The 56,376-nt window shown below is 67.1% G+C and carries 51 protein-coding genes, 7 tRNA genes and 1 pseudogene (2 of these 59 cut by a window edge); 19 read left to right on the plus strand and 40 right to left on the minus strand.

All coding sequences use genetic code 11. The annotated features are described in order from the left end of the window. Positions 1-62: the 5' end (the start) of a 30S ribosomal protein S4 gene (gene rpsD / locus E3T22_RS10480; protein ID WP_088456307.1), read on the minus strand. It extends 568 nt beyond the left edge of the window; 62 of the gene's 630 nt are visible here — the first part of the coding sequence; it begins with the start codon at positions 60-62; its stop codon lies off the left edge, out of view. A gap of 233 nt (positions 63-295) precedes the next feature. Next, positions 296-1,633 carry a replication-associated recombination protein A gene (locus E3T22_RS10485; RefSeq protein ID WP_134408707.1) on the minus strand — a complete coding sequence of 446 codons (1,338 nt, stop codon included), beginning with the start codon at positions 1,631-1,633 and terminating at the stop codon, positions 296-298. Positions 1,634-1,765: 132 nt separating this feature from the next. Between E3T22_RS10485 and E3T22_RS10490 the strand changes: the two genes are divergently transcribed. The 3 genes from E3T22_RS10490 to E3T22_RS10500 all read left to right on the plus strand — a co-directional run bounded on the left by E3T22_RS10490 (position 1,766) and on the right by E3T22_RS10500 (position 4,658). Then, the gene (locus tag E3T22_RS10490) at positions 1,766-2,572 is read left to right on the plus strand and encodes a peptidylprolyl isomerase (protein WP_134480059.1); all 807 of its coding nucleotides are present in this window, start codon (positions 1,766-1,768) and stop codon (positions 2,570-2,572) included. Between the two features lie 174 nt (positions 2,573-2,746). Next, positions 2,747-3,979, plus strand: coding sequence for a DUF349 domain-containing protein (locus E3T22_RS10495; RefSeq protein ID WP_088456310.1), 1,233 nt, complete (start codon positions 2,747-2,749; stop codon positions 3,977-3,979). A 109-nt stretch (positions 3,980-4,088) separates the two neighbouring features. Next, on the plus strand, positions 4,089-4,658 hold the full coding sequence (locus tag E3T22_RS10500) for a hypothetical protein (protein WP_088456311.1): 570 nt from the start codon (positions 4,089-4,091) through the stop codon (positions 4,656-4,658). Here E3T22_RS10500 and E3T22_RS10505 read toward each other — a convergent pair. From E3T22_RS10505 to E3T22_RS10595, 19 genes are all read right to left on the minus strand, one after another. Beyond that, positions 4,645-6,897: a bifunctional (p)ppGpp synthetase/guanosine-3',5'-bis(diphosphate) 3'-pyrophosphohydrolase gene (locus E3T22_RS10505; protein ID WP_088456312.1), complete on the minus strand. Its 2,253-nt coding sequence runs from the start codon at positions 6,895-6,897 to the stop codon at positions 4,645-4,647. The genes E3T22_RS10500 and E3T22_RS10505 overlap by 14 nt on opposite strands. A gap of 96 nt (positions 6,898-6,993) precedes the next feature. Then, positions 6,994-8,028 (minus strand): protein translocase subunit SecF, encoded by a 1,035-nt coding sequence (gene secF, locus E3T22_RS10510; protein ID WP_134408710.1) that lies wholly within the window; start codon positions 8,026-8,028, stop codon positions 6,994-6,996. Beyond that, positions 8,028-9,803, minus strand: a complete 1,776-nt coding sequence (gene secD, locus E3T22_RS10515; protein ID WP_134480061.1) for a protein translocase subunit SecD — start codon at positions 9,801-9,803, stop codon at positions 8,028-8,030. The genes secF and secD overlap by 1 nt, the downstream gene beginning before the upstream one ends. A gap of 65 nt (positions 9,804-9,868) precedes the next feature. Beyond that, the gene (yajC, locus tag E3T22_RS10520) at positions 9,869-10,270 is read right to left on the minus strand and encodes a preprotein translocase subunit YajC (protein ID WP_241980134.1); all 402 of its coding nucleotides are present in this window, start codon (positions 10,268-10,270) and stop codon (positions 9,869-9,871) included. 123 nt (positions 10,271-10,393) lie between these two features. Beyond that, positions 10,394-11,428, minus strand: coding sequence for a Holliday junction branch migration DNA helicase RuvB (ruvB, locus tag E3T22_RS10525; RefSeq protein WP_103431917.1), 1,035 nt, complete (start codon positions 11,426-11,428; stop codon positions 10,394-10,396). Next, positions 11,425-12,078: a Holliday junction branch migration protein RuvA gene (gene ruvA / locus E3T22_RS10530; protein WP_134408712.1), complete on the minus strand. Its 654-nt coding sequence runs from the start codon at positions 12,076-12,078 to the stop codon at positions 11,425-11,427. Before ruvA ends, ruvB begins: the two co-directional genes overlap by 4 nt. Beyond that, the gene (gene ruvC, locus E3T22_RS10535; RefSeq protein WP_134480063.1) at positions 12,075-12,728 is read right to left on the minus strand and encodes a crossover junction endodeoxyribonuclease RuvC; all 654 of its coding nucleotides are present in this window, start codon (positions 12,726-12,728) and stop codon (positions 12,075-12,077) included. The genes ruvA and ruvC overlap by 4 nt, the downstream gene beginning before the upstream one ends. Before the next feature lie 7 nt (positions 12,729-12,735). Continuing rightward, complete coding sequence (locus tag E3T22_RS10540) at positions 12,736-13,497, minus strand: YebC/PmpR family DNA-binding transcriptional regulator (RefSeq protein WP_088456319.1); 762 nt, start codon at positions 13,495-13,497, stop codon at positions 12,736-12,738. Between the two features lie 139 nt (positions 13,498-13,636). Further along, positions 13,637-14,173, minus strand: a complete 537-nt coding sequence (locus tag E3T22_RS10545; protein ID WP_088456320.1) for a DUF1697 domain-containing protein — start codon at positions 14,171-14,173, stop codon at positions 13,637-13,639. A gap of 52 nt (positions 14,174-14,225) precedes the next feature. Continuing rightward, positions 14,226-14,819, minus strand: coding sequence for a pyridoxal 5'-phosphate synthase glutaminase subunit PdxT (gene pdxT / locus E3T22_RS10550; protein ID WP_134480065.1), 594 nt, complete (start codon positions 14,817-14,819; stop codon positions 14,226-14,228). 10 nt (positions 14,820-14,829) lie between these two features. Next, positions 14,830-15,750: a pyridoxal 5'-phosphate synthase lyase subunit PdxS gene (gene pdxS / locus E3T22_RS10555; protein ID WP_088456322.1), complete on the minus strand. Its 921-nt coding sequence runs from the start codon at positions 15,748-15,750 to the stop codon at positions 14,830-14,832. 121 nt (positions 15,751-15,871) lie between these two features. Beyond that, complete coding sequence (locus E3T22_RS10560; protein WP_370291374.1) at positions 15,872-16,405, minus strand: HIT domain-containing protein; 534 nt, start codon at positions 16,403-16,405, stop codon at positions 15,872-15,874. A gap of 104 nt (positions 16,406-16,509) precedes the next feature. After that, positions 16,510-18,543 carry a threonine--tRNA ligase gene (gene thrS, locus E3T22_RS10565; protein WP_134408714.1) on the minus strand — a complete coding sequence of 678 codons (2,034 nt, stop codon included), beginning with the start codon at positions 18,541-18,543 and terminating at the stop codon, positions 16,510-16,512. Between the two features lie 150 nt (positions 18,544-18,693). Then, positions 18,694-18,765, minus strand: a tRNA-Val gene (locus tag E3T22_RS10570). A gap of 25 nt (positions 18,766-18,790) precedes the next feature. Beyond that, a tRNA-Cys gene (locus tag E3T22_RS10575) sits at positions 18,791-18,864 on the minus strand. Positions 18,865-18,921: 57 nt separating this feature from the next. Beyond that, positions 18,922-18,993: transfer RNA gene (locus tag E3T22_RS10580), tRNA-Gly, on the minus strand. A gap of 196 nt (positions 18,994-19,189) precedes the next feature. After that, a tRNA-Val gene (locus E3T22_RS10585) sits at positions 19,190-19,261 on the minus strand. A 36-nt stretch (positions 19,262-19,297) separates the two neighbouring features. Continuing rightward, a tRNA-Cys gene (locus E3T22_RS10590) sits at positions 19,298-19,371 on the minus strand. Positions 19,372-19,448: 77 nt separating this feature from the next. After that, positions 19,449-19,520 (minus strand) — tRNA-Gly (locus tag E3T22_RS10595). Positions 19,521-19,679: 159 nt separating this feature from the next. On the opposite strand from E3T22_RS10595, the gene E3T22_RS10600 reads away from it, so the two are divergent. Continuing rightward, positions 19,680-19,752: transfer RNA gene (locus E3T22_RS10600), tRNA-Val, on the plus strand. A 111-nt stretch (positions 19,753-19,863) separates the two neighbouring features. Here the strand turns inward: E3T22_RS10600 and glpX are convergent. Beyond that, the gene (gene glpX, locus E3T22_RS10605) at positions 19,864-20,805 is read right to left on the minus strand and encodes a class II fructose-bisphosphatase (protein ID WP_134408715.1); all 942 of its coding nucleotides are present in this window, start codon (positions 20,803-20,805) and stop codon (positions 19,864-19,866) included. A gap of 54 nt (positions 20,806-20,859) precedes the next feature. Between glpX and E3T22_RS10610 the strand changes: the two genes are divergently transcribed. The 3 genes from E3T22_RS10610 (at position 20,860) to E3T22_RS10620 (ending at position 23,534) form a co-directional block, all read left to right on the plus strand. Then, entirely contained in the window at positions 20,860-21,150 is a 291-nt protein-coding gene (locus E3T22_RS10610; protein ID WP_088456326.1) for an antibiotic biosynthesis monooxygenase, read from the plus strand. Positions 21,151-21,708: 558 nt separating this feature from the next. Then, positions 21,709-21,990 (plus strand): hypothetical protein, encoded by a 282-nt coding sequence (locus E3T22_RS10615; protein ID WP_134480066.1) that lies wholly within the window; start codon positions 21,709-21,711, stop codon positions 21,988-21,990. Further along, positions 21,987-23,534 (plus strand): FAD-dependent oxidoreductase, encoded by a 1,548-nt coding sequence (locus E3T22_RS10620; protein WP_370291355.1) that lies wholly within the window; start codon positions 21,987-21,989, stop codon positions 23,532-23,534. Before E3T22_RS10615 ends, E3T22_RS10620 begins: the two co-directional genes overlap by 4 nt. A gap of 51 nt (positions 23,535-23,585) precedes the next feature. On the opposite strand, the gene E3T22_RS10625 is transcribed toward E3T22_RS10620, so the two are convergent. The 8 genes from E3T22_RS10625 to zapE form a co-directional block, all read right to left on the minus strand. Further along, the gene (locus E3T22_RS10625) at positions 23,586-24,314 is read right to left on the minus strand and encodes a YqjF family protein (RefSeq protein ID WP_134480068.1); all 729 of its coding nucleotides are present in this window, start codon (positions 24,312-24,314) and stop codon (positions 23,586-23,588) included. A 7-nt stretch (positions 24,315-24,321) separates the two neighbouring features. Continuing rightward, on the minus strand, positions 24,322-25,776 hold the full coding sequence (locus E3T22_RS10630) for a flotillin family protein (RefSeq protein WP_134480070.1): 1,455 nt from the start codon (positions 25,774-25,776) through the stop codon (positions 24,322-24,324). 122 nt (positions 25,777-25,898) lie between these two features. Further along, a complete protein-coding gene (locus tag E3T22_RS10635) occupies positions 25,899-26,240 on the minus strand; it encodes an SHOCT domain-containing protein (protein WP_134480072.1) in 342 nt (113 codons plus the stop codon). A 114-nt stretch (positions 26,241-26,354) separates the two neighbouring features. Further along, on the minus strand, positions 26,355-26,777 hold the full coding sequence (locus E3T22_RS10640; protein WP_088456332.1) for a DUF6325 family protein: 423 nt from the start codon (positions 26,775-26,777) through the stop codon (positions 26,355-26,357). Positions 26,778-26,894: 117 nt separating this feature from the next. Beyond that, positions 26,895-29,558 carry a LuxR C-terminal-related transcriptional regulator gene (locus E3T22_RS10645; protein WP_166789295.1) on the minus strand — a complete coding sequence of 888 codons (2,664 nt, stop codon included), beginning with the start codon at positions 29,556-29,558 and terminating at the stop codon, positions 26,895-26,897. Between the two features lie 315 nt (positions 29,559-29,873). Further along, complete coding sequence (locus E3T22_RS10650; protein WP_241980136.1) at positions 29,874-30,380, minus strand: type II toxin-antitoxin system PemK/MazF family toxin; 507 nt, start codon at positions 30,378-30,380, stop codon at positions 29,874-29,876. A 75-nt stretch (positions 30,381-30,455) separates the two neighbouring features. Further along, a complete protein-coding gene (locus tag E3T22_RS10655; protein WP_134408720.1) occupies positions 30,456-31,676 on the minus strand; it encodes an ammonium transporter in 1,221 nt (406 codons plus the stop codon). 177 nt (positions 31,677-31,853) lie between these two features. Then, positions 31,854-32,900 carry a cell division protein ZapE gene (zapE, locus tag E3T22_RS10660; RefSeq protein WP_134480174.1) on the minus strand — a complete coding sequence of 349 codons (1,047 nt, stop codon included), beginning with the start codon at positions 32,898-32,900 and terminating at the stop codon, positions 31,854-31,856. A 164-nt stretch (positions 32,901-33,064) separates the two neighbouring features. On the opposite strand from zapE, the gene E3T22_RS10665 reads away from it, so the two are divergent. After that, positions 33,065-33,967, plus strand: coding sequence for a sulfurtransferase (locus E3T22_RS10665; protein WP_134480076.1), 903 nt, complete (start codon positions 33,065-33,067; stop codon positions 33,965-33,967). Further along, positions 33,964-34,410: a SufE family protein gene (locus E3T22_RS10670; RefSeq protein WP_088456336.1), complete on the plus strand. Its 447-nt coding sequence runs from the start codon at positions 33,964-33,966 to the stop codon at positions 34,408-34,410. The genes E3T22_RS10665 and E3T22_RS10670 overlap by 4 nt, the downstream gene beginning before the upstream one ends. Before the next feature lie 29 nt (positions 34,411-34,439). Here E3T22_RS10670 and E3T22_RS10675 read toward each other — a convergent pair whose 3' ends face one another. Next, entirely contained in the window at positions 34,440-35,675 is a 1,236-nt protein-coding gene (locus E3T22_RS10675) for a S9 family peptidase (RefSeq protein WP_134480078.1), read from the minus strand. Between the two features lie 65 nt (positions 35,676-35,740). Here E3T22_RS10675 and E3T22_RS10680 point away from each other — a divergent pair. The 4 genes and pseudogenes from E3T22_RS10680 to E3T22_RS10695 all read left to right on the plus strand — a co-directional run. Continuing rightward, positions 35,741-36,295: pseudogene (locus E3T22_RS10680) on the plus strand (DUF3000 domain-containing protein); the annotation flags it as partial. A gap of 547 nt (positions 36,296-36,842) precedes the next feature. Beyond that, positions 36,843-38,054 carry an HRDC domain-containing protein gene (locus tag E3T22_RS10685; RefSeq protein WP_370291357.1) on the plus strand — a complete coding sequence of 404 codons (1,212 nt, stop codon included), beginning with the start codon at positions 36,843-36,845 and terminating at the stop codon, positions 38,052-38,054. A 77-nt stretch (positions 38,055-38,131) separates the two neighbouring features. After that, positions 38,132-39,337, plus strand: coding sequence for a thiolase family protein (locus tag E3T22_RS10690; RefSeq protein WP_134480080.1), 1,206 nt, complete (start codon positions 38,132-38,134; stop codon positions 39,335-39,337). After that, on the plus strand, positions 39,334-41,526 hold the full coding sequence (locus E3T22_RS10695; RefSeq protein ID WP_134480082.1) for a 3-hydroxyacyl-CoA dehydrogenase NAD-binding domain-containing protein: 2,193 nt from the start codon (positions 39,334-39,336) through the stop codon (positions 41,524-41,526). Before E3T22_RS10690 ends, E3T22_RS10695 begins: the two co-directional genes overlap by 4 nt. Positions 41,527-41,613: 87 nt before the next feature. Here E3T22_RS10695 and E3T22_RS10700 read toward each other — a convergent pair whose 3' ends face one another. From E3T22_RS10700 to dut, 7 genes are all read right to left on the minus strand, one after another. After that, positions 41,614-42,594, minus strand: coding sequence for an aldo/keto reductase (locus tag E3T22_RS10700; RefSeq protein WP_134480084.1), 981 nt, complete (start codon positions 42,592-42,594; stop codon positions 41,614-41,616). Then, positions 42,591-42,971, minus strand: a complete 381-nt coding sequence (locus tag E3T22_RS10705) for a MerR family transcriptional regulator (RefSeq protein ID WP_134480085.1) — start codon at positions 42,969-42,971, stop codon at positions 42,591-42,593. The genes E3T22_RS10700 and E3T22_RS10705 overlap by 4 nt, the downstream gene beginning before the upstream one ends. A 156-nt stretch (positions 42,972-43,127) precedes the next feature. After that, positions 43,128-45,089 carry a 1-deoxy-D-xylulose-5-phosphate synthase gene (gene dxs / locus E3T22_RS10710; RefSeq protein WP_134480087.1) on the minus strand — a complete coding sequence of 654 codons (1,962 nt, stop codon included), beginning with the start codon at positions 45,087-45,089 and terminating at the stop codon, positions 43,128-43,130. A gap of 115 nt (positions 45,090-45,204) precedes the next feature. Continuing rightward, positions 45,205-48,024: an aconitate hydratase AcnA gene (acnA, locus tag E3T22_RS10715; RefSeq protein ID WP_103431942.1), complete on the minus strand. Its 2,820-nt coding sequence runs from the start codon at positions 48,022-48,024 to the stop codon at positions 45,205-45,207. A gap of 121 nt (positions 48,025-48,145) precedes the next feature. Then, on the minus strand, positions 48,146-48,952 hold the full coding sequence (locus tag E3T22_RS10720; RefSeq protein ID WP_088456344.1) for a DUF3159 domain-containing protein: 807 nt from the start codon (positions 48,950-48,952) through the stop codon (positions 48,146-48,148). A gap of 31 nt (positions 48,953-48,983) precedes the next feature. Beyond that, positions 48,984-49,577, minus strand: a complete 594-nt coding sequence (locus E3T22_RS10725; RefSeq protein WP_134408765.1) for a DUF3710 domain-containing protein — start codon at positions 49,575-49,577, stop codon at positions 48,984-48,986. A 95-nt stretch (positions 49,578-49,672) separates the two neighbouring features. Then, a complete protein-coding gene (gene dut, locus E3T22_RS10730) occupies positions 49,673-50,185 on the minus strand; it encodes a dUTP diphosphatase (protein ID WP_134480089.1) in 513 nt (170 codons plus the stop codon). 38 nt (positions 50,186-50,223) lie between these two features. Between dut and E3T22_RS10735 the strand changes: the two genes are divergently transcribed. Further along, positions 50,224-50,679: a DUF3093 domain-containing protein gene (locus E3T22_RS10735; protein ID WP_134480091.1), complete on the plus strand. Its 456-nt coding sequence runs from the start codon at positions 50,224-50,226 to the stop codon at positions 50,677-50,679. 6 nt (positions 50,680-50,685) lie between these two features. Here the strand turns inward: E3T22_RS10735 and E3T22_RS10740 are convergent, their stop codons facing one another. Further along, complete coding sequence (locus E3T22_RS10740; protein WP_066599570.1) at positions 50,686-50,979, minus strand: DUF4193 domain-containing protein; 294 nt, start codon at positions 50,977-50,979, stop codon at positions 50,686-50,688. A gap of 196 nt (positions 50,980-51,175) precedes the next feature. Here E3T22_RS10740 and sepH point away from each other — a divergent pair, with 196 nt between their 5' ends. The 4 genes from sepH to E3T22_RS10760 are packed head-to-tail and all read left to right on the plus strand — an operon-like array spanning position 51,176 to position 55,251. Beyond that, positions 51,176-52,291 carry a septation protein SepH gene (gene sepH / locus E3T22_RS10745; RefSeq protein WP_088456347.1) on the plus strand — a complete coding sequence of 372 codons (1,116 nt, stop codon included), beginning with the start codon at positions 51,176-51,178 and terminating at the stop codon, positions 52,289-52,291. Positions 52,292-52,320: 29 nt separating this feature from the next. Further along, positions 52,321-53,454 (plus strand): winged helix DNA-binding domain-containing protein, encoded by a 1,134-nt coding sequence (locus E3T22_RS10750; RefSeq protein ID WP_134480093.1) that lies wholly within the window; start codon positions 52,321-52,323, stop codon positions 53,452-53,454. A 51-nt stretch (positions 53,455-53,505) separates the two neighbouring features. Continuing rightward, positions 53,506-54,549: an aromatic acid exporter family protein gene (locus E3T22_RS10755; RefSeq protein WP_370028116.1), complete on the plus strand. Its 1,044-nt coding sequence runs from the start codon at positions 53,506-53,508 to the stop codon at positions 54,547-54,549. Positions 54,550-54,558: 9 nt separating this feature from the next. Then, positions 54,559-55,251 (plus strand): TMEM175 family protein, encoded by a 693-nt coding sequence (locus E3T22_RS10760; RefSeq protein WP_134480095.1) that lies wholly within the window; start codon positions 54,559-54,561, stop codon positions 55,249-55,251. An 88-nt stretch (positions 55,252-55,339) separates the two neighbouring features. Here E3T22_RS10760 and E3T22_RS10765 read toward each other — a convergent pair whose 3' ends face one another. Then, positions 55,340-55,900: a YceI family protein gene (locus E3T22_RS10765; RefSeq protein ID WP_088456350.1), complete on the minus strand. Its 561-nt coding sequence runs from the start codon at positions 55,898-55,900 to the stop codon at positions 55,340-55,342. Between the two features lie 174 nt (positions 55,901-56,074). Here E3T22_RS10765 and E3T22_RS10770 point away from each other — a divergent pair, with 174 nt between their 5' ends. Next, positions 56,075-56,376: the 5' portion of an oxygenase MpaB family protein gene (locus E3T22_RS10770; protein WP_134480097.1), read on the plus strand. 562 nt of this gene lie beyond the right edge of the window; only the first 302 of its 864 coding nucleotides appear in the window; its start codon is at positions 56,075-56,077; the stop codon falls past the right edge of the window.

Here is a 56,376-nt window from a genome sequence, read left to right on the forward strand (position 1 = left end):
AGGGCGATGCCCAGGGCCCGCGAGAGGCGGGTCTTGCTACGGGTACGTGACTTGGTAGACACAGTGTCCTTTCGGATGGATCTGAAAAATGGATACCAGGGCGCCGGGCCGGCCGCGAACGGCAGCACAAGGCGTCATGGGAGATCAGAGGGGTGGGTGCCACGGGCCGCCCGGCTACAGGGCGAATCCACTCCAACTTAGGTTGTGTACGCAGCCGCATGACAAAACCAGTTGTAGGCGAGGTCAAGGCTAGCACACGGGTGCCCCCGTGGCCGGGCTTTCGACACGCCCCGGTCTACTGGCCGCGGATGATCTTGCGGAGCTTGGCCAGGCGCGCGGAGACGTCACGTTCATTGCCGTGTTCGGTGGGTGTGTAGTACTGCTTCCGGCGCAGTTCGGTGGGCAGATAGTCCTGCGCGAGAACGCCGAGCGCATCATCGTGCGGGTATTTGTAACCCTTGCCGTGGCCGAGGCGTTTGGCCCCCGGGTAGTGCGCGTCACGCAGGTGCTTGGGCACCCGGCCGGTGTTGCCGTTGCGCACGTCGGCGATGGCGGCGTCAAGGGCCATATAGGCGGCATTGGACTTGGGCGCGCAGGCCAGGTGCACCACGGCCTGGGCCAGGGGGATGCGGCCTTCCGGCATGCCGATGTATTGAACGGCGTCGGCGGCGGCTATCGCGATGACCAGAGACTGCGGGTCGGCCATGCCGATGTCTTCGGAGGCGAGCACGATGATCCGACGGCAGATGAATCGGGGATCCTCCCCGGCCTCGATCATCCGGGCCAGGTAGTGCAGGGACGCGTCGACATCCGACCCTCGCACCGACTTGATGAAGGCGCTGATCACGTCGTAATGTTCGTCACCGTTGCGGTCGTAGCGCAGCAGCGCACGGTCGACCGCGAGCGAGACGATCTCGGTCGTGATGACGGGCTTCTCGCCGTCAGCGGTCTCCGTGGTCGCGGCCGACACCGAAGCGGCCTCGAGCGCCGTGAGCGCCCGGCGGGCGTCGCCGGACGCGAGCCGGATGATGGCCCCGCGGGCCTCAGGGTCGAGCACGAACCTGTCGGCCAGGCCCCGCGGGTCGGTGACGGCGCGGTCCACGACGGTACCGAGGTCGTCGTCGCTGAGGGTCTCCAGCGTGAGCAGCAGAGACCTGGACAGCAGCGGCGAAATCACCGAGAAGGACGGGTTCTCGGTCGTGGCGGCCACGAGGATGATGATGCCGTTCTCCACCCCCGGCAACAGGGCGTCCTGCTGCGCCTTGCTGAACCGGTGGATCTCGTCGAGGAACAGCACGGTGGACAGGCCGTAGAGGTCCCGGCTGGTGCGGGCCTCGTCCATCACCTGGCGCACGTCCCGCACGCCGGCGGAGACGGCGGAGAGCTCAACGAAGCGGCGTCCGGAACTGTGCGCGATGGTCTGGGCGAGGGTGGTCTTGCCGGTTCCCGGAGGGCCCCACAGGATGACGGAGACCGAACCCTGCTCCCCCGTCTTGTCGTTGGCCAGGCTGACCAGCGGCGACCCCGGGGTAAGCAGGTGACGCTGCCCGGCAACCTCGGCCAGGCTCTTGGGGCGCATGCGCACCGCGAGCGGCGTCGCGCCGGTACGGAGGCCTGGTTGGACGGAAGACATGCGTCCAGCGTAGTTTGTGCCGCCGACGCCAATTTTCGCCGCCGCCCCCGCATGCGTAGAGTTCACAGTGACCCGGGCCGTGTTGCCCGACAAGCCCGATTTCCCGCCTCAGGCGGCACCTGGAGGATTCCCGTGGCACCTAACACCAAGCAGGAACGCGAGGCCCGCGGCCGCGCTCGCGCCTACCAGGCCCGCAAGGCCGTGAACGAGCACCAGGTCAAGCGGCGCGTGCGCGACAACATGGTGGCCGGCAGCGTACTCGTGGTCGCCCTCATCGTGCTGGTCGGCGCCCAGATGTTCTACTTCGGCGGCGGCCCCGGCACTCCTGAACCCAGTGCTTCGGCTTCCGCGACGCCCACGGCCGAGCCCTCGGACTCGGTGACTCCGACCCCCGGCGCGAACGCGGGCGACGTTCCCTTGAGCGATCTGGCCGAGGGTCGGACCTGGACCGGCACGCTCACCCTCAACGACATCGAACTCGGCGTCTCCCTCGACGGCGCCGCGGCGCCGCAAGCGGTCTCCTCGACCATCAGCCTCGCCGGATCCGGTTTCTACGATGACGTCACCTGCCACCGCCTGACCACGGGCGAAGGCTTTTCGGTATTACAGTGCGGTGACCCCACCGGCGACGGAACCGGTGGACCCAATTACTACTACGGCCCGGTCGAGAATGCTCCGGCCGACAACGTCTATCCGGCCGGCACCATCGCCATGGCGAGGTCCAGCGATCCGTACAGCATGGGCAGCCAGTTCTTCATCGTCTACGGCGATACGGAGATTCCTGCTGGAGCGGACGGTTCCGGTTACTCGGTCATCGGCACCGTCACCTCCGGACTGGACCAGCTCGTCAGCCAGATCGCCGACGCCGGGGTCGAGGACGGCTCGGCGGACGGCGCTCCCGTGGTTCCGACCACCATCACCTCCTTCACCGTTCAGTAGCCACGGTAGAAACCAGCTCGGAAAGACCAGTTCGGTCGTTTCCGCCGAACGACGGGCACGCTTGCAATAAGCTTGTGCGCGTATTGGCTTGTGCCAGTACTGGCTCGTTCAGGGATTCGCCCGCTGCAGTACTTCACTGCACGGGGAATCAACCAGATCATTAAGGTGAGGCTCTTGACTACGACAGATCAGCAACCATGGGGTCGCGTAGACGAAACCGGCACGGTTTACGTGCGCGAAGCAGACGGCGAACGTGCCGTCGGCCAGTATCCCGACGCGACACCTGAAGAGGCACTCGCCTACTTCGAACGCAAGTACGTGGAGCTGAACGGACAGGTCACCCTGCTCGAACAGCGCGCAAAGGGAGGGGCGCCGGCCGCGGATATCGCCAAGTCGGTCGCGAACCTGTCGAAGTCGGTTGCAACGGCAAACGCCGTCGGCAACCTCGCCGCCCTCGCCGAGCGCCTCGGCGCTTTGGGTGGCACGGTCACCGAACTCACCGAGCAGCAGGGTGTCGAGGCCAAGGCCGCCAGCGCTGCGGCCCTCGCGGAGCGGGCTGCCATCGTTGAAGAGGCCGAACGCCTCGCCGCCGAAGACCCGGCCAAGACGCAGTGGAAGCAGACCAGCGCTGCACTCGACGCGCTGTTCGCCAAGTGGCAGGCCCACCAGCACGACGCACCGCGCATCCCCAAGGGCGAGGCGAACGAGCTCTGGAAGCGGTTCCGTGCGGCTCGCACCACTATCGAGCAGAACCGCAAGGCGTTCTTCGCCGAACTCGACAGCGCTCACAAGGATGTACGGAACCGCAAGCAGCAGCTTATCGAGAAGGCCGAGGCGCTGGCACCCCAGGGTGCCGACGGCATCCCCGCCTACCGCAACCTGCTCGAGGACTGGAAGGCCGCCGGTCGCTCCGGCAAGAAGCAGGACGACGCCATGTGGGCCAAGTTCAAGGCCGCCGGCGACGTGCTCTACTCGGTGAAGAGCGAGATCGACGCGCAGGACAACGAAGAGTTCTCCGCCAACCTGGTCGTCAAGCTCGACCTGCTCACGGAGGCCGAGACCCTGCTCACCGAGACCGACCGGGTCAAGGCCCGCGAGCTGCTCAGCTCGGTGCAGCGCCGCTGGGACGCCGCAGGCAAGGTCCCCCGCGACCAGGTCAAGCCCGTCGAGGAGCGCATGCGCAAGGTGGAAGCGGCCGTGCGGAAGCTCGACGATGACCACTGGAAGCGCAACAACCCCGAGACCAAGGCCCGCGCCGAAGGCCTCGCCGGTCAGCTGCACGACGCGATCGCCAAGCTCGAGGCCGAGCTGGCCGCCGCGCAGGAGACCAAGGACGCCCGCAAGATCAAGGACGCGACCGAGGCGCTCGAGACCCGCAAGGCCTGGCTGAAGGCCATCGGCCAGTAACGACTCGCTGCACGGGAGTAACTACCCACACCCGAAACGGGATCGGGAATCTGTCCACAGATTCCCGGTCCCGTTTCGGCGTCTTCCGGCGACTCCGCAGGCTGGAAGCATGACTCCCCTGCTTCCTGCCGCGCTCACCCCGGCCGACCTTCCGCTCGCCGAACTGAACTGTGCCCGCCTCGACGGTGAGCTGTTCCCGCTCGCCGGAGCGTGGTGTCCGGTCGACGCCCACGACGGCCCGGAGACCCGGGGCGAGGCGCTCACCTCGGTCGCGCCGAGCCGGGCCGCCGCCGAGCGGATGAGCGCCGCCTGGATCTATGGTCTGGCCGCCGAACCTGACCCCCATCAGTTCTGCATCGACATGACCGCGCGTGCCCGCAAGCCCGTCGAGACGAGGACCCAGCTCCGCGAGGTGCGCCTCGGCCGCGACGACACGAGGGTGCTGGGTCGTCAACTCGTCACCACTCCCCTGCGGACGGCTATCGACCTTGCCCGCTGGGGCCGCTCACCCGGGTGCCGCGCAGACACGGCGCTGCTGGCGGCGCTGCTGGTCTATGACGGACCAGTCGATCCGCACGCCGACGAACAGGCGCTCGCCGGTCAACGGGGAGTCTCGTTCAGCCGCAGGGCGGCCGCCCAGCTACGGGAAGCGCGCCGGCTGAACCTCAGCCGTCGCTGACCCTGTAGACGTCGTACACGGCGTCGATGCGGCGCACCGCGTTCAGCACCCTGTCGAGGTGGGTAGTGTCGCCCATCTCGAACACGAACCGGCTGATCGCCAGCCGGTCACTGGAGGTGTGTACCGTCGCCGAGAGGATGTTGACGTGGTGTTCCGACAACACTCTGGTGACATCCGAGAGCAAGCCGGAGCGGTCGAGGGCCTCGATCTGGATTTGCACGAGGAACAGGCTCTTCGAGGTCGGCGCCCAGTCGACGTCGATCATCCGCTCGGGTTCCTTGAGCAGTTCCTGCACGTTGTGGCAGTCGAATTGGTGCACAGACACACCGGAACCGCGGGTGATGAAACCCACGATCTTGTCGCCGGGAACCGGGGTGCAGCAGCGTGCCAGCTTGACGAGGATGTCGGGGGCGCCGCGCACCAGGATCCCGGAGTCGTTGTTGCGCAGCGTCTGGGTACGGCCGTTGGGGGTGAACGGCAGGTCCGTCGCGTCGCTCTCCTCCACGCTCTGCAGCGTGGCGACGACCTTCTCCAGCACGGACTGCGTCGACACGTGGCCTTCACCGACGGCGGCGTAGAGCGCCGAGACGTCTTCGTAGCGCATCACGGCGGCGACCTCGGCGAAGGAGTCCTGGTTCATCAGCTTCTGCAGCGGCAGGTTCTGCTTGCGCATGGCCCTGGCGATGGCGTCGCGGCCCTGTTCGATGGCCTCGTCGCGGCGTTCCTTGGTAAACCACTGGCGAATCTTGTTGCGCGCCCTGGGGCTCTTGACGAAGTTCAGCCAGTCCTGGCTCGGACCCGAGTCCGGGTTCTTGGAGGTGAAGACCTCCACGACGTCGCCGGTGCTGAGCGAGCTCTCCAGAGGTACGAGCCGTCCGTTGACCTTGGCGCCCATGGTGCGGTGGCCCACCTCGGTGTGCACGGCGTAGGCGAAGTCCACTGGCGTCGCGTCGGCGGGCAGGCCGATCACGCGGCCCTTGGGCGTGAAGACGTAGACCTCCTTGGCGCCGATCTCGTAGCGCAGGGAGTCGAGGAACTCGTTGGGGTCGGCCGTTTCGGCCTGCCAATCGGAGATATGTGCCAGCCAGGCCATATCGGTGTCGCTCTGCGGGCCGGGGCCGGAGCTCTTGCCGTTGACCTGCTCCTTGTACTTCCAGTGCGAGGCGACGCCGTACTCGGCACGCTCGTGCATCTCCTGGGTACGGATCTGGATCTCGACCGGGCGGCCACTCGGGCCGAGCACGGTGGTGTGCAGCGACTGGTACAGGTTGAATTTGGGGGTGGCGATGTAGTCCTTGAAGCGACCGGGCAGCGGAGTCCACCGCGCGTGGATGGCTCCGAGGACCGCGTAACAGTCCCGCACCGAGTTCACCAGGACCCGGATGCCGACGAGGTCGTAGATCTCGTCGAACTCGCGGCCGCGCACGACCATCTTCTGGTAGATCGAGTAGTACTGCTTGGGCCGTCCGGCCACCTTGCCGCGGATGCGCGCGGCCTTGAGATCGTCGTTGATCGCGTCGATGACGTACTGCACGAATTCTTCGCGCTGCGGGGTGCGCTGCTTGACGAGGCTCTCGATCTCGGCGTACAGCTTCGGGTAGAGCACCCCGAAAGAGAGGTCCTCGAGTTCCCACTTGATGGTCTGGATTCCCAGGCGGTGGGCCAGCGGGGCGTAGATCTCGAGGGTCTCGGTGGCCTTGCGGGTCGCGGACTCCGCCGGCACGAAGCCCCAGGTGCGGGCGTTGTGCAGACGGTCGGCCAGTTTGATGATCAGCACCCGGATGTCCTTGGACATCGCGACGATCATCTTGCGGACAGTCTCGGCCTGAGTGCTGTCGCCGTACTTCACCTTGTCGAGCTTGGTGACGCCGTCCACGAGCATGGTGATCTCGTCGCCGAAGTCGGCGCGCAACTGGTCGAGGGTGTAGTCGGTGTCCTCGACGGTGTCGTGCAACAGGGCAGCTGCCACGGTCTTGGGACCGATCCCGAGGTCGGCCAGGATCTGGGCGACCGCGACGGGATGGGTGATGTACGGCTCGCCGCTGCGACGTTTCTGGCCCTCGTGGGCCCGCTCAGCGGCCGCGTACGCCCGTTCGATGATCGACAGATCCACCTTGGGATGGTGCGTGCGCACCGTCTTCAGCAGCGTGTCGACGGCACCGACGGGCTGCGCCCTGGAGAAAATACGCGGCACCAGACGACGCAGTGACGCGGCGGATGGCGTGGTGGTTTCTGTCATCTCGTTACCTCACTCCCTGGCGCCAATTATCCCTGTACTAACGGATAAACGGTAAACCGAGGGACGCTGTCGGATATTCCCGGCGGGCGAACCGGCTCACGCGGGAACGTCCGCGCGGGCCGCATCCGTGCCGGCGACCGACGAGGTACCGGTGGCCTTGGCCCGCAGGGCCAGGGCCTTCTTGTCACGCTTGCGGATCTCCGGCTCGTTCTCGCGCAGCTGGGCGTAGAGCGGGGCGGCGATGAAGATCGTGGAGTATGTACCCACGATCATTCCGATCAGCAGGGCCAGGGAGATGTCCTGCAGGGTTCCCGCACCCAGCACGAACGCACCGATGACGAGGATCGAGGCGACCGGGAGGACTGCGACGATCGAGGTGTTGATCGAGCGCACCAGGGTCTGGTTGACCGCGAGGTTGACCGAGTCGGCGAACGTGCGCCGGGATTCTGGCCCGTCTTCGGTCGTGTTCTCGCGGATCTTGTCGAACACCACCACGGTGTCGTACAGCGAGTAACCCAGGATCGTGAGGAAGCCGATCACGGCCGCCGGAGTGATCTCGAAGCCGGTGATGCCGTAGAAACCCGCGGTGATGACGAGGTCGTGTAACAGGGCGACCATGGCGGCGGCGGCCATTTTCCAGGTGCGGAAGTACAGGGCCATCACCGCGCCGGCGAGCACCAGGAAGGTCAGCAGTGCGCGGATGGCGGAGCCGGTGATGTCCTGGCCCCAGGACGGGCCGATGAACGAGGACGTGACCTGCGCCGCGTCGACGCTGTATGCGGTGGCGAGAGCGGCGCGCACTTCCCGGCTCTCGGTGTCGCTGAGCTGGTCGGTCTGCACGCGGATGCTGTCGCTGCCGACGACGGACACCTTGGGCACGGCTTCGGGCACCACCTCGGTGACCGCGGTGGATGCCGCATCCTGGTCCTCGGTGGAGATCTCGGAGAGGACGAACTCGGAGCCGCCGGTGAACTCGATGCCGAACGTGAACCCACCGCGGAGGACCGGACCGAGGATCGCGATCAGGATCATGACCGCGGCGACCGAGTACCAGACCTTACGACGTCCGACGATGTTGTAGGAGAGCTTGCCGGTGTGCAGATCGTTGCCGAACTGGTTGAAGCTGGCCATTAGGAATCCTTCCCATCGGTCGACTTACTGGAGCCGGAACCGACGAGCTCAGCCGCCTTGCGTTCGGCGATGGTCTGGCGCTTTGCGGCCTCCTTGCTGGAGGACGGCGACTTGCGTGACGCCACCTCCACGGAGGGCTGGAACCGGGCGCGTCCGCGGTAGACGGCGCCGAGTGCCCGCGGGTCGAGTCCACTGAGCTTGTGCCCGTCTCCGAAGAACTTGGTGCGGGCGAGCAGCTGCAGCATCGGATGGGTGAACATCGCCACGACCAGGAGGTCGACCAGGGTGGTCAGTCCCAGGGTCAGGGCGAAACCGCGCACGTTACCGACGGCCAGGATGAACAGAACCGCGGCGGCGAGGAAGTTGACGGTGTCGGAGGCGATGATGGTGCGGATCGCGCGGCGCCAGCCGGATTCGACCGAGGACACCAGTCCCCTGCCGTCGCGGAGCTCGTCGCGCACCCGCTCGAAGTAGACGATGAACGAGTCAGCGGTGATACCGATGGCCACGATGAGACCGGCCACACCGGCCAGGGAGAGGCGGTACCCCTCACGCCAGGACAACAGAGTGATCAGCAGGTAGGTGATCACGCCAGCCACGATGAGCGACGCGACAGTGACCAGCCCGAGGAGGCGGTACTGGATGAGGGAGTAGAGCACGACCAGGATCAGGCCGATCAGGCCCGCGATGAGGCCGCTCTGCAGCTGGGTCGAACCGAGGGTTGCCGAGATGGTGTCCTGGCTCTGCACGGCGAAGCTGATCGGCAGGGCGCCGAACTTGAGCTGGTCGGCGAGGGCCTTGGAGGTGTCCTGGTCGAACGAGCCGGTGATCTGGGGCTTGCCGTCGGTGATCACGGCCAGCGTGCGCGGAGCGGAGATGACTCTGCCGTCCAGCACGATGGCGAACTGGTTCTGCGCGCCCTGGAGGCCGCTCAGGCGAGTCGTCACGTCGGCGAACGACTCGGTGCCGGTGCGGTCGAAGACGATGTTGACGGCCCATTCGCCGGTAGTTGCACCGCTCTGCGTGGTGACCTGCCCGTTGGTGGCGTCGGAGATGTTCTCGCCGCTCACCTCGACCGGGCCGAGGATGTACTTGATCGAACCATCGCTCTCGCAGGTGATCAGCGGCTGATCGGCCGGTGCCACAATGCTGGTGTCGATGTCGCTGCACTGGAAGGAATCGAACTCCGCCTGCAGGTCGGGAGTGATGTTGTTCAAGTCGCTCGCGTCGGTGGGCGCGACGGCCGGGGTCTCAGCGGCCGGAGTCTCTGCGGCCGGGGTCTCTGCGGCCGGGGTCTCTGCGGCCGGGTCTGCCGCGGCATCCGTCGCCGGGTCGGTGGCCCCGTCGGTTGAGCCGTCTGCGCCGACACTGTCCTCAGTGGGCGCTGAAGCGACCAGGACCGGTCGGAACTCAAGCTTTGCCGAGGACTGGATGCGGTTCAGGGTGGCGTCGTCAGGCGTTCCGGGAATGGAGACGACGATGTTCTGTCCACCCTGGGTGTTGATCTCCGACTCGGAGACTCCGGCGGAGTCGATCCGCTGCCGGATGATCGACACCGCCTGGTTGAGCTGTTCAGACGAAACCGTCTGGCCGGACTCGAGCTTGGGGGCCAGGATGATCTGGGTGCCACCCTCGAGGTCGAGCGCCAGCTTCGGCGTCCACGAACCGCCGCCGGTGAGAACGCCGGCTCCGTTCAGAGCGATGAGACCGACGATGATCACGCCAAGCCAGGTCAGGGAGCGCCAGGCCTTCTTGGTCGGAGACGACTTAGCCACCTATTGAACTCAGCTTTCTATTGCTCGTGCTGCGCGACCGAAGCCGCGCAGCCGGAGTGGGTGTGTTACGCGTCGCCCTTTTTGGGTTCGGTGTCGGTGTCGGGCGCGACCTCGTCGGTCGTCGGCTTGAATTCGGCACGCTGGCCGTACTCGGGCTCGCCGACAACGGCCGGCGTGCCGGCGTCGGTGTCAACGGTCTGGTCGAGGACGACGTCATCGCCGGCAACTGTGGGCTCGACGACGCGGGCGATCGTCTGGCGGTGGATCTGCACAATGGTGCCGGGTGCGATCTCGAGGGCGACCTTGTTCTCTTCCTCATCGATCGACACAATGGTGCCGTAGAGGCCGAAGTTGGTCATCACGTCTGCTCCGGCGACCATCTTCGACTGCAGGGCCAAGGTGTCCTTCTGGCGCTTGCGGCCATTGCGAAACATGAAGAACACAAGCAACGCCAAGACGGCGAGCATGACAAGAGTCAACGGATCCATAGAACTGTGAAACCTTCCCGTGCGAGCGTGGTGTCGCGACGAAGTTTTTTGTGGGAGTGGCTGGGGGAAGCCGGCAGAAGGTGCGTGCCTGACCAGCTTGAATTATAGAACATCCAAGGTGAGCGCAGCCTGAGGATTGCTCAAGCCGAAATGCCGCCACGCTGCGGCAGTAGCAACCCGCCCGCGCGGGGTACGCGTGAGGAAGCCTATCCGCACCAGGAAGGGCTCTACGACCGATTCGATGGTTTCGGGCTCCTCCCCCACCGAGACGGCCAGTGTATTCAGCCCAACTGGTCCACCCCCAAAACGGGTGAGGACGATGTTCATGACCTCGCGGTCGAGCCGGTCCAGTCCGATTTCGTCGACGTCGTAGAGTTCCAGCGCCGCGTGCACGGCCGCCAGGTCGGCGTCTCCGCCGTGCACGAGCGCGTAGTCGCGCACCCGGCGCAACAGCCGGTTGGCGATTCGCGGAGTCCCCCGGCACCGGCCGGCGATCTCGGCGATGGCCTCCCGGTCGATGACCAGTCCGAGGAGGCGTGCGGCCCGCACCAGCACCAGTTCGAGTTCGGCGTCGGCGTAGAACTCCAGGTGGGCCGTGAAGCCGAACCTGTCGCGCAGTGGGTTCGGGAGCATGCCGGAACGTGTGGTGGCCCCGACCAGGGTGAACGGCGCCAGGTCCAACGGTACCGACGTGGCTCCGGCCCCCTTGCCGACCATGATGTCGATGCGGAAGTCCTCCATCGCCAAGTAGAGCATCTCTTCGGCGGAGCGGGCCATCCGATGGATCTCATCGATGAAGAGCACCTCGCCGGGCACGAGGGAGGAGAGCACTGCAGCCAGGTCGCCGGCGTGCTGAATCGCGGGGCCGCTAGACATGCGCAGCGGCCGATTGCCCTCGTAGGCGATGATCATGGCGAGGGTCGTCTTGCCGAGGCCTGGCGGGCCGGCCAGCAGGATGTGGTCAGGGGTGCGCTGCTGCATCGATGCCGCGGTCAGCAGCAGCTGCAACTGACCGCGCACCTTCTGCTGGCCGACGAACTCGGTGAGGCTCTTGGGGCGCAGGGCGCCCTCGAAGGCCAGCTCCGCGTCGCCCTCGAGTGCCGGGTTGGTCAGGTCGACGCCGGGATCCTGGGTCATGAGTTGCGACCAGCGGCATTGGCGGCACCCGAATGCTGGGCAGGACCGAGCCGGGCCAAGGCCAGGCGGAGCACGGCCCCGACCCCGGCTTCCTCGGCGTCGAACTCGGCTGTGCTGCCGGCGAGGATCTCCTCAACGGCCTGGACGGCGACCCGCTCCGACCAGCCGAGGCCGATCAGCGCTGCTTGCACGCTGGCGCCGACGGTGGCCGTGGCGACGCCGACGCGTCCGGGGGCAACGGCGGCGCTGGTGACGGCGACCTTGCCGACCAGTGACAGCACTATGAGCTTGGCGGTCTTCGGTCCGATCCCGCTGACCTTGCGGAACACGGCATCGTCCTCGGCGTTGACGGCGAGGGCGATTTGGTTGGGGGTGAGCACGGCGAGCACGCCGAGCGCGGACTTGGGACCGACGCCGGTGACGCCGACGAGAAGCTCGAACACTGCGAGTTCTTCGGCGCTAGGGAAGCCGTAGAGGGTCAGGGAGTCTTCACGAACGATCAGGGTGGTGGCCAGGCGGGTTTCGGTGCCGACCCTCGCGGCCAGGGCCGTGGACGGGGTGACCTGCAGGGCGAGTCCGACTCCGCCGACCTCGATCACGACGGTTGAGCCCAGGGCTGAAAGGACTGGGCCACGCACTGAAGAGATCACCTAGCCAGCCTACGGTGCGCCGCAGACACTGCCGCCGCCGACCCCGGCGCGTTGCCGCGCTCGGCGTCGCGCCAGGCCTTCTGCGCCGGAGTGAGCGAGCCGGGACTCAGCGCGGGCGTGGACCGGTTGCCCGCCGCGACCGTGCCGCTGGTGGGGAGTACACCGCCGGCGGCGCCGGTTCGCCACGCGTGGCAGATGGCCAGCGCGAGGGCGTCGGCGGCATCCGCCGGTTTCGGGATTTCGGCCAGTCCCAGCACCCGGGCGACCATTGTGCCGACCTGTTTTTTGTCCGCGGAGCCGTACCCGGTGATGGCGGCCTTGACCTCGCTAGGGGTGTGCAGGGTCACCGTCAGTCCGCGCTTGGCGGCGAGCATGAGGGCCACCCCACTGATCTGGGCGGTGCCCATGACCGTGCTCACGTTCTGCTGCGCGAAGACCCGTTCAATGGCCACGAAGTGCGGTCGGTGCCGGTCGAGGAGCTCTTCGAGGCCCTCACTGATCAGGAGCAGGCGGCGTTCGAGGGGCAGGTCGGGAGAGCTGCGCAGCACCTGCACGTCGACAAGGGTCGCCGAACGGTTCGCTGCGACGTCGACGATCCCGACGCCGCAGCGGGTCAGGCCCGGGTCGATGCCCAGCACCCTGACCGTCATCGGTGGGCTATTCGCTGTCTGCTTCGAGCTCGGCCTGGACCTCGGCCGAGACGTCGTAGTTGCTGTAGATATTCTGCACGTCGTCGAGTTCCTCGAGAGCGTCGATGAGCCTGAACACCTTGCGGGCGGTCTCGGCGTCGACCTCGATCTTGAGCTGCGGGACGAAGGCGATGTCGGCGGAGTCGTAGTCGATTCCAGCCGCCTGCAGGGCAGTACGGGTGGCGACCAGATCGTGCGCCTCGCTGAAGACCTCGAACTTCTCGCCGTCGTCGACGACCTCTTCGGCGCCGGCGTCGAGCACCGCAGCGAGCACGTCGTCTTCGGTTGCGTCTCCCTTGGGCACCACAACGATGCCCTTGCGGTGGAAGTTGTAGGCGACACTGCCCGGGTCGGCCATGTTGCCGCCGTTGCGGCTGACCGTGGTGCGCACCTCGGCCGCGGCTCGGTTCTTGTTGTCGGTGAGGCACTCGATCATGATGGCGACACCGTTGGCGGCGTAGCCCTCATACATGATCGTGGTGTAGTCGACGGCTTCACCGGACAGCCCGGCGCCGCGCTTGACGGCGCGGTCGATGTTGTCGTTGGGGACCGAGGTCTTCTTGGCCTTCTGGATGGCGTCGACGAGCGTCGGGTTGCCAGACAGGTCCGCTCCGCCCATACGGGCAGCGACCTCGATGTTCTTGATCAGCTTGGCGAAAGCCTTCGCCCGACGCGAGTCGGTGACAGCCTTCTGGTGCTTGGTGGTCGCCCACTTGGAATGCCCGGACATGAATCTCCCGATTTTCGTTGCGTTGTCGTTGCGCTAACTCGTGCGACGCGCTTGGGGCGTCGTCTGCAGGCACCGCGACCGTTCCGACCGCTCAGTGCGTTCTCAGTCTAGCCCGGGCACCCTCTGACCGCCCTTCGGCTCACCGGGTGGTGGGCACGCCGAGTATCTTGTGCAGGGTGCGCAGGTTGCGGTTCGTGGTGGTGGATTTGTACCGGGGTTTGGCTGCCAGGACGCTGAAGGGGCTCTTGATGCCCACAGCCCGACGCACCTGCCAGTACAGGAGTCCGTCGCCGGGTAGAACGCTCTCGTCGGCCGGATCGAGCTGGGGCGCGCTGACCAGGAGCTCGTCGAGCCTGGCCGGGTCTGAGCCGAAGAGGATGTACGAGTGCCAGCCGTCCCGGTCGTCGAACGGGTAGCCGTCGACGGCTACGACGAGGTCGTCTCTGCTGAGCAGCACCACGAACGCCGTGTATCCGAATCGCTCGGACAGGGCTCGTTCCATGCCCGTCTTGACGGCGGCGGCATCAGGCTCGTCGCTCGTGAAGAGCACATTGCCGCTGGCCAGGATGGTCGTGACACCGCTGTGGCCGAGCCTGCTGACCGTTTCGGCCAGGTCGGCCATCTTGATGGTGATGCCGCCGACGTTGATGCCGCGCAACAGGGCGACGTATCTCATGCGCTGGCCTGGGTCATGCCCCCATTGTGCCGGACTGTGTGGTGCAGCCGGGCTAGGCGCCGAAACCGGCCGTCTGCACCTTCTGCAGGAAGTACTCGTGGAAGCGGTACTCCCCCGTGATCTCCGGGTGGAAGGACGTGCCGAGCAGGTTGCCTTGTTCGACGGCCACGCATCGACCGTCGGCGATCGTCGCCAACGCCGTGGCGCGCGATCCGACGGTCTCGACCACCGGGGCGCGGATGAAGACGGCGTGCACTGGGGTCTCGCCGAGGGCCGGTACGTCCAGGTCGGTCTCGAACGAGGCGGTCTGCGAGCCGAACGCGTTGCGGCGCACGCTGATGTCCAGGCCGCCGATGCTCTGCTGGCCCGAGATGCCGTCCAACACGTTGTCGGCCAGCATGATCAGTCCCGCGCAGGTGCCGTAGACCGGCATCCCGCCCTGGACGGCCGCTCGCAGGGGGTCGGCGAGGCCGAACATGCGAGTCAGCTTGTCCATCACGCTGGACTCGCCGCCCGGGATCACCAGGCCGGTGACGCTGGCCAGTTCCTCCGGGCGGCGCACGAGAGTGACCTCGGTGCCGAGCGAGCGCAGAACGTCGGCATGCTCGCGAAAGTCGCCCTGAAGGGCGAGTACTCCAACGCTCATGAAGCGGGTGTTACCAGCCGCGCTCGGAGAGGCGGTGCGGTGCGGCAAGGTCGGACACGTTGATGCCGACCATGGCTTCGCCGAGTCCCCGCGAGACATCCGCGATGATCTTGGCGTCGTCGTAGAAGGCGACGGCCTTGACGATGGCGTTGGCGCGTTCCTGCGGGTTGCCGGACTTGAAGATGCCCGAACCCACGAAGACGCCGTCGGCGCCGAGCTGCATCATCATGGCCGCGTCGGCCGGGGTGGCCACGCCGCCGGCGGTGAACAGCACGACGGGCAGCTTGCCGGTCGCGGCGATCTCGGCGACGAGTTCGTACGGGGCCTGCAGGTCCTTGGCGGCCACGTACAGCTCGTCCTTGGTGAGCGAGGACAGCCGGGCGATCTCGCCCTTGATGGTGCGGATGTGCTTGGTGGCCTCAGAGACGTCGCCGGTGCCGGCCTCGCCCTTGGAGCGGATCATCGCGGCGCCCTCGGTGATGCGACGCAGCGCCTCGCCCAGGTTGGTGGCACCGCAGACGAACGGAATCGTGAAGTTCCACTTGTCGATGTGGTTGACGTAGTCGGCGGGGCTCAGCACCTCTGACTCGTCGATGTAGTCGACCTCGAGGGCCTGCAGCACCTGGGCCTCGACGAAGTGGCCGATGCGGGCCTTCGCCATAACCGGGATGGAGACCTCGGCGCGGATGCTGTCGATCAGGTCGGGGTCGCTCATGCGGGCGACACCACCCTGGGAGCGGATGTCGGCCGGGACGCGCTCGAGCGCCATGACGGCGACGGCGCCGGCGTCTTCGGCGATGCGGGCCTGCTCGGCGTTGACGACGTCCATGATGACGCCGCCCTTCAGCATCTCAGCGAGTCCGCGCTTGACGCGGCTCGAGCCGAACTGTGCGGCGCTGTCGACCTGCTCGGGGGAAGTGGTGTCAGTCATAGCTACGATTCTATTCCTTGCGTCTGGTGCCGCTGGTCGGGGCGAGGGGCACGGGTGATGAGAACTGGGTCAAGAGACGGGTGTTACTGCAAGCCGTGCCAGCGAGGTGGGAAAGCGAGGGTCAGACGGTGGAAACCGGCCAACCCTCCGCGACCTCGCGGCGCACCTCGCCGAGCAGCTTCGGGATTGCCTTGGTGCCGGCGATGATCGGGAAGAAGTTCGAGTCGAGCGCCCACCGCGGCACGATGTGCTGGTGCAGGTGCTCGGCGATCCCGGCGCCCGCGATGCGGCCCTGGTTCATTCCGAGGTTGAACCCGTCGCAGCCCGAGGTGGCCTTGAGCACCCGCATTGCCACCTGGGTCAGGCTACCGATCTCGGCGACTTCCTCCGGGGTGGCTTCGTCATACGTCGCAACATGCCGGTAGGGGCAGACCAGCAGGTGGCCGCTGTTGTACGGGAACAGGTTCAGCAGCACGTAGGCGTACTTCCCGCGAGCCACGATGAGAGCCTTCTCGTCGTCCATCGACGGTGCGATGCAGAACGGGCAGTCGTCGGGGTGCGGCTGCTGACCGTCTTGGATGTAGACCATCCGGTGGGGCGTCCACAGTCGCTGGAAGGCGTCCGGAACGGCGGCGAAGTCGCCCGAATTCTCCACCTGGACGCCCTCGACGAAGTCCTGCGGGCTGCCGGACAGGCGGTCCCAGGGCGTGTCTCGCGGCGCGTCCTTCTCGGGACCCGCCGGAGTGGCTTCGGTCACCGTCAGGCCTGGCCCGCGCCGGCCGCAACGACCAGGGCGACGGGTGCGCCTTCCTGGGCGAAGTCGGCGGCGCCGTTGACCTGCGCGCGGGTGGTGATGGACGCGATGATCCGGCGGATGGCGTCGTCGACGGGAACCCCGTTTTCCTGGGTGCCGTCACGGAACCGGAAGCTGACCGCGCCGTTCGCGCGGTCATCCTCACCGACGATGAGCTGGAACGGGATCCTCTGCAGGGTGGCGTTGCGGATCTTCTTCTGCATCCGGTCGCTGGACGAGTCGAGTTCGACCCGGACGCCCGCCGTCTTGAGCTTGGCCAGGACTTCCCAGAGGAAGTCCTCGTACTGCTCGGACACTGGGATGCCGATGACCTGCACCGGCGAGAGCCAGACCGGGAACGCACCGGCGTAGTGCTCGAGCAGGATGGCGAAGAACCGCTCGATCGACCCGAGCAGGGCGCGGTGGATCATGACCGGCTGCTGGCGACTGCCGTCGGGCGCCGTGTACTCCAGGTCGAACAGTTCCGGCTGGTTGAAGTCGAGTTGCACCGTCGACAGCTGCCAGGTGCGGCCGATGGCGTCCCGTGCCTGCACCGAGATCTTCGGACCATAAAAGGCCGCTCCACCCGGATCCGCCACGAGTTCGAGTCCCGAATCCTCGCCGACCTGGCGGAGGGTGTCGGTCGCGGCCTCCCACTGCTCGTCAGTACCGACGGACTTCTTGGGATCGCGGGTCGACAGTTCCAGGTAGAAATCGGTGAGGCCGTAACCACGGAGGGTCTCGAAGACGAACTCGAGCTGGCTGGTGACCTCGGCTTTGACCTGGTCCTGGGTGACGTAGATGTGAGCATCGTCCTGGGTGAGGCCTCTCACGCGAGTGAGGCCCTGCAGCGTGCCGCTCTTCTCATAGCGGTAGACGGTGCCGAACTCCGCCAGACGCAACGGAAGCTCGCGGTAGCTGCGGCCGCGGGCTTTGAAGATGAGGTTGTGCATTGGGCAGTTCATGGGCTTCAGGTAGTAGTCCTGGCCCTGGCGGGTGACGTGGCCCTCGGCGTCGACCTCTTCGTCAAGGTGCATGGGCGGGAACATGCCCTCGCGGTACCAGTTGAGGTGCTGGCTGGTCTCGAACAGGTGGCCCTTGGTGATGTGGGGGGTGTTGACCAGGTCGTAGCCGTTCGCGAGCAGGCGCTCGCGCATGAAGTTCTCAATCTCCGAACGGATGATGCCGCCCTTGGGGTGGAAGACAGCCAGGCCGGAGCCGATCTCTTCGGGGAAGGAGAACAGGTCCAGTTCCTGACCGAGCTTGCGATGGTCGCGCTTGGCGGCCTCTTCCAGGCGGGCCTTGTAGGCGCGCAGTTCGTCCTTGGTGGGCCAGGCGGTGCCGTAGATGCGCTGCAGCTGCGGGTTCTTCTCCGAACCGCGCCAGTACGCTGCGGCCAGGCGGGTGAGCGAGTAGCCGTTGCCGATCATGCGGGTGTTGGGCAGGTGCGGACCGCGGCAGAGGTCCTTCCACACGGTCTCACCGGTCTTGGGGTCGACGTTGTCGTAGATGGTCAGTTCCGCGCCGCCGACCTCGACGGACTCGTTGTCGCCATCGGGGGTCGGGTCGTCTCCCGCCCCGCCCTTCAGGCCGATGAGTTCCAGTTTGTACGGCTCTGCCGCGAGTTCGGCGCGGGCCTCGTCATCGGTCACGACGCGGCGCACGAAGCGCTGGCCCTGACGGATGATGCGGTCCATGGCCTTCTCGAGCGACTTGATGTCTTCGGGGGTGAACGGTTCGGCCACGTCGAAGTCGTAGTAGAAGCCGTCGGTGACGAATGGGCCGATGCCCAAGCGCGCCGCGGGGTTCACGGTCTGCACGGCCTGAGCGAGCACGTGAGCAGCCGAGTGGCGGAGGATGTTGAGGCCATCGGGTGAGTCGATTGTCACCGGGGTGACGTCATCCGTTTCGGTCACCGCAGTGGCGAGGTCCCTGAGCTCGCCGTTGACGCGCATGGCGACAACGGATCGGTCGGTGAAAAGCTCAAAACCGTCAACCACGTGTATTACTCCCTTGAGTTGCGAACCCTTCAACTTTAGCGGGCGCCGGTGGGCTCAGTGACGGGCCGCGGGCACAGAAAAGCGCTGCCGGCGATGCCCGTGTGGACTCTGCCGACAGCGCTTGGCTGTACTGCCTCTTGTGCTACCCGGTGGGCGATACTGGGATCGAACCAGTGACCTCTTCCGTGTCAGGGAAGCGCGCTACCGCTGCGCCAATCGCCCAGGACCGCGGATGGTACTCACGGGCTGGAGGTGGATACGGGATTCGAACCCGTGTAGACGGCTTTGCAGGCCGTTGCCTCGCCTCTCGGCCAATCCACCGTGTTCTTTGTTACCTGTATACCCAAAGAAAATCGGCCTCTCGGCCGATTCACTTCGAGCGGATGACGAGATTCGAACTCGCGACCCTCACCTTGGCAAGGTGATGCGCTACCACTGCGCCACATCCGCAACTGCTCGCATTTCTGCGTGCTTGGAAGACTCTACTCGATCCTGGGGACCTCGTGTGCACATCACGCGCCAGTGGGCGCCGAGCCCGGTCGAAATCACCCGCTGTGCCGCGGAATTACGCGGAAAAACAAAAAACCCCCGAGTTTATCGGGGGTTTTCTTCGGTGCTTCTCGTGCTTGGTGTTGTCATTGCTCTGTGGGCGATACTGGGATCGAACCAGTGACCTCTTCCGTGTCAGGGAAGCGCGCTACCGCTGCGCCAATCGCCCAGATCCTTCGCAGTGCAAAATGCACACCGTTCTGGTTGGAGGTGGATACGGGATTCGAACCCGTGTATACGGCTTTGCAGGCCGCTGCCTCGCCTCTCGGCCAATCCACCGTGCTTGATGCCGTATTCACTACAACCGTGCTGGGTTTACTACCAAAGAGAATCGGCCTTTCGGCCGATTCAATTCGAGCGGATGACGAGATTCGAACTCGCGACCCTCACCTTGGCAAGGTGATGCGCTACCACTGCGCCACATCCGCAACTGCTCGCATTTCTGCGTGCGTTGAAGACTCTAGCCGATAGTGCGAGACAAATTCAAACCGAGCGATTGCCGCGTGTCGCGGCCCCTCGATGTGCGCTCAGGCCCCGGTCTGGTCTAGTATCAGATGTCGCAGTCGAGAGGTTTTCGAGTGTGGTTCGGGCGATTGGCGCAGTTGGTAGCGCGCTTCCTTCACACGGAAGAGGTCGTGGGTTCGAGTCCCGCATCGCCCACCGAAACGGCCCCCGGAGAACCCGGGGGCCTCGTTGGTTAACGATGGGAATTCGGTCCGGAACAGGCTGGCCGGCGCGGTGGACTCAGCGTTAGTTCGGCGCGGCCCCGCCCTAGCTTGACTCCCCAGCGCCCACCGGTGTCGAAGCGAACAGCACTCTGTCGCTGGCCACGAGGTCGTCGAGGGTCAATACCCGCTGGAGATCGTGCCCGGCGGCCAGGGCAAGGCGCAGTTGGTCATCGCTTTGGGGAGCGAGCCGGCCTTCCATGAATCCGCCCAGTGCCCGAATCGCGCAGGCGGTGAGCACCCCCTCGGGAGTGCCGCCGATCCCCATGGCCAAATCGATTCGCCCGCCGGGTGTGGCAGCGTCGATCGCGGCGGACACGTCGCCCTCCCCCGCGAGCACGACCCGTGCACCGACCCCGCGCAGTTCGGCCACGAGGCTCGCGTGCCGCGGTTTGTCGAGCACGGCTACGGTGATCTCGGTCACCGGCTTCCCGAGCGCTTCGGCCAGCCGGCGCACGTTCTGACTCGGGGTGGCCAGAAGGTCGAGGATGCCGCGGGCCGGCGCCGAGGAGATGAGCTTGTCCATGTAGAACACGTCCCGGGGATCGAACAGCGTGCCGCGTGGGGCGAGGGCGATGACACAGACGGATCCTGGCAGCCCTTCCTGCACGAGTCGCGTGCCGTCGAGCGGGTCGACGGCAATGTCGCAGGCCGGTCCCTCGCCGGAGCCGAGTTCCTCGCCGTTGGCCAGCATCGGGGCTTCGTCCTTCTCCCCCTCCCCGATCACCACGTACCCGGCGAATGGCGCCGGCAGCAGTTCGGCGCGCATGGCGGCGACTGCCGCGGCATCCGCCGCATTCTTGTCACCGCGTCCGAACCAGACTTCGGCGGCCAGTGCCGCCGCGACCGTCGCCGCGCGTACCGCGGCGACCAGCTCCGCCGAATAGTGTTCGCCGCCGAGAACCGTACTGGTGCTGGTGCCGGTGCCGGTACCCGCACTCGGGCTTGTGCTCGGTGTGGCTGCGTCGGTCGTCGTGTTGCTGCTCATGGGACTCGATGGTACCCGCAGGGCCGGGCCCGCCAGCCGAGATAGTGTCAAGGGGTGATCAGAGAACACGCCATTCTCCCCGTGCGACCCGGCCGTGAAGACGCCTTCCTTGCTGCGTTCCAGACGGCCCGGCCGCTCATCGAGTCGATGCCCGGCTTCCGTGGGCTCAGCCTGTCCAGGTCGGTTGAGGATCCATCGACCTTCCTGCTGCTGGTGGACTGGGAACGGTTGGAGGACCACACCGAGGGGTTCAGGGGATCCCCTGAATACGCCGACTGGAGAGCGCTGCTGCACAGTTTTTACGACCCGTTCCCCGAGGTGCAGCACTTCATCTCCGTGCCCTGATCTGTGCCCTGATTCGGGCTGGCCGCTCCTCCACAGGCGGCCGGTTTGAGTACCTTTCCACACCCGGTTCTGCCGGGGTGGGAGTGTCGGTGGTCGGTGGGAATATCGGGGTATGAGCAGCCCCGCTGAGCAGTTCCCGACCGACCCGGAGGACCCGGAGGACCCGGGTCACGACGCCCGCGACCCGATGCCGACGCCCACGCGCAGGCGCACCGGCGCCGCCGCACCCTGCAGGAGCAGGCGCAGGCCACCCTCGCCCGGAAAGTCGCCTAAGCAAGAAAGGCCCGCTGGAGGATCGCGAAGGCGACCGCCGAACGTGCTCGCGCACTAGCGGAGCTGCAGCGGTGGAGCAGGGACCCTGCCACCGCGAAACCGCTCAACCCCGACTACGCCGCCGAGTCGGCCCGCGGACCGGTCCTCACCGACGCCGATGCGAGCCCGCGGAAGATCGCGGCGTGGGAAGACCAGGAAATCGCCCGCCGCACCATCACGACCGAGGTCGCCTGCTCGCTGCGCCTGGCCGATCGCACCGCGGAGAACCTGATCGGTGAATCCTCGATGTTCGCCGGCCCGACGACAGCCACCCTCACGGCGATGAGCCACGGCGACATCAGCTACCGGCACGGGCAGGTGCTGATGGAGCAACTCAGCTTCATCCCGCTTGCGGAAGCCGCCGCCTTCGAAGCCAAGTTGCTGCCGGTGGCGAAAGACCTCACCGTCGGCAAACTCGCCGTCAAGGCCCGGCGGATGCGGGAACGAGCGCACCCCGAGACCCTCACCACACGGACCACCGCCGCGATCGCCGAACGCGGGGCACCCAGATCTGCGCCGACGCGATGACCCACCCCGAGACCGTTGCCGTGCTCTCGGTCGGAAAAGAACACTACAAAGCCCCCGCCGACCTGCGCCGCTGGGTCGCCCTGCGCGACGGCACCTGCCGCTTCCCCGGCTGCACCAGACCCGCATCCCGCAGCGACCTCGACCACACCCTCGCCCGAGAACACGGCGGACCCACCGACTACGACAACCTGGCCCACCTCTGCCGCGCCCACCACCGACTCAAACCACCCTGGCTCCCACTCCCGAACGACCGGCAGCACCGGCCCGGCCACAGGCGAACGACCGGCCTGAAGATCCACCGTCCTTCTAGCGCTCCCCCAACCGTCTCGGAGGACGCGCAGCAGCGGGCACTTGCTAATTCGGCAATTCTGTTTGTCAATCTTGTAGCGGCGCTTCAGCATGGTGATATGACCAGCAACGGCACGCCTCCCTCTATCCCCCGTCTTCCACATCCGCAGACACACGACGTCGTCATCATCGGCGGCGGCGCTGCCGGACTCAGCGCCGCAGTTGTGCTCGGGCGGGCACGACGTTCGGTGGTCGTCGTAGACAACGGACATCCGCGCAACGCGCCCGCCGAGGGCGTGCACAGCTTCCTCACCCGCGACGGCTTGCGCCCCGCCGAGCTGGTGCGCCTCGGCCAGGACGAGGCCCGCTCCTACGGCGTGGAGTTCGTCATGGGCCGGGCCGTCGACAGCCGACGCTCGGCGCAGGGCTTCACGGTGACCCTCGATGACGGCAGCACAGTGTCGGGGCACCGGCTGCTGGTAGCGACCGGGCTCGTCGATGAACTTCCCGATGTCCCCGGCCTCGCCGAGCGGTGGGGACGGGACGTGCTGCACTGCCCGTACTGCCATGGCTGGGAGGTCAGGGACCAGACCATCGGCATCCTCGGCACCGGGCCGAAGTCGGTTCACCAGGCGCTGCTCTTTCGCCAGTGGAGTAGGAACATCACTCTCTTTTTGCACGGCGACATGCTCGACGCCGACGGCACGATTTCCGAGCTGCACGGACCGACCGATGCAGAGTGGGAGCAACTCGCCGCCCGCGGCGTCAGCGTCGTGATCGGCCCGGTAGCGGGCCTCGACGTGCGGAACAAGGCCCTGGCCGGGGTTCGCCTGGCCAGCGGTCGCCTGTTCCCCCTGCAGGCGCTCGTGGTCGCCCCGACGTTCACGGCCCGCACCGACTTCCTCGCCGGGCTTGGGCTGGCCTCGACACTGCATCCGTTCGGCGTCGGCACCCAGTTGGACAGCGACGAGACCGGGCGCGTACTCAACGACGGTGCCGTGGTGCCCGGAGTCTGGGCGGCCGGTAACGCCACCAACCTGATGGCGCAGGTCGTCGTGTCCGCCGCCGCCGGACTCGGCGTTGCCACGATGATCAACTCCGACCTCATAGCGGCGGAGGTGGAGACCGCTGTGACGGCCTACCGCAGCCCGTTCTCGACCGCCAACGAGTCCCGCAACAGCGACTCGGTGCTCGGCGATCGCCGACACGGGGTTCATCCAGAGCACACACCGGCTCGGGAAGGACAGAGCCGATAACGTCCACGTCGGCCAGTCCAACGGGACTGCTGTGGTCGCTCTCGCGGCCGGTCAGTCCCTGGTGCCGAACCAGGTCGTGATTCCGGGTGAGTAGAGCACCGAATCCGGTGCCCGGGATCCTGCCAGCCCCGGGAAACCGGCCACCGAGAGCAGGCTGTCGTCCAGTGAGATCAGCTGCGCCGTGAACAGCCGCCACGGCTGGTGGTGGTTGCGCAGCCGGATGGTGCGGCCGCGGACCCGGGTGAACAGCGCCCAGCGCGCGGTGAGGAAGTCGGCCAGCGGATCCTCTACGACGGGCTGACCCGTCGATCGCACGACGATCTGAGTGCGCGCGTGCGCGGCGAGGTGGCGGGTGGACGAGTAGCGGTACTCGCCGGCCTCCACTTCCACCCGTGTGCGTGACCACATGTAGGGCAGCGCGAAGAGCGCGCGGGCGGCCAGCACCGCGGCGAGCCTGGACGCCTCGAGTGACACGAACACCACACCCCGCCGCCCGCGGTCGTCGACCGCGTAGAGACGCACATTGACCTCGACGAACGAGCCGAAATACGGGATCGGCGCGCTGCCGAACAGAGTGGCTCGGTCCAGGACGAACGGGATCAGGCCGACCCAGCTGGAGCCGTCGTAGACGTCGGGCCGGAGGCCCTCCGGGAGCAGTGGCGCCACCTGGTCGGCGTCGACCCGCCAATGCAGGAAAACCAGATCTGACCAGCGCTGACTGGCCGTCGCCCGGCCGACAAGCGGCGGGGCGACGGCCGTGATCGGCCAGGGTTCCGACACGGGGTGGCTAGACGGCGTCGGTGTGAACGGCGCCGCTGTGAACCGTGTCAGCGTCGGCAGATACCGGCACCTGTGCGGGCGCAAAACCGTCGCCGGCCTGGGCCCTCGCCAGTGCCGTACCGGCAGCGGTTCCACCGATCAGGCCGCCGAGCAGGTCCTTGATGCCCACGCCCATGGTGGAGTTGAGCACGGCATCGACCTCGGAGAAGCCGGAGGCGACGTTCTTGCTGAGCTGGCTCGCACCGTCGGTGGAGATCACCGTGAGCTGGTCGATGTTGCCCATCGGCGCGGCCAGCTCGTGCGCGATCTTCGGCAGCATCTCGACAAGGCGCAACTGGATGAGCGCCTCGGACTGCTCGGCCACGGCCTGGGCGCTGAGGCGGGTAGCCTCGGCCTCTGCCGAGCCGCGGGCCAGGATGGCGTCGGCGTTGGCCTGGCCCTCGGCCCGGATGGCCTCGGCGGACGCCACCCGGCTGTCGCGGTCGGCGTTGGCGGCCGCGACGCGGGCCTCGGCGGCTGCGGCTGCGGAGACCCGCACGCGGTACGCGTCGGCATCGGCCACGGCGTTGACCTCGGAGTCAAGCTCGGCCTTTCGCAGGCTGGCGCGACGCTTGGCGGTCAGCTCCTGCTCCTGAACGATGTTCTGCTGGGCCTTCGCCTCGGCTAGCGGCTTGGCCGCAGCGGCCTCGGCGGAGGCCTTGTCGGTGTCGAGCTGGAGCGCCGCCTTGCGCAGCGCCAGGGTGTTCTGGGCCTCGGCCACGGCCTGTTCGGCGATGATCGAAGCTTCCTGCGCTTCCCGGTTGGCCTGGTGCTCGGCCACCTCGGCCTGTCGGCGCACCTTGGCCTGTTCGGCACGACCCAGGTCGCGGATGTAGTCGTTGGCGTCGGTGATGCCCTTGATCTCGAACGAGTCGACGTCGACGCCCTGGTTGGCGAGGGATTCCCGGGCGGTGGCGAGCACCGACGTGCCGAGCTCATCACGCTTCTGGATGATGGTCATCACGTCGGTGGCGCCGATCGAGGACCGCAGGGAACCGCTGAGCACCTCCTGGGCGAAGTTGTCGATGTTCTTGTCCTGGCCGGTGAAACGCTGGGCAGCAGCGCGGATCGCGGTCGGGTCGTCGCCGACCTTGACGATCGCGACGGCTTCGACGGTGAGAGTGATTCCGTTGCGGTCCTGGGCGACAGCCGTGATCTCGATGGCCCGGCTGCGCAGGCTGATCTTGAACGCCTTCTGGAAGAAGGGGGTTATGAACACACCCTGGCCGTGAACCACACGCTGGCCGGACTCCTCGAGGGTGGCGCCGTCGACGATGGTCTTCTTGGACTTCTTGCCGGTGATGACGAGGGCTTCGTCCGGCCCGGCGTTCTTGTACACCGAGCGGGCGTAGACGAGCACGATCACACCCACCACAATGACGAGGAAGACGATACCGATAATCGGACTGAGGAGTTCTAACATGTGTACCTTCCGGTCCGCGCCAGGCGAACGTCACGTCGCGCAGCCAGAAGGGCCCCGCTCCCTCCACGTAGGCTAGCGCTCCCGCGCCCCGGCGTGCGGGGTCAGAAGGGTCGATTGTCTTCTCAGGCCAGCAATTTTGCCTTCGCCGCCGTGAACTCAGTGTCATTGAGCACCCCGGCATTGTGGAGTTGGGACAGCTGGTTCAGCTGGTCGAGCAGGGCGGAATCTCCCGAGGCCGGCGGCGCAGCCGCCTGCTGCTGCTGCTGCTGGGCGTCGTACTCGGCCTGGGCTTGGGCATCGGCCTGTGCCTGGGCATCGGCATCGGCCTGTGCCTGTGCGTCCTGGGCCCTGCCCTGCTGCCGCCGCTGCACATTGCCGCTCACGGCTGTGGCGGTGCCGGCGACGACCGCTGTTCGCGCGGCCATGCCCAGGAGTCCGGGGCGACCCCGTCGAAGTGGTGACATGATCTGGTCCTTACTGTTCGTGGATGGCTGTTCGTGGATGGCTGTTCGTGGATGACTGTTCGTGGATGAACGCGTCGATGGCTCTGGTTTGGTGCGGATCCGATGTCGGCGAGGTCAAACCGCGGCGTCGAGTACCGCGTTCACGACGGCCGCGGGAATCCGCTCCTGATGGAGCACCGCTCCCCCCGATGCCGACAGTACGGAAGCGAAGTGCCGGGCCCAGGTCAGTTCCACGACCAGAACCGCGGCTGAGGTACCAGGCGGCAGGTCCACCGCGAGTTCCTCGACATCGTCCAGTCCGGCGAGGCCGAGTTCTCCCAGTGCCAGGTCCGGCAATTGCGCCTTCTCGGGCAGATCTTCCACCTCGACGATCCGCAGGTCGCCCTCGACGCTGCGAGAGACGAAGATCAGGTCGAGGAGGGTGACTGTCTTCTCATCGATCAGGGCTCGCAGTGCCTCGCTCAGAGCGGCACCCGGCCTCTCGCCGTCAAAGGAGATCAGGAGAATCTCCACGGGTCCGTACGTGAATTCCGCCATCGAGTGTCCCTTCGTCAAACGTGCGGGCAGACGCACCGCCACCCGGTTCGGGCTCAGTGTCGCCGTGCACCCCCGGGGTCGAGTCACCCGGAAAGGGTGAATCTGGACCTGACCCGGTCAGAGCAGCCCGCGATCCTGGGCGATCGCCACCGCGTCCGCCCGGTTCGTGGCCTCGAGCTTCTGGTAGATGTTGCGCAGGTGGGTCTTCACGGTGTTGGGGCTGACGTTGCGCTTGCCCGCGATGTCTGCCACGGACTGGTGGAACGGCAGCTCCCGCAGGATCTCTCGCTCTCGTTGGGTGAGCGCAGGACTGTTCCGGCCGTGGTCGAGCGCGGGCGGACGCTCGTGCAGGTGCAGCGCGTCAGCAGCGCGGAGAATGTGCCGGGCGAAGTCGTCGAGATCACCGAGTCGGCCGAGGCGACCGCGGATGAGAGCGGTGCCCTGCCCACCGACGGCCAGGAATGCCCGTTCACAGCCGATCCTGCTCGCGAGCCGCAGGGCTCGAAGCAGCCGGGCGTCCGCCTCGACGTGTCGGCCTGACACATCCGCCACATGGGCCAGAGCGATCCAGGCGCTGACGATCGTCGCACCGCGCCATGCGGTGCGTTCCTCGAGGGCCGCTCCGCGAAGCCGTTCCTCAGCGGGATGGCCGGCCCTGGTGGGTGGGACGAGGAGGAACCTGATCAGCAGCGACTCCAGAGAGTTCTCCCCCAGCGCCCGTTCGATCAGGCGAACAACCAACTGGGTTTCCAGCCGTCCGTCCAGTGCGCCGCTCAGTTCGATCAAGGGTATGCAGCACAGGCTCAGGGCCCGCGGATGCTCAGTGCCGACCTCACGCATCAGAAGCATCAACCTGTCGAGGGCCTGGCGTGAACGTACCGCGCTGTCCAGCTGGCTCAAGAGCAACAGCACCTCTGCGGGTACGCTGATGCCGGCATCAGAGCCCCTGTCCTCTCGTGCTGCCAAGGCCTCAAGAATTACCGGGTCAACCGGCTGGCAGGCTTCGTACCGGTGAATCATCGCGTAGAGCAGCGCCCTGCCGGCGGCGTGGTCGACGGGCCGCTCGGCTCCCACGAGAGCTCCCATCTCTGACGCCGTCGTGGCCATCTGGGCTTCGAGCATCGCCACGTGCACCCAGTTGCCGGCATGCCCCGCCGCCGTCGCCGCCAGGTCACAGGCCAACAGGAACAACCAGTCCAAACCCACGTCCCTGGCCGAGTCCGCAACCTCTCTGAGAATGTCCTCCGCTGGACCGGGCTCACCGAGCTTGTCCCGGCAGCGGCCCTGGGCCGTTGCGGCTAACAGGTCGACGGCCAGGACCTGCCGCGCGGCCGATGGCGCATCGCCCTGCAGGGCTGCCAAACGATTCTCGATGTCGGGCCGCTCAGTAGCGTGGAACGCCTGCAGAATGGCGACCACAAACGTCCATCGAGTCGAGCTCGCATCGGTGCGGTCATGCTCGGGAAAGTCCCGGGCGGCCGCAGCGGCGGCCACCAGGAGTTGCTGCACCCGCCGCCGGGCAGGGACGTACGGGGGCTCGAGGAGCAGTCGCAGGCACAGTGTCGCGGTGGACACCACGCGGCCCTCGATCTCGTCCAGGGCGCGACCCACAAGATCCGTCGCACCGGACAGGACCAGCACGAGGCCGAACCGTTCGAGCAACGCGCCCACGAGCTCTGGATCGTGCGCCACAAGCGACTGCTCTACCGCTGCCGGCGCGCAGGCCCGGTCCGCGAACCACTGACAGGCCAGGAGATGCCTGGCGGTCGCGGCGCCGGCGTCCAACCTACGTCCCTCTCCCTGCAGGTATGCGAGCAGGATCGGGTGATATCGGTAGCCGGCCCCGCCCGGCGCAGCAGGCTCCCGCCCGATCAGCATGTTGTGGCGGGCCAGCCGCTCGAGCACCTCGCCCGCATCGGCGCGCTCTGTCACGGCCACCGCCAAGTCGAGAGGCACCACCTCGCTCAGCGCTGACGCCAACAGGACCTCCCGATCGCCGGTGTCCAGGCCCGTGACCACCTCGGCCGCAAGATAGTCCGCCACCGCCGGGTTGTCGCCGTCGAAGCGACTGAGGTCCAGCGCGGCTCCCTCGGATTCTCGCCAGGTGAGAGCGAGCGCAAGGCCGGTTGCCCAGCCGCCGGTCCGGCGCCTGAGGATGGCACCGTCCTCGGCGGGCAGGTCGATATGGTGCTGCGCCGCCAGGTTGAAGGTCTCCTCGAGCGTGAAGGCCAGGCTGTCCCCGGCGCACTCGATGAGCACGCCGGCGGCCTCCAGCGGCGCTATCCCCGCCACGGGCCGGTGACGGCCGGACACGACGATGCGGACCCCCGGGGACATATCGACCAGCGCCTCGAGGATGCCATCAAGATTCGTGCGGTTCGGGGACGACGGCCGCTCGGCAAGGTGCAGGTCGTCGACGAACACGAACGTCCGGCCCGGCCCGGAGGCGTCAGGTCCGTCTCCGCCCGCCAGCAGCCGCTGCCGGATCTCGTCAGGGTCCCTGGCGTCGCGGAGCGCGGCGCCGTTGAACCACCGCACAGTCTGGGTCTCAGCTCTGAGCCGCCGCGCCCAGCCCGCCATCAGCGTGGTTTTGCCCGACCCCGCGGAGTCCCAGAGGACGAGGACCCTGGCGTCAGGCCCGGTCAGCCGCTCAAGCACAGAATCCAGTCGGGGGCGGTGCAGGTACCACGCCGGTTCGGCAGCGAGCCCGGCGGGCAACGGGGAGGCCTGCGGTATCGCGAGCTCCACAGCTGGGGACAGGGCCGGGGACAGGCTTGACACGGCCGACGCGATTGGAGCTGCCGGCGTGCGGGGCGGGGCGGGATTCAGAGGCGGGACCGGAGTGAGTGGGGGGGCCATCGGGAAACGTCCTCGATTTGCATCCATTGCGCTACGTCAGCCACAACATCAGCCGCGGCGACAGGAATAGTGGCGCAGCAGCTGCGTGGGACATGGCTACCCCGTCAAGGCCCCGGCGAACCGGGACCTTGACGGAGTTCTCGCGGTGTTCGGGTCACCGCCAGTGAGGTGATAATGCCGCGGTGGCCGGGCCTGGTCAAGGGGCGGCCCGACTCGCTGGTGCAACACCGAGCGCGGTCAGCGCCAGCCGTACCGAGTCCGCAGCGCCCGCTCGATCATCCGGTACCGTGCGGCATCCACGACGGTTCCTTCACGGCGGACCCCGCCCTGGTGCACCTGGAACACCCGGGCGAGCCCCGCCCAGCTCGGCCGCCGTGCGGGATCCCACGGCCCCTCACCGAGCGGCAGGTAGTCCGCGTTGCCTGAACGGTCAGTGCTCGTCAGCTGCACCGCCAGCATGTTGCCCTCGGACAGCGTCGCCATGACGACCACCGGCCGGTCTTTACCCCGACCGTCCAGTTCCTCGTAGGGAACCCACGTCCAGACGATCTCGCCCGGGTCCAGGGCGCCGTCGGTTTCGGGCGCATAGCCCCAGCCCGCGCGTCGCACCGTCGTCGGATCGAGTTCGATCGTGGCGTCAGGACCGGATTGGCCGGGGGCGGTTCCCGTGCGCGGCACTCCGACGGTCCGGGAGCCGAAGAGGGCAGACCGAAGGGCGGTGAGGAGGTGCCGAGTGCGGAACACACCCGAACACTACCCCACCGCCCTGGTCCCCCAGATGCCTCAGCTCTGCTGCCTCAGTGGTCTGTTGTCCAAGCGCTAGACATTGGCGAGGGCGTAGCCCTCTTCGCCGTGCACCGAGGTGTCGATGCCGGCAACTTCGTCTTCATTCTTGACCCTGAAGCCGATGGTCTTCTCGATGGCGAGACCGAGCAGGTAGGCGACGACGAACGAGTAGACGAGGACCGCGAAGGCCGCGATGGCCTGGACCGTGAGCTGGCCGAGGTCGCCACCGACGAAGAGGCCGGTGCCGATCGCGAAGAAGCCCAGGTACAGGGTGCCGATGAGGCCACCGACGAGGTGGATGCCCACGACGTCGAGCGAGTCATCGAAGCCGAAGGTGAACTTCATCTCGATGGCCATGGCGCAGACGGCACCGGCGACGACACCGAGGAGCAGGGCCCAACCGGGTTCGAGATTGGCGCAGGCCGGTGTGATGGCGACGAGGCCGGCGACGGCACCGGATGCGGCGCCGACCGACGTGGCCTTGCCGTCCTTGATCTTTTCGACGATGAGCCAGCCAAGGATGGCGGCGGCGGTCGCACCGAGGGTGTTGACCACGATCAGGCCGACGTTGGCGAGGCCGTTCAGCCACTCCGCCCCGGCGTTGAAGCCGAACCAGCCGAACCACAGGATCGAGGCACCGAGCAGAACCAGCGGCACGTTGTGCGGCTTGGTGATGCCCTTCTGGAAGCCGATCCGCTTGCCGAGGACGAGGGCAAGGGCCAGGGCAGCAGCGCCGGCGTTGATGTGCACGGCGGTACCGCCGGCGTAGTCGATGACGCCGGGCAGGCCGAGGGTCTCGCCGAGGCTCATGATCCAGCCGCCGCCCCAGACCCAGGCCGCGACCGGGAAATAGACCAGGGTGGCCCAGACACCGGCGAAGATCATCCAGGAACCGAACTTGGCGCGGTCGGCCACGGCTCCGGAGATCAGGGCGACGGTGATGATCGCGAAGGTCGCCCCGTAGGTGGCACCAAGGAGATCGAGGTTGCCGGTCTCACCCGTGGCCAGTGACCCGAGTCCGAAGTCGCTGAACGGGTTGCCCGCGAACTGGCTGGCTCCGTCGACCACGCTCATGTTGAATCCGTACAGGATCCAGAGGACGGTGATCAGCCCGAGTGCGCCGAAGCTCATCATCATCATGCTGACGACGCTCTTGGCCTTGACCAGGCCGCCATAGAAGAACGCGACTCCCGGAGTCATGAACAGAACCAGCGCGGTTGCCGTCAACCCCCATGCAATGCTGCCAGTGTCCATCATCTGTCCTCACACCTAGTTAGCCGGAGTACCGCGAAAGCCGCAGACGAGTGTGCCGGGCAGTCCTGGGTACGCAACTCAGTCTCCGACCCAGACGTTTCACCAGCCGTACCGTCGTGTTTCGGGGAGGTTACGCAATCGGCGAGAACGTTAAGAGCGTGTTTCGCTGCAGCCCGCTCACTCCGCGTGCGGCGGCAGCTCGCCCGTGGTGAGAGCCACCATCCGGGACTGGGAGCGTTGATACTTCTTGCGGTAGCCGCCCTCCAGCATCTCGGCATCGAAGACGTCGTGTAGCGGCAGTCCGCTGGCGATGATCGGGATCTCGGCGTCGTAGACCCGGTCGATGAAGGCCACAAGGCGCAACGCATCGGTCTGGTCGGTGAGCAGGTAGACGTTGCGCAGGGCGATCACGTCGACGTCGGCGATCATCTTGATGTACTTCGACGGATGCACGGTGCTGAGATGGCGCATCAGCGCACCGAAATCGTCACACGTCACCCTGGAGCCCCGCTCGATGAGTGCCTCGTTCAGGCGGTCGAACTCCTCGGGCAGAACGGCCTCGGCGTGCCCGGACGCATCCCGGCGGCGGTAGTCGAGGCCGTCGATGCGCACGGTCTCGAAGTTCGCGGACATGGCCTGAATCTCTCGCAGGAAGTCAGCTGCCGCGAACCGGCCCTCGCCGAGCGAGTTCGGCGGGGTGTTGGAGGTGGCGGCGACCCGGGTGCCGGAGGCGATCAGCTCGCCCAGCAGCCGAGTCATCAGCATGGTGTCCCCCGGATCGTCGAGCTCGAACTCGTCAATGCAGATGAGCTTCGCGCCGGAGAGCTGGGTCACGGTCTCGGCATAGCCCAGGGCGCCGACCAGCGCCGTGTACTCGATGAAGGTGCCGAAATACTTGGGACCGGGTGCGCCGTGCCAGAGCGCTGCCAGCAGGTGGGTCTTGCCGACGCCGAAGCCGCCGTCGAGGTAGATGCCGGGCAAATCGGCCTTGGCCTTGCGGGTGCGGGAGAAGAAACCGCCCGGTCGGGCCCGCCACGCTGCGAAGGTGTTCAGCCGCTCCACCGCCTCGAGCTGGGACGGATAGTCCAGGTCAGGGCGGTAGGACTCGAATGAGGCGTGTTCGAATTGCGGTGGCGGCACCAGCTCCGAGACGATCTCCGCACCGGTGATGGATGGCGACCTGTCGACGAGTCGAAGGGGCAACTTTTGGGTCGCACTGACCATGTTTGACATCCGGTTCCTGTCTGTCCCCGACATCCTGGTGGAATTTCGGTGTGGGGTTCTGCCTTGTACCTTGGAGACCTGCGCGCAGGTTGTCCACCAGCCTAAATGCACGCACACCAGGGCCGCGCCGTCGTCCAGGTTCACGAGCCCTCCGGGAGGAAACCATGACCGTCGAAACAGATCCGTCAGCCACGTTCGCGGCGTACGCGCATCCCGAACGCCTGGTGTCAACCGACTGGCTGCAGGCCCACCTCGGCGACCCCGGCCTGGTCGTGGTCGAATCCGACGAAGACGTCATTCTGTACGAGACCGGCCACGTTCCCGGCGCAGTCAAGATCGACTGGCACACCGACCTCAACGACCCCGTGGAGCGCGACTACATCGACGGGGCCGGCTTCGCCGCCCTGCTGGGCCGCAAGGGCATCAGCCGCGACAGCACCGTGGTGATTTACGGAGACAAGAGCAACTGGTGGGCGGCATATGCCCTCTGGGTGTTCACCCTGTTCGGCCACGACGACGTGCGCCTGCTCAACGGCGGCCGGGCGAAGTGGATCGCCGAGGGCCGCGAACTGAGCACGGACCGCGAGGCGGCCGAACCGGCCGAATACCCTGTCGTCGAGCGGGCAGACGCCCCCATCCGCGCGTTCAAGGACGACGTTCTCGCCCACTTCGGCCACCCGCTCATCGACGTGCGCTCGCCCGAGGAATACAGCGGCGAACGCACCACCGCGCCCGCCTACCCCGAGGAGGGATCCCTCCGGGCCGGCCACATCCCTTCGGCGGTGTCGGTGCCGTGGGCCCGTGCCGCGGCCGAGGACGCCACTTTCCGGCCCCGTGCCGAGCTCGACGCCATCTACCGCGACGATGCCGGGATCACCGGCGACGAGCCCGTGATCGCCTACTGCCGCATCGGCGAGCGATCCAGCCACACCTGGTTCGTGCTGACCCACCTGCTCGGACTCGAGAACGTACGCAACTACGACGGTTCCTGGACAGAGTGGGGCAGCGCGGTACGGGTCCCGATCGTGCAGGGCACAGCCCCCGGAACCGCCCCGGAACCCCGATGAGCACCGTCGACCTTCCCAGCCAGCTTGCCGAGATCCGCGAGGATTTCCTCGCGCTCGAACAACCGGATCGCCTGATGCTGCTGCTGGAGTTCTCCAACGAGCTGCCGGACCTTCCCGAGAAGTACCGGGACCATCCCGACCTGTTCGAACGTGTCGTGGAGTGCCAGTCGCCGGTGTTCATTTTCGTCGAGGTTGACGACGACCGTTCCGTACACCTTTATGCCACGGCGCCTGCGGAGTCGCCCACAACCCGGGGCTTCGCCTCGATCCTCGCTCAGGGCCTGGACGGCCTCAGCGTCGACGAGGTCCTGGCCGTTCCGGATGACTATCCGCAGTCGATCGGCCTCACCCAGGCCGTTTCGCCGCTCCGGCTGCGTGGCATGACCGCCATGCTGGGTCGAACCAAGCGTCAGCTGCGCGAACGGCAGGCCGCCCTGGGCTAGCGTGGCCTGCGCCCGCCGAGGGCCGAGGCCTACCGGTCGCCGGTGTATCCGGCCGCCGTCACGGCGGGGTGTGCCGACCCGAGCGTGCCGAGCCAGCCGAGGATGGCAGCGTTCCAGGCGGCCGGATCGTAGTTCCACAGTTTGGTGTGCCTGGCCACCTCGAACGGCACCAGGGTGACGATGTCGGGTCGCCGTTCGGCCAGGGCTCGGGACGGTGCTGACGGCACGTAGCCGTCGTCGTCGCTGTGCAGGATGAGAATCGGCAGGCTCAGGTCGTTCGCCCGGGACACGAAGTCCAGTCGGGGGAAGTCGATGGGGAGATGCATCCCCGTGACCATTCGTCCCCAGGGGCGCCCCATCACCACCAGTGCACCGCGCACCACCGCCCTCGGCAGCCGGAGGGTGAGCGCCTGGTAGGCCACAACATCCGCCCAGTCGATCACGGGCGAATCGAGCACGATGCCGGTGAGCCGACCGTCGTGCTTCGCGCGGGTAGCCGCCTGCAGGGCGATCGCCCCGCCCATCGACCAGCCCATCAGCACGATCTGGGTCGCTCCGTTCTCCACGGCGAACTGGATGGCGGCCTCAACGTCCCGCCATTCGGTGTCGCCGAGCCCAAACCGGCCGTCGGCGCTCGGCGGCGCCTCACCATCGTTGCGATAGGAGACCAGCAGACAGGTGTAACCGGCGGCGTTGAACACGGGAACGGCCCGAAGCGTCTCGTGCCGACGGACCCCACGGCCGTGCACCTGGATCACCCAGCGCCCGGAGGGTTCTGACGCGGGGATCAGCCAGGCGGGAGCATCACCCAGCTCGGTCGGCACCGTCACGTTGGAGAACTCGAGCCCGAGGTCCCACGGCCCGAGGAAGGAATAGCCGCCCAGCCGTCCCGATGTCACCGAGCCGAGGTCACCGAAGTCCACGGTCAGGATGCGGCGGGTCACGGTCTTCGCCGCGCGAGACTCGATGGCACCCAGGCGCGCGTGTCCGGAGTCACCGGCGAACCAGAAACTGTAATCACCGGGAAGGACCGCGTCCTTGGTCGCTTCGAGGGTGATGGTGCCGGCGTCGAGGTCGACGTCGAACACCCTCGTATCGTCGGCGCGTTTGGTGGGCGGGGTCACGATGCGGCGCGCCATGACACCGGCCAGCAAACCGACCGCCAGAGCTGCGGCGGCACTCACCGCAACGGCGCCGCCCGCGATCACCAGCCCCGCCGACGCCAGGCCGCGCGTGGATTCCGCTCGTGTACCGATCCCTGTCATGCCTACCTCTTCGCTGTTCGGCGTGCCTCGCACCAGCCCCACGGAAAAAACTCTAGTCTGCAGACGTGCCCGATTCAGAGGATCAGCCCCAGCGCCCTGCGCAGTTTGCCGCGGCGCTCGACGCTATCCGTTCTTCCAGCCCGCGCCCGGAGCTGGTGGTCACCGAGATTTCGGCCCCCGGAAACCTCGCTCCGTATGCCGTGGCACTGTCTGCGGATGTCACGCCGGTGCGACACGGCAGCGACTCCGACTTCGGTACCGGACGCTTCATTCTGCTCTACGACCCCGACGAACCCGAAAGTTGGGGCGGACCCTTCCGCGTCGTCTGCTTCGCGCAGGCACCCCTCGAGAACGACATCGGAGTCGATCCGTTCCTCGCCGAGGTCGCCTGGGCCTGGTTGGTGGATGCCCTGGACACCCGAGGTGCGAACTACACCGCCGCCTCCGGCACCGCCACCAAGATTCTCTCCTCGGGCTTCGGTGAGCTCGCCGCTCAGGGCGATGGCGCCCAGATCGAGCTGCGGGCGTCATGGAGTCCGTTGGACAACGACCTCGCCGCACACGTCGAAGGCTGGGGTGAGCTGCTGTGCATGCTCGCAGGCCTCCCGCCCGCCAGCGAGCTGCCCGCCCCGCCCCGCCACGGCCACCCTTCTTCCTCCCGTTCCTCGTCCTCTTCGTCCTCCTCCGCTCGGCATGGGCGTCCCTCCAGCGCTGAGGTACCCCGTTCCTCTGAACCGGGTGCAGACCATGGCGTGTCAGGACCGGGCTCGACGGGATCGGGCTCGACAGAACAGGGCTCGAAAGAACAGGGCAGCTCAGGAATCACGCTGGGCCCGGTGGACCAGATCGGGCCGTCAGCCTCGTCTGTTCTGCGAACAGGCCCGGGATTGCATACGCTGGGAGTGGCCGCCGGCGGCCGCGAGTCTGCCGGCAGGGAAACGGCCGGTGGTGATTTGGCCGGCCTCGATGCGCCGGGCGCTGAAGGCGCCGGCAGGGAGACCTCGGGAATGAACGTCATGGCAGGAAATGCAGTCGGAACCGAAACCAGCCCGGGGATGAACCCCGGGGCGCTGAGCAACACGGCGTTAGGCATGGGCAACACGCCTCTGACCAGCACGTCGCCGAATCTCACCAGCGTCGCGTATCTCTCGGCACATCGTGCATCCCGTGGTTGACCGACCCGTGGTCACCCACCAGGTCATCGACTCCCGCGCAGCCTATCTGGCGGCACTCGACGTGCTCGCCCAGGGAACCGGGCCGATCGGCATCGATGCGGAACGGGCATCGGGTTTCACCTACTCCCAGCGTGCTTACCTGATCCAGATCTTCCGCCGGGATGCGGGCACCTTCCTGTTCGATCCACCGGCTATCGGCGACTTCAGCGAACTCAACGACGCCCTCGCCGACGAGGAATGGATCCTGCACGCAGCAAGTCAAGATCTCGCCTGCCTCCGCGAGGTCGGCCTCGACCCCACCCGCATCTTCGACACCGAGCTCGCCGCACGCCTGCTCGGCCTGCCCCGCGTGGGACTCGGCACCGTGGTCGAAGAACTCCTCGGCATTCACCTAGCCAAAGAACACTCCGCCGCCAACTGGTCAACCCGGCCGTTGCCCGAGAGCTGGCTGGTCTACGCAGCCCTGGACGTGGAGCTACTCCCGGACCTCCGTGACAGCATGGTCGACCTGCTCGTGGAATCCGGCAAGACCGAGATCGCCGACCAGGAGTTCGCCGCGGTACTCGCCAAGGAAGCGAAGCCGGCCCGCGCGGAGCCCTGGCGCCGCCTGTCCGGCCTGCACGCCGTGCGTGGCCAGCGCAACCTGGCCGTGGCCCGCGAGCTGTGGGTCGCCAGGGACACCCTCGCCCAGGAGCTCGACGTCTCCCCCGGCCGTTTGGTTCCCGACGCGTCGCTCGTGGCCGCAGCACGTCTGCTGCCCGCGAACCGGAACGTTCTCGCCGAGCTTCGCGAGTTCAACGGTCGCGCCAGCCGAACCGAGCTCGACAGGTGGTGGCAGGCCATCCTGCGTGGCCTCGCCAGCGTTGACCTGCCCTCGGTGAAGGCGAACGGCGACGCACTGCCGCCGCCCCGCGCCTGGGCTGACCGCAAGCCCGACGCCGACCTGCGGTACAAGGCCGCGAGGGCCGCCCTGACGGCGGCCTCGGAGGAGCGCGCGGTGCCGTTGGAGAACCTCCTCACTCCCGACCACCTGCGTCGCGTGGCTTGGCAGCCGCCGGAGCCTGCCGGTGCCGATGCCGTGGGCGAGGCCCTCGCCGGTCTCGGTGCGAGAACCTGGCAGATTGAGGCCACTGCACAACTAATCGCTGATGCCTTTGTGGAAGTCCACCAAAGCGCGTCCGTTGCCGCCGACGCTGAGTCGTAGGAACAGTCAAAGGATTCACACCGGTTATTCCGTCACCCTAGGATCGTGCGATACCTGTTTTGAGTGATGGAGGCAAAGTGGCCGAGAGAACTGAAGTCGTCTTCGTGGACGGAGTTCGCACCCCGTTCGGTCGTGCCGGCGAGAAGGGTATGTATTGGAATACCCGCGCCGACGACCTGGTCGTCAAGGCGATCACCGGACTGATGGAACGCAACCCGAACGTGCCGGGCGAACGCATCGACGATGTCGCCATCGCGGCGACCACCCAGGCCGGTGACCAGGGGCTGACTCTCGGTCGCACCGCGGCCCTGCTGGCGGGCCTGCCCGTCTCGGTGCCGGGCTTCGCCATCGACCGCATGTGCGCCGGGGCGATGACCTCGGTCACCACCATGGGCGCCGCGATCGGTTTCGGCGCATACGACCTCGCCATCGCCGGCGGAGTCGAACACATGGGTCGCCACCCGATGGGCGCCGGGGTCGACCCGAACCCCCGGTTCCTCAGCGAACGCCTGGTCAGTGAGGACGCCCTCAACATGGGCGCGACCGCCGAGCGCATCCACGACCGGTTCCCCGAGTACACCAAGGACCGTTCCGACCGGTATGCCCTGCGCAGCCAGCAGAAGGTCGCGGCCGCGTACGAAGCGGGCAAGATTCAGCCGGACCTGGTGTCCGTGGCAACCCGCAGCGCCGCGGGCTGGGGCCTCGCCACCCGCGACGAGGCGCCGCGCCCCGAGACCACCCTCGAGGGCCTCGCCGGCCTGAAGACGCCGTTCCGGCCGCACGGCCGCATCACCGCCGGCAACGCGTCCGGCCTGAACGACGGTGCCACCGCCTGCCTTCTGGCCAGCGGTGCCACAGCTAAAGAGCTCGGGCTCAGCGTGAAGATGAAGCTCGTGAGCTTCGCCTTCGCCGGTGTCGAGCCTGAGGTGATGGGGCTGGGCCCCGTGCCCTCCACGGAGAAGGTGCTGCGCAAGGCCGGTCTGTCGATCACCGACATCGGCCTGTTCGAACTCAACGAGGCGTTCGCGGTGCAGGTGATCTCCTTCCTGGACCACTTCGGCATCGACGACGACGATCCCCGCGTCAACGAGTACGGCGGCGCCATCGCCATCGGGCATCCGCTCGCATCATCGGGCGTGCGCCTGATGAACCAGCTCGCCAGCCAGTTCGCCGAACACCCCGAGGTGCGTTACGGCCTCACGGCCATGTGCATAGGCCTCGGCCAGGGTGGCACTGTGATCTGGGAAAACCCGCACTTCAACAAGAAGGCAGCCAAGCGATGACCGACAAGACCAGCACCCCCATCGACTACGCCACCGTGGACTTCTCCCCGCTCATCGTGGTGTCTGGTGACGAAGTCGTCACCCACTCGCTCGTCCGGGACGTCCCGCTTTCCGGCGGCCGCACCCTCGCCCTCGTGACGCTGGACAACGGGCGGGACCACACCAGGCCCAACACGCTCGGCCCGGTCACCCTCCTGGAATTCAGCGCCGTCATGGACGAGCTCACCGCCCGCGCCGGACGCGGTGAGATCCACGGCGTGGCCGTAACGGGCAAGCCGTTCATCCTCGCCGCTGGAGCCGATCTCAGTAAAGTCAGCGAGATCCCGTCCCGCGAGGTGGGCAAGCTGCTCGCTCAGCTCGGTCACTTCGCCCTGGGCAAGCTGAGCACCTTGGGGGTGCCGTCGTTCGTGTTCATCAACGGTCTCGCCCTCGGCGGCGGCCTCGAGGTGGCCTTGAACGCCGACTACCGCACCGTCGACGCGAGCGTCCCGGCCATAGCGCTGCCCGAGGTCTTCCTCGGCCTGATCCCCGGCTGGGGCGGCTCCTACCTGCTGCCCAACCTGATCGGCATCGAGAATGCCCTCAAGGTCATCGTTGAGAACCCGCTGAAGAACAACCGCACCTTGACCGGCGCGGACGCACTCAAGCTGGGCATCGCCGACCGAATGTTCGGGTCGGTGTCCTTCCTGGAGGACTCCATCCGGTGGGCAGACGGTGTCATCGCCGGCAGCGTTTCGGTGAGCCGGCCCAACGCGCCCGGCAAGATCGAGCGCATGGTCAAGTGGGATGCGGCCGTCGGTATCGCCCGCAAGATGCTCGAGTCCCGCATCGGCACCGTCGCGGCATCGCCGTACGCGGCACTGGACTTGATCAAGGCGGCCCGCACCGGCACCAAGGCCGAGGCCTTCGCCCGGGAGGACGAAGCCCTCGCCGACCTCATCTCCGGCGATCAGCTGCCCGCGAGCATCTACTCATTCAATCTGGTGCAGAAGCGCGCCAAGCGCCCGGCCGGCGCCCCGGACAAGACCCTGGCACGCCCCATCGGCAAAGTCGGTGTCATCGGCGCAGGCCTGATGGCCAGCCAGTTCGCCCTCCTGTTCGTGCGCCGGCTGAAGGTACCCGTCGTGATCACCGACCTCGACCAGGCCAGGGTCGACAAGGGAGTGGCTTACATCCACGGTGAGATCCAGACCCTGCAGGACAAGGGCCGGATCAGCTCCGACGAGGCGAACCGGCTGCGCGCCCTGGTGACAGGCACCACCGACAAGGCCGACTTCGCCGACGCCGATTGGGTCATCGAAGCGGTCTTCGAGGAGCTCGGGGTGAAACAGGACGTTTTCGCCGAAATCGAAAAGCACATCTCCCCCACCGCGGTGCTGGCCACCAACACGTCATCGCTGTCGGTGGAGCAGATCGGCGCGAAGCTGGCCCACCCCGAACGGCTGGTCGGTTTCCACTTCTTCAATCCAGTCGCCGTGATGCCGCTCATCGAGGTCGTGAACACCCCCGCGACCGATGACGCCACCCTCTCAACCGCGATGGTGATCGCCGCCAAGCTGCGGAAGAACGCCGTCATCACCCGCGACACCCCGGGCTTCGTGGTGAACCGGGTGCTGGCCAAGCTGCTCGGCGAGGCCATGCACGCCGTCGACACCGGCACACCGTTCGCGGTCGTCAACGGCGCCCTGGCGTCGTTCGGCCTGCCGATGACCCCGTTCGAGCTGCTCGAGCTGGTCGGCCTCAAGGTCGGCGCGCACGTGTTGGACACCCACCACGCCGCATTCCCCGACCGGTTCTTCGAGAGCACCAACCTGCACCGTCTGGCCGAGCACGGCAAGATCCTCGAGCGCAACTCCAGCGGCAAGGTCACCGGCTTCGACAAGGGTGCGGTGAAGATCGTCGCAGGCGGCACGACGCCCATCACGGCGGAGCAGATCCTGCGCCGGGTGGAGGACGGCCTCGCTGACGAGATCAAGCGGATGCTCGATGACGATGTGGTGCACGCGCCGGAGGACATCGACCTGTGCATGCTCCTCGGCGCCGGCTGGCCCTTCCAGATGGGCGGGATCACTCCGTACCTCGACAGGGTCGGCGCCAGCGAGCGGGTCTTCGGCGGCACGTTCCACACCCCGATGGTGCGCGGCGTCGGCTCCGCGGCAACGGCGAGCAGCACTCCCGTGCTGAGTTAGCCGCTCAGGGCACAACAACTGTCGCCCGTGCGGACAATTGTGGCCGGTGCGCCGGCCACAATTGTCCGTTTCGGGAACAGATGCGGGCTACCGGTTCAGCGGGCTCATGTCGGCGTAACGGTCTCCGACCGGGGCGTCGATCGCGGACAGGGTTGCGAGCTGGGCAGCGCTGAGCACAAGCGCATCCGCCGCGACGTTCTCCTCGAGCCGGTCCACCCTCTTGGTACCGGGGATCGGGGCGATGTCGGTGCCCTGGGCGAGCAGCCAGGCCAGGGCCACCTGGGCCGGCGTCGCATCGAGTTCCGTCGCGACAGCGTCGACCTGCTCCACGATGCGGATGTTGGCGGCGAGGTTGGCGCCGGCGAACCGGGGATTACTGCGCCGGAAGTCACCCTCGTCGAGCTGGTCGAGTGTACGGATGGCGCCGGTCAGGAAGCCCCGACCGAGCGGCGAGTACGGCACAAAACCGATCCCGAGCTCGCGCACCAGGGGCAGCAGTTCCGTCTCGGGCTCGCGGCTCCACAGCGAGTACTCGGTCTGCAGCGCCGTGACCGGGTGAACGGCGTGGGCCCGCCTGATGGTGTCCGGCGCCGCCTCCGACAGGCCGTAGTGACCGATCAGGCCGGCGCTGATGAGCTCGGCCAGGGCACCGACGGTGTCCTCGATGGGCACGCCCGGATCCATCCGGTGCTGGTAGTAGAGATCGATGTGATCGGTACCGAGGCGGGCCAGTGACCCTTCGACGGACAAGCGAACGTTCTCCGGACTGCCGTCCAGTCCCCTGGAGCCATCGGTGCGGTGGTGGATGGTACCGAACTTAGTGGCGATGACCACGTCGTCGCGGCGCCCGGTCAGCGCCCGGCCGAGGAGTTCCTCGTTGAGGTACGGGCCGTAGATTTCGGCGGTGTCGAACAGGGTGACACCGAGGTCGATGGCTCTGCGGATGGTGCGGATCGACTCGGCATCGTCGGTGCCGGCGCCGGAGTAGAACGCTGACATTCCCATGCAGCCCAGGCCGAGACGGCCGACCTCGAGTGGAGTGCTGGTACCCAGGGTGATGTGTTTCATGCTGTGGTCCTTTCGGCGTAGAGGGAGATCTTGTGATCGATGGCGGCGAGGCTCGCCTGCATCTCGGCGAGCTGTGCCACGACGGCGATCCGGTGGCGTTGCAGCAGCTCGAGGCGCTCCGGCGTGGTGTCCTCGCCGCGCCGGGCGAGGTCGGCGTACTCCTTGACCTGCGCGATCGGCAGGGCGGTGCTGCGTAGCCGGGTCAGGAAGATGATCCAGGTCACGTCCCGCGCCGAGTATGCCCGGTGGGTGGAGGCAGCCCGATGGATGGGTGCGAGCATCAGGCCCGCTCGCTCGTAGTACCGCAGCGTATGGGCGCTCAGCCCGGTGCGCTCGGCGACCTCGGAGATCGAAAGCTGTTCGTCGGGTGGGGTCATGCTGCAACCCTAAAACCTCGAGCGCACTCTAAGTCAAGCGGTGTCCTGATCCGGCCATAGCCATCCGCCAAAGCGGTCGCGTGGTCGCCTCAACGTTGTGGAGGTGACCACAGGGCCGCTTTCGCGGAACATACCGACGGGCGGCGGGTGAGGCGGTCAGTCGCGGGGGGCGCGCTGCAGGGGGACGGTGCCGGTTTCGGGGCGGTCGGCGTCGGCCGGCAGGGGGCGGGCGTGCGGCAGCTTGCTGCCGAGGACCATCGCGACGACGTCCCTGGCGATGTGCTGCGGCGTGAGGCCGACCCGCTCGAGGATCTCGGCGCGGGTGCCGTGGTCCAGGAACTCGTCAGGCAGACCCAGCTCGGTGACGGCGGTGTCGACGCCGGCCTCGCGCAGGTCCTGACGGATGCGGGTGCCGATGCCGCCCACCCGGATACCGTCCTCGATGCTCACCACGATGCGGTGCTGGGCGGCGAGTTCGATGATGCTCTGGGGCACCGGGACCACCCAGCGCGGATCGACGACAGTCGCACCGATGCCCTGGGCGGCGAGCCGCTCGGCGACCTCGAGGCCCATTCCGGCCATCGGACCGACGGTGACGATCAGCACGTCCTGCTGGCTGCTGCGGAGGAGTACGTCGACGCCGTCGGACAGACGCTCGAGGGCGTCGAACTCGACGCCGGTGCTGCCCTTGGGGAACCGCAGCACCGTGGGCGCGTCGTCCACGAGGACCGCCTCGGCGAGCTCTTCCCGCAGTCGGGTGGAGTCGCGCGGTGCGGCGAGTCGGATGTGCGGGATGACCTGCAGGATTGCGAGGTCCCACATGCCGTGGTGGCTCGGACCGTCCGGCCCGGTGACCCCGGCCCGGTCGAGCACGAAGGTGACGCCGGCCCTGTGCAGGGCGACATCCATCAAAACCTGGTCGAAGGCACGGTTGATGAAGGTGGCGTAGAGGGCGACCACGGGGTGCAGGCCACCGAACGCGAGCCCGGCGGCGCTCGTCACCGCGTGCTGCTCGGCGATGCCGACGTCGTGCACCCGCTCGGGGTACCGCTCGGCCATCTTGTGCAGACCGGTGGGGCGCAGCATGGCCGCGGTGATCGCCACCAGCTTCGGATTGTCGGTGGCCAGGCTCAGCAGCTCATCGGCGAAGACCGAGGTCCATGACGGTGCTCCCGCGGATTCGGTGGGCTCACCGGTCTCAGGGTCGATGACGCCGACGGCGTGGAACTGGTCGGCGACGTCCTGCACGGCGGGGTCGTAACCTTTGCCCTTCTGGGTGATGGTGTGCACGATCACGGGAGCGCCGTAGTCCTTGGCCTGGCGCAGCGCCTCGAGCATGGCCTCCATGTCGTGGCCGTCCACCGGCCCGATGTACTTGATGTCGAGGTTGGAATACAGCGCCTCGTTGTTGGAGAACCGGCTCAGGAAGCCGTGCAGACCGCCACGCACGCCGCGGAAGATGGCGCGAGCCGGCGCGCCCATGTGGTCGAAGGCCTCCCGGCTGGAGAGGTAGGCGGCCCGGTAGCTGCGGCGCAGGCGCACGGTGTTGAGGAACCTGGCCATGCCGCCGATGGTGGGCGCGTACGAGCGGCCGTTGTCGTTGATCACGATGATCAGGCGCCGGTTGTTGTCGTCGCTGATGTTGTTCAGCGCTTCCCAGGTCATACCGCCGGTGAGCGAGCCGTCGCCGACGACGGCTATGACGTGCCGGTCGCTCTGCCCGGTCATCTCGAAGGCGCGGGAGATCCCGTCGGCCCAGGACAACGAGCTCGACGCGTGGGAGCTCTCGACGATGTCGTGCACGGATTCGCTGCGCTGCGGGTAGCCGGCCAGACCATCGGACTGGCGCAACCGGCTGAAGTCCTGCCGTCCGGTGAGCATCTTGTGCACATAGGACTGGTGACCGGTGTCGAAGACGATGGCGTCACGCGGCGAATCGAAGATCCGGTGGATGGCGATGGTCATCTCGACCACGCCGAGGTTGGGGCCCAGATGCCCGCCCGTCTTCGAGATCTCCGCCACCAAGAAGGCGCGGACCTCCGCAGCCAGCTCTTCCAGCTGGTCCTTCGTGAGGCCGTCAAGGTCCCGGGGACCGTGGATCGTCTCCAGAAGGGTCATGGGCACTACCTTTCACGTTTGTTGCAACGAACGGCTCACGCCGACGCAGAACTGGCGCGCAGTTCGGATTCCCCGAGTCTACGCGCCAGTCTGCGGCGATTCTGCGAATTCCCGGTTAGACGACGAGCGAGCGCAGCACGTACTGCAGGATGCCACCGTTGCGGTAGTAGTCCGCTTCGCCGGGGGTGTCGATGCGCACGACGGCGTCGAACTCGACAACGGCCTTGCCCGGAGCGGAGTGCTCGGTCGGGGTGGCGACAACGTGCACCGTCTTGGGCGTGCGGCCCTCGTTGAGTTCCTCGATACCGGTGATCGAGACGCTCTCGGTACCGTCCAGGCCCAGGGTCACCCAGGACTCGCCGGCGGGGAACTGCAGCGGGACCACTCCCATTCCGATCAGGTTCGAGCGGTGGATGCGCTCGAAGCTCTCGGTGATGACGGCCTTGACACCCAGCAGGCTCGTGCCCTTGGCCGCCCAGTCCCGAGACGAGCCGGAACCGTACTCCTTGCCGCCGAAAATCACCAGCGGGGTGCCGGCGGCCTGGTAGTTCTGGCTGGCGTCGTAGATGAAGGACTGCGGCGCATCCGGCTTGGTGAAGTCGCGGGTGTAACCGCCCTCGACGCCGTCAAGCAGCTGGTTGCGCAGCCGGATGTTTGCGAAGGTGCCGCGGATCATGATCTCGTGGTTACCGCGGCGCGAGCCGTAGGAGTTGAAGTCGCTTCGGTCGACGCCGTGCTCCATCAGGTACGCACCGGCCGGGCTGTCGGCCTTGATGTTGCCTGCCGGGCTGATGTGGTCGGTGGTGACCGAGTCGCCGAGCTTGGCGAGCACCCTGGCGCCGACGATGTCGGCGACCGGGCTGGTCTCCAGCGTCATACCGTCGAAGTACGGGGGCTTCCGCACGTAGGTGGACTTGGGGTCCCACTCGAAGACCTCGCTGTCGGGCGTGGGCAGTGAACGCCAGCGCTCATCTCCCTCGAAGACCTCACCGTATTCCTTGGTGAACATGGCCGTGTCGATCGAGCTGTCGATGGTGGACTGCACCTCGGCGGAGTCCGGCCAGATGTCCTTGAGGAACACGTCGTTGCCTTCGGTGTCCTGGCCGAGGGCATCCGTGTCGAAGTCGAAGTTCATCGATCCGGCCAGGGCGTACGCGATGACCAACGGCGGGCTGGCCAGGTAGTTCATCTTGACGTCCGGGCTGATGCGGCCCTCGAAGTTACGGTTTCCGGAGAGCACCGCGGTGACAGCGAGGTCGTTGTCGTTGATCGCGGCGGAGACCTCGTTGATGAGGGGTCCGGTGTTGCCGATGCAGACCGTGCAGCCGTAGCCGACGGTGTAGAAGCCGAGGGCCTCGAGGTCGTCGGTGAGGCCGGCCTTGGCGTAGTAGTCCGTGACGACCTTGGAGCCCGGCGCCAGGGTGGTCTTGACCCAGGGCTTGGACTTCAGGCCCTTCTTCACGGCGTTCCGCGCCAGCAGGCCCGCGGCGAGCATGACCGACGGATTCGAGGTGTTGGTGCAGGAGGTGATGGCCGCAACGGCGACGGCTCCGTGGTCGAGCGTGTAGCTCGCCCCGTCGGCCGTGGTGATCGGAACCGGGCTCGACACCGAGACGGGAGCGTGGCTCACGTGCTGGTGCGAAACCTGGTGGGCGCTCTGCTCGTCCTCGGCGGTGAAACCGATCGGGTCAGAGGCGGGGAAGGATGCCTCGACGGCCGCGTCCACCATGGACAGGTCGTGCGTGGCGTAGTTCTGCAGGTCGATCTCGAACTGCGACTTCGCGTTGCTGAGTTCGACCCGGTCCTGCGGGCGCTTGGGTCCGGCGATCGACGGAACGACGGTGCCCAGGTCGAGTTCGAGGTACTCGCTGAAGACGGGCTCCTGTGCGGGGTCGTGCCACAGGCCCTGCAGCTTGGAGTACGCCTCGACGAGTGCGACCTGCTCTTCGCTGCGGCCGGTGAGACGCAGGTAGCCGAGGGTGACGTCGTCGATCGGGAACATGGCAGCGGTGGAGCCGAACTCCGGGCTCATGTTGCCGATGGTGGCGCGGTTGGCCAGCGGCACCTGGGCGACGCCCTCGCCGTAGAATTCGACGAACTTCCCCACAACGCCGTGGCGGCGCAGCATCTGGGTGATCGTGAGCACAACATCCGTCGCGGTGACGCCGGCGGGGATGGAGCCGTTGAGCTTGAAGCCGACGACCTTGGGGATCAGCATCGACACGGGCTGGCCGAGCATGGCCGCCTCGGCTTCGATGCCGCCGACGCCCCAGCCGAGCACGCCCAGGCCGTTGACCATCGTGGTGTGCGAGTCGGTGCCGACACAGGTGTCGGGGTAGGCGCGGAGGACGCCGCCTACTTCGCGCGTGAAGGTGACGCGGGCCAGGTACTCGATGTTGACCTGGTGCACGATGCCGGTTCCCGGCGGGACGACTTTGAAGTCGTCGAACGCGGTCTGGCCCCAGCGCAGGAACTGGTAACGCTCACCGTTGCGCTCGTATTCGATCTCGACGTTGCGCTCGAGGGCGTTCTCGCTGCCGAACAGGTCGGCGATGACCGAGTGGTCGATGACGAGCTCGGCAGGGGCGAGCGGGTTGATCTTGTTGGGGTCGCCGCCGAGGTCGGCGACGGCCTCGCGCATGGTGGCGAGGTCGACGATGCACGGCACGCCGGTGAAGTCCTGCATGATCACGCGAGCTGGCGTGAACTGGATTTCTGTGTCGGGATCGCTGGTGGGAACCCACGCGCCGAGTGCGCGGATGTGATCCGCGGTGATGTTGGCGCCGTCTTCGGTGCGGAGGAGGTTCTCCAGCAGCACCTTGAGGCTGAACGGCAGCTTCTCGTATCCCTTGACGGCATCCAGGCGAAAGACTTCGTAGTCCGTCGCACCGACGCGCAGGGTGTCCCGAGCTCCAAAACTATTAACAGCAGACACGATGCCCTCTCCTTTGTGGAAACCGACGGGAACCCGTCCGCGATCCTCAATCCTGACCAACTGACGCCGAGTTCTGCCAGCAAGGGTAGCCTTACCGCAAACTATCTTGACGTCGAGATAACTATAGCACCGGCCGCTGTGCGGCGGTGGCCGCGTACACGGAACGCACCATCAGCCAGGAGACCACAAGAAGCGGCGCATACAGCGGGATCCCCATGAGCAGTTTGGTCGCGCCCAACCACTCGACGTTGCCGGCGTAGTACAGGGGAAGCTGCACGGCCAGGCGCAGGATGAACAGTCCCGCCCACATGAAGGTGAGAATTGTCAGCACCCGTCGTTTGGACGGGTCGGCCCGCCAGGCGAGCTGCTCCCCCATCAGGAACCCGACGGCCACACCGATGAGCGGCCAGCCGATCAGTGCGGAGACGAGCAGGGCCGCTCCGTACACACCGTTGGTCCAGAAGCCCGGCAGGTAGAAGTCTTCGGCGCGGCCGGTGAACAGGGCGAGCACGGCGCTGAGGCCGATTCCGACGAGTCCACCGACGGCCTGGGTGACGGTCTGTTTACGGGCCAGCCGGAGCGCGAAGAAGATCACACCGATGATCACCGGAGCGATCAGGGACGGAATCAGCTCACGGGTGAGGGTATAGGTGACCAGGAAGACCAGGCCCGGCAGGACGGCCTCGACCAGGCCGCGGATGCCGCCCATGGCAGCCAGCAGCGCGTGGCCGCTGATGGGTTCCCCGTCTGCGGCCGGACTGAACCCGGCGCGGCGGGCCGCCGCGGCCATACTGTCGGCGAGGGCGCCGGCGGGCTCTGCCGGGCTGCCGGCACTGCTGGCACCGGCTCTGGCGGCACTGTCAGTGCCGTCGGTGCCGTCGGACGTCTTACGCGGTTCGGGTTCTGGCCCGGAGAGGGAATCCGTCATCAGGTGACTTTCGGTGAGTGCACCTGACGGATCAGGTGCCGGTGGGTTCGGGCTTACCGGCCGGGGTGGCCGGCATCCGAAGCGGGATGAGGTCGCGCGGCGGCATCGGGGCTGAACCGCGCACCACGACGATGCTGCGGAACAGGTCTTCGATCTGCGCTGCGGCTTCGGGGTTGATGGCGCCCTCGCCGGCGATGACGCCGCGGAGGAACCAGCGCGGTCCGTCCACGCCGATGAAACGGGCCAACCGGGTGGTGCCCGCGGGACCCTGGCCGGCTGCGACGGGGATCTCGGCGACGAGTTCGGGCCCGAACGGACCTTCGCGCGGAGTGGTCGAGCCACCCTGCTTGGCGATCTGGTCGGCGATCTGGGTGCGGATTTCCTGCCACAGGCCGCTGGAGCGCGGCGCCGCAAAGGGCTGCACCTGCAGGGTCGAACCGGCATAATCCAGGCCGATGGCAACGACTCGCTTGGAGCCCTCTTCGATCTCGAGCCGGAGGTGCAGGCCCTCGCGCGGCAGGATCTTCACGCCACCGAGATCGACGTATGGGCGGACCGGGTTCGCCTCAGACTCGTCGAGGGGGCCGTCCACGTCACGGTCGACCGGAGCTGACTTGGCGTGCATGTCGGGGACCTGCTGCTCGGCTCCGGTGAGTTCGGTGCTGTCGGTGCCGGCCGTCTCGTCGGTGCTTGAGCGCGTGTCGGGGTTCACTTTGTCACTCACAGGGTTTCTCCGCTTCGGTGGGCGTCCGTCGGGGCGGACAATTCGGTCTGGGGGGCGCGGTCCGCAGGAGCGCCCGGCGCGACGCCGGTCGAGCCGAAGCCGCCCTCGCCACGCATGCTGCCGGGGAGCCGCTCGACTGGCACGAAGACCGCCCGGGCCACCGGAACCACGATGAGTTGGGCGATGCGGTCGCCGATGTTGATGGGGAACGGGGTGACGGTGTCGGTGTTGAGCAGGCAGACCTTGACCTCGCCGCGGTAGCCCGCGTCAACGGTCCCCGGCGAGTTCACGACGGTGATTCCGTGCTTGACGGCCAGTCCGCTGCGGGGGACCACGAAGGCCGCGTATCCGTCCGGCAACGCTATCGACACACCGGTGCCGACGAGGGCCCGTTCACCGGGAGCCAGGACCAAGGCCTCCGAGGCGTGCAGGTCGGCTCCGGCGTCACCCGGATGGGCGTAGGTCGGGAGAACGGACGCGGTAATCAGGACTTCGACGCTTTCAGCCACGTGTCGAGGGTAGTGCAGTTATCTGGTCGAATAGACCCATGCCCGATTATCGCGAAAAACTCTGGCCATCCCCATGGCTCTTCATCATCACTTCGCTGGTGATTCCCGCAAGCCTCCTGGTCTTCCTGCCGATCTCGGTGCTGGCGGGGATCCTGACCGGCGCCGGCCTCTACCTCGGCAGCGCCCTGCTGCTGGTGCTGGCGTCGCCGACGGTTTCGGTGTCCGACGGTGTCCTCACCGCCGGCCGGGCGCGCATCGAAACCCGCCTGCTCGGTGAGGCCGTCCCCCTCGAGGCTGCGGATGCCACTCTCGAGCGTGGCCAGAAGCTGGATGCCCGCGCGTGGCTGCTGATCCGTGGCTGGATCGCACCCGTGGTGCGGATCCCGCTTGAAGACCCGACCGATCCGGCGCCGTACTGGCTGGTCTCCAGCCGCCGGCCGCAGAAAATGGCCGCCGCGATCAATGGATCGCGACGGCCAGCATCAAGTAACTAAGCGCGCTTAGGCGTCGCACTCCAGGCAGACCGGGCCGAGCTTGGTCTCGTGCGACATCTGCGAACGGTGCTTCACGAGGAAGCACTCCACGCAGGTGAACTCGTCGGCCTGCGGGGGCAGGACGACGACGTCGAGGTCGAGGTCGGACAGATCGGCGCCCGGGAGGTCGAAGCCACCGGGGTTGTCGGAGTCGTCAACATCAACGACACCAGACATCTTGTCGGGTACACGCTCCTTGAGGGCCTCAATCGACTCTGAGTCGTCTTCGGTCTTTCGCGGTGCGTCGTAATCGGTTGCCATGCCCATCCATTTCATTAACGCCGATAAACGAAATCGGCGGCCATAGTTTGCAACAATCCGTGCGGAATAGCAAACCAATCGCCAACCTTTCAGGTTGGCAATGGGAGCAACTTCCGGCACGCCCGCAGTATTCCCCGAAAAATGCCACATTGCATGGCAGGGTTGGGCCATCAGTAATCGCGAGAGGGCTTTCGCCATGCAGGATTTGAAAGTTATCGGAGTCGAGAACGGCGCGCTGCTTGCAGCGTCAGAGGAGGGTGATCGCTTTCGGATCCCCATCGATGCGGTTCTCCAGTCCCGGCTTCGCCAAACCCAAACGGATGCGTCCGTTCGGCCCAAACTGTCGCCCCGGGAGGTGCAGGCGCACATCCGTGCCGGCATGTCCGCGGAGGACGTCGCTGCAGTGACCGGTGCGTCGCTGGACTTCGTCAAGCGGTTCGAGGGACCGGTGGTCGCCGAACGCGAATACATAGTGTCGAGCGCGCTGAGCGTGCCCGTGCACACCGCGATCGACCCCGATCCCATCGACGAGCAGGCCAACTTCGGCAGCGTCATCCGGGAACGCCTGGCGTCCCTGGGTGCGTCCAACGAACGCTGGGCCAGCTGGAAGGAACCCGGCGCCGGGTGGATCGTCAAGCTCGCCTTCACGGCTGACGACATCGACCACGACGCCCGGTGGGGCTTCGAACCCAAGAAGAACACCCTCTCGCCGATCGGCAGTGAGGCCATTGCCCTCTCCCAACAGGGCGAGCTCAAGGGTGCCCTGATCCCCCGGCTGCGTGCCGTCGGCGCCGAAACCAGCCTGGCCGACGTGAGCCGGTTCGACAGCGGCGCCTTCACGTTCAAGGAATCCCTGGCCGACGACATCCTCAACGACACGGCTCCGCTGCACGATCCGGTGCCATACGCCCGTTCCGCCGGTACGACGGAGGCCGTGTCCAAGGCCGCCATCAAGCGAGCGGCCGAACCGCCGCAGAGCCTGAGCGAGACCGCGGACCTGCTCGAGTCGCTTCGCCGCCGCCGCGGTGAACGGGAAGCGGCCGCCGGAGAGACCGAAACGCCCGTCACACCAGTGGTGGATACCCGCCGTACCGAGCGGGCACCGGCCGAGTCCGGGATCCGCCTGGTCAACGAGGCTCCCCCTGTTGCCGAGGCTGCCACCGCAGCCCCCGAGGAAACCCGCAACGTGTGGGCCACTCAGGCCGCCACGGGCCAACCACGCACCGGTCAGACCGGTCGCCGCGGCCGCGCATCGATGCCCAGCTGGGACGAGATAGTCTTCGGCGCACGAACCGACGACGACCTGGCCTGATCCTCACCTGAGTCATAGGCTGCGGTTCCATGACGCGTGCCTCCCGCTCCGACATCACCCGGCGTCGCCTGGCCAGCCAGGCGCTGACCGGGTCGATTACCGAGCCCGCCCAGGTCGTCGACCGCATGCTGGCCGTGCAGGCGCAGGACCTCCGCTGGGCGAAGTGGGCCGTTGCCGTGCGGGCCCCCGGAAGCACCTCCGCCGACATCGACACGCTGATCGACTCCGCCAGGATCGTGCGCTCCTGGCCGATGCGGGGAACCCTGCACCTGGTGCCGGGGCCGGACCTGGGCTGGATGCTCGGACTCACCACCGCCAGGCTCTGGGCCGGTGCGGCAACCCGGCGCCGCGACCTGGGCCTGGACGAGGCGACCATCGAACGCTCCCGCACCGTGGCCGAGAATGCCCTCAGCGGCGGACGGGAGCTCACCAGGGCAGCCTTCCTGGCACTGCTGGAGCGCCACGGCATCGGCACAGACGGCCAGCGGGGATATCACCTCATCTGGCACCTCGCCCAGTCGGGAACCCTCTGCTGGGGCCGGCAGCTCGACGCCCAACAGATGCTCGTGCTGTTCTCGGACTGGGTCCCGCACCCCCGGCAGCTCGAACGCGACCAGGCACTGGGCGAATACCTGCTGCGCTACCTGGCCGGACACGGGCCGGCTCCCTTGACCGACTTCGCCTGGTGGTCCCAGCTCACCATGAGCGACGCCAAGACGGCCCTGGCCGTTGGTGGAGGGCAGCTCAACACCCTCGACGTCGACGGAGTGAGCCACCTGCTCCCCCAGAGCTCAGATCTCGGACCGCTGAGCCGCGCCGCGCCGGGGCGCGGTCCCAGTGCCGTGCTGGCCCTGCCGGGCTTCGATGAATACCTGCTCGGCTATCGGGATCGCAGCTTCGCGATCGAACCCGAGAACCTGACCAGGGTCGTCCCGGGCAAGAACGGGATCTTCCTGCCCGTCCTGGTTCGCGGCGGCCGTATTTTCGGCACCTGGCGGCGCGAATGGCAGCCCCGGGCGATCACGGTGCACCCCGCGCCGTTCACCCCGCAGGGCGCCGCATCGCTCCCGGGAACCGATCGGGCCCTTCACGAATACGCCCGCTTCCTCGGCCGCCCGGTGCAGGTACTTCCGGCCCCACCGACCGTGCCCGCCGCGCCCTAGCCTGCCGTGGTGAGACCGGTGATCGGTCCGGTCCGTCGGGCCTTGTACCCTATGACAGTGCGAATAACGACCAGCCTGCGAGTATCCAGACGGATCCCGCTGCTGCAGACCCTCAAGACCTCGGTCGCAGTGGTCCTGGCCTGGGTAATCTCGCTGTGGCTCCTGCCCGGCGAGCTGCCCATCTTCGCCGCGATGGCCGCCATCTTCGTCGTGCAGCCCAGCATCAACCAGTCCCTGGGACGGGCCCTGGAACGCAGCCTCGGCGTCGTCGGCGGAGTCCTGGTTGCTCTGGGCATCGGGCTGTGGTTCGGACAGGACAGCTGGATCGTCCTGGGGGCGATCGTGCTCTGCATCCTGCTGGCCTGGGCCCTGAAGCTGTCGCCTGGCTCGGCGAATCAGATCCCGATCAGCGCGATGCTCGTCCTCGTGCTGGGTGCCGCGACACCGACCTACGCCAGGGACCGCATCATCGAGACCATCCTGGGCGCCGCGATCGCCGTGATCGTCAACGCGTTGATCGTTCCGCCGGTGTTGCTCACGCCCGCACACGACGCGGTGACCCGGCTCACCCTGGAGGTGGCCGCGACCTTCGACCGGGTGGCCACCGCGCTGCTGAGCCCGCAGAAGTACGCCGATCTGGAGAGCCTGATGATCCAGGCCAGACTACTGCGGCCCATGCTGGCCAAGGCCGAACGGGCCATCAGCCAGGCCGAGGAGAGCCTGACACTCAATCCCCGCCAAAGCAGGCACCGCGAGGTTCTCGACGCCGACACCGACCTCTACGCCCGCCTGGTGCCCCTGGTCACCCGGGCACTGGGCATGACGAGAGCGCTGCGGGACCACTACGACGATAGCCTGCACCTCGAGCCCACCGTGCAGGCCTTCGCCATCGAGCTGGAGAGGGCCGCGCACGATCTGCGATTGCTCACCGTGCCGGCGGATGGGAAGCCGTCCGCCTCGGCGGCTCCGGGGATCGAGCCGCTCGCCCTGACGGCGCCGCTGATGATCATGACTCCACATCCCCAGCACTGGATCTTGATCGGCGCCCTGATGGAGGACCTGCGACGGGTGCGCGAGGAGATCACCGGCGAGTAGGCTGCCCGCATGTCGAGAAGCCCGGAGCCCGAGCGCCACGCTGCGCCGACCACGGCGACGACGGCCCGGCGAACGGTTCTGTCCACCCGGCGGCTGGAATCGTACACTGACGGCGTCTTCGCCATCGCGGCCACGCTGCTTGTGCTGAACGTCTCCGTGGACAGCATCGGCGTCGTGACGTCGAACGCCGAGTTCCTGCGGCAGGTCAACGCCTTGGCACCGAGCATCCTGAACGTGGTCATCAGCTTTCTGCTGCTCAGCCTGCTGTGGCTCATTCACGTGCGTCAGTTCGAGTTCATCCCCCGTGTGGATACCACCATCATCTGGCTCAACAATTTCCGCCTTCTCGGCGTGGTCCTGGTTCCGTTCACGACGAGTCTCAACGACGAACTCAGCCGGTACCTGCTGGGCCGCACGCTGTTACCCCTGAACTTCTTCGTGATCCTGCTCTTCAGCACCTGGCAGTGGTTTCACGCCAGCTCTCCCCGCAGACAGCTCGTGCATGGCGCATCCGCCACCGCCGTTCATAACGCACGGGTGAACAATGTCAGCGCGCTCGCACAGTCGTTCGCCGTCGTACTGCTGGCGACGCTGGTCGGTTCCCCCGCGTTCTTCCTGTTCGCCCTTGATCCGCTCATCGCCCTGGTGTTGCGACGAATCGGGGTCCTGCGGCCGACGCCGGACGAACCGGTGGCCGGGTGACGGGCGGAACCGCACACAGAGACAACACAACCCAGACACAACAACGGGGACCCCATTGGTGGGATCCCCGTTGCGCGCTGCCGAGTGCTTAGGCCTGGAGGGCACCCTGCAGTTCGAGGGTGATGGTGACCTTGTCGCCCAGCAGCATGCCGCCGGTCTCGAGGGCCGCGTTGTAGGTGAGACCGAAGTCTTCACGGTTGACCTGGGTCGTGGCGGTGGCGCCGAACTTGTAGTTGCCGTAGGGGTCGCCGCCGAAGCCACCGAACTCGAAGTCGAAGGTGACGGGCTTGGTGACGCCCTTGATGGTGAGGTTGCCGTCCACGAGGTAGTCGCCGCCGACGACGCGCACTCCGGTCGACACGAAGTCGATGGTCGGGTAGGTCTCGGCGTCGAAGAAGTCGCCGGTGCGCAGGTGGCCGTCGCGGTTGGCCTCGTTGGTGTTGATGGACGCGACGACGGCGGACGCCGTGACGCTGGTCTCGAGGGGGTTCTCGGTGGTGACGAAGGTGGCGTTGAAGGTCTCGAACGTGCCCTTGACCTTGCTGATCATGATGTGACGGATGCTGAAGCCGACGACGCTGTGCGTGGGGTCGATGGTCCAGGTTCCCGCTTTGTAGCCCGGGATGGTCGTGGTGGTGATGTCGCTCATGGTGCTCCTCAAGTCCGTGGGGGCGGTGGATTCGCTGCCCTCAGGTATATGCAAGCGCATAGGACTACAGGATATTCCATCACCGACCAGAAAAGATGTGAACGATTCAGGAACGCGCGGAGAACCCGACTCCTCGGCGGGGAAGTAGGCTCGGCCTGTCAAGAGGAGTCCACGATGCCGACAGCGTCCCCGTCCAGTCCGGCGTCCCTGTCGAGCCCGGCACTGAGCATCCGCGATGTGGCCCCGGAAAGCGTTCTGGTTCTCGGCGGCGGTCGCGCAATCCTCCTACAGCTCGCGAACCCCGCCGTCGGGCACGGCGTCGCCAGGCACAGCGACTTCGCGACCCGACCGCTGAGTCGACTGAGCGGCACGCTCTCCTACGTATACGCCGTCACCTGCGGCTCGCCCATCGACCGGGCCGCGGCCGTGCGCCGGGTGTCCCTGGCCCATCGCCCGGTGCACGGCACCCAGAGCGT

Source organism: Cryobacterium sp. TMB3-10 (genome assembly GCF_004402305.1).
Classification (GTDB): domain Bacteria; phylum Actinomycetota; class Actinomycetes; order Actinomycetales; family Microbacteriaceae; genus Cryobacterium; species Cryobacterium zongtaii.

Excerpts from the sequence above, each read along its gene's own strand:
- E3T22_RS10485 (WP_134408707.1), bottom strand. The coding sequence starts at position 1,633 with ATGTCTTCCGTCCAACCAGGCCTCCGTACCGGCGCGACGCCGCTCGCG.
- E3T22_RS10500 (WP_088456311.1), top strand. The coding sequence starts at position 4,089 with ATGACTCCCCTGCTTCCTGCCGCGCTCACCCCGGCCGACCTTCCGCTC.
- E3T22_RS10505 (WP_088456312.1), bottom strand. The coding sequence starts at position 6,897 with ATGACAGAAACCACCACGCCATCCGCCGCGTCACTGCGTCGTCTGGTG.
- secF (WP_134408710.1), bottom strand. The coding sequence starts at position 8,028 with ATGGCCAGCTTCAACCAGTTCGGCAACGATCTGCACACCGGCAAGCTC.
- yajC (WP_241980134.1), bottom strand. The coding sequence starts at position 10,270 with ATGCTCGCCGTCTTGGCGTTGCTTGTGTTCTTCATGTTTCGCAATGGC.
- ruvB (WP_103431917.1), bottom strand. The coding sequence starts at position 11,428 with ATGACCCAGGATCCCGGCGTCGACCTGACCAACCCGGCACTCGAGGGC.
- ruvC (WP_134480063.1), bottom strand. The coding sequence starts at position 12,728 with ATGACGGTCAGGGTGCTGGGCATCGACCCGGGCCTGACCCGCTGCGGC.
- E3T22_RS10540 (WP_088456319.1), bottom strand. The coding sequence starts at position 13,497 with ATGTCCGGGCATTCCAAGTGGGCGACCACCAAGCACCAGAAGGCTGTC.
- E3T22_RS10545 (WP_088456320.1), bottom strand. The coding sequence starts at position 14,173 with ATGAGATACGTCGCCCTGTTGCGCGGCATCAACGTCGGCGGCATCACC.
- pdxT (WP_134480065.1), bottom strand. The coding sequence starts at position 14,819 with ATGAGCGTTGGAGTACTCGCCCTTCAGGGCGACTTTCGCGAGCATGCC.
- pdxS (WP_088456322.1), bottom strand. The coding sequence starts at position 15,750 with ATGACTGACACCACTTCCCCCGAGCAGGTCGACAGCGCCGCACAGTTC.
- glpX (WP_134408715.1), bottom strand. The coding sequence starts at position 20,805 with ATGAGCAGCAACACGACGACCGACGCAGCCACACCGAGCACAAGCCCG.
- E3T22_RS10615 (WP_134480066.1), top strand. The coding sequence starts at position 21,709 with ATGTTCGCCGGCCCGACGACAGCCACCCTCACGGCGATGAGCCACGGC.
- E3T22_RS10620 (WP_370291355.1), top strand. The coding sequence starts at position 21,987 with ATGACCCACCCCGAGACCGTTGCCGTGCTCTCGGTCGGAAAAGAACAC.
- E3T22_RS10630 (WP_134480070.1), bottom strand. The coding sequence starts at position 25,776 with ATGTTAGAACTCCTCAGTCCGATTATCGGTATCGTCTTCCTCGTCATT.
- E3T22_RS10635 (WP_134480072.1), bottom strand. The coding sequence starts at position 26,240 with ATGTCACCACTTCGACGGGGTCGCCCCGGACTCCTGGGCATGGCCGCG.
- E3T22_RS10640 (WP_088456332.1), bottom strand. The coding sequence starts at position 26,777 with ATGGCGGAATTCACGTACGGACCCGTGGAGATTCTCCTGATCTCCTTT.
- E3T22_RS10655 (WP_134408720.1), bottom strand. The coding sequence starts at position 31,676 with ATGGACACTGGCAGCATTGCATGGGGGTTGACGGCAACCGCGCTGGTT.
- zapE (WP_134480174.1), bottom strand. The coding sequence starts at position 32,900 with ATGGTCAGTGCGACCCAAAAGTTGCCCCTTCGACTCGTCGACAGGTCG.
- E3T22_RS10665 (WP_134480076.1), top strand. The coding sequence starts at position 33,065 with ATGACCGTCGAAACAGATCCGTCAGCCACGTTCGCGGCGTACGCGCAT.
- E3T22_RS10670 (WP_088456336.1), top strand. The coding sequence starts at position 33,964 with ATGAGCACCGTCGACCTTCCCAGCCAGCTTGCCGAGATCCGCGAGGAT.
- E3T22_RS10675 (WP_134480078.1), bottom strand. The coding sequence starts at position 35,675 with ATGACAGGGATCGGTACACGAGCGGAATCCACGCGCGGCCTGGCGTCG.
- E3T22_RS10695 (WP_134480082.1), top strand. The coding sequence starts at position 39,334 with ATGACCGACAAGACCAGCACCCCCATCGACTACGCCACCGTGGACTTC.
- E3T22_RS10700 (WP_134480084.1), bottom strand. The coding sequence starts at position 42,594 with ATGAAACACATCACCCTGGGTACCAGCACTCCACTCGAGGTCGGCCGT.
- E3T22_RS10705 (WP_134480085.1), bottom strand. The coding sequence starts at position 42,971 with ATGACCCCACCCGACGAACAGCTTTCGATCTCCGAGGTCGCCGAGCGC.
- dxs (WP_134480087.1), bottom strand. The coding sequence starts at position 45,089 with ATGACCCTTCTGGAGACGATCCACGGTCCCCGGGACCTTGACGGCCTC.
- E3T22_RS10720 (WP_088456344.1), bottom strand. The coding sequence starts at position 48,952 with ATGACGGATTCCCTCTCCGGGCCAGAACCCGAACCGCGTAAGACGTCC.
- E3T22_RS10725 (WP_134408765.1), bottom strand. The coding sequence starts at position 49,577 with ATGCACGCCAAGTCAGCTCCGGTCGACCGTGACGTGGACGGCCCCCTC.
- E3T22_RS10735 (WP_134480091.1), top strand. The coding sequence starts at position 50,224 with ATGCCCGATTATCGCGAAAAACTCTGGCCATCCCCATGGCTCTTCATC.
- E3T22_RS10740 (WP_066599570.1), bottom strand. The coding sequence starts at position 50,979 with ATGGCAACCGATTACGACGCACCGCGAAAGACCGAAGACGACTCAGAG.
- sepH (WP_088456347.1), top strand. The coding sequence starts at position 51,176 with ATGCAGGATTTGAAAGTTATCGGAGTCGAGAACGGCGCGCTGCTTGCA.
- E3T22_RS10750 (WP_134480093.1), top strand. The coding sequence starts at position 52,321 with ATGACGCGTGCCTCCCGCTCCGACATCACCCGGCGTCGCCTGGCCAGC.
- E3T22_RS10755 (WP_370028116.1), top strand. The coding sequence starts at position 53,506 with ATGACAGTGCGAATAACGACCAGCCTGCGAGTATCCAGACGGATCCCG.
- E3T22_RS10760 (WP_134480095.1), top strand. The coding sequence starts at position 54,559 with ATGTCGAGAAGCCCGGAGCCCGAGCGCCACGCTGCGCCGACCACGGCG.
- E3T22_RS10765 (WP_088456350.1), bottom strand. The coding sequence starts at position 55,900 with ATGAGCGACATCACCACCACGACCATCCCGGGCTACAAAGCGGGAACC.